At 63.9% G+C, this 55,279-nt stretch carries 55 protein-coding genes and 1 pseudogene; 24 read left to right on the top strand and 32 right to left on the bottom strand.

The features are described from left to right. Positions 1 to 2: 2 nt before the first annotated feature. Positions 3 to 308 carry a chaperone modulator CbpM gene (locus APH42_RS12650; protein ID WP_012274420.1) on the top strand — a complete coding sequence of 102 codons (306 nt, stop codon included), beginning with the start codon at positions 3 to 5 and terminating at the stop codon, positions 306 to 308. Positions 309 to 376: 68 nt separating this feature from the next. Here APH42_RS12650 and APH42_RS12645 read toward each other — a convergent pair whose 3' ends face one another. From APH42_RS12645 to APH42_RS12565, 17 genes are all read right to left on the bottom strand, one after another. Continuing rightward, the gene (locus APH42_RS12645; protein WP_060493418.1) at positions 377 to 892 is read right to left on the bottom strand and encodes a GNAT family N-acetyltransferase; all 516 of its coding nucleotides are present in this window, start codon (positions 890 to 892) and stop codon (positions 377 to 379) included. Positions 893 to 923: 31 nt separating this feature from the next. Continuing rightward, positions 924 to 1,622, bottom strand: coding sequence for an urea ABC transporter ATP-binding subunit UrtE (gene urtE / locus APH42_RS12640; RefSeq protein ID WP_060493417.1), 699 nt, complete (start codon positions 1,620 to 1,622; stop codon positions 924 to 926). Between the two features lie 17 nt (positions 1,623 to 1,639). Further along, positions 1,640 to 2,497, bottom strand: a complete 858-nt coding sequence (gene urtD, locus APH42_RS12635) for an urea ABC transporter ATP-binding protein UrtD (RefSeq protein ID WP_012274417.1) — start codon at positions 2,495 to 2,497, stop codon at positions 1,640 to 1,642. Next, a complete protein-coding gene (gene urtC, locus APH42_RS12630) occupies positions 2,494 to 3,573 on the bottom strand; it encodes an urea ABC transporter permease subunit UrtC (protein WP_012274416.1) in 1,080 nt (359 codons plus the stop codon). Before urtC ends, urtD begins: the two co-directional genes overlap by 4 nt. Continuing rightward, on the bottom strand, positions 3,573 to 5,093 hold the full coding sequence (gene urtB / locus APH42_RS12625; protein ID WP_374701055.1) for an urea ABC transporter permease subunit UrtB: 1,521 nt from the start codon (positions 5,091 to 5,093) through the stop codon (positions 3,573 to 3,575). The genes urtC and urtB overlap by 1 nt, the downstream gene beginning before the upstream one ends. A gap of 86 nt (positions 5,094 to 5,179) precedes the next feature. Next, on the bottom strand, positions 5,180 to 6,445 hold the full coding sequence (gene urtA / locus APH42_RS12620) for an urea ABC transporter substrate-binding protein (RefSeq protein WP_012274414.1): 1,266 nt from the start codon (positions 6,443 to 6,445) through the stop codon (positions 5,180 to 5,182). A 188-nt stretch (positions 6,446 to 6,633) separates the two neighbouring features. Further along, complete coding sequence (cycA, locus tag APH42_RS12615; protein WP_060493415.1) at positions 6,634 to 8,040, bottom strand: D-serine/D-alanine/glycine transporter; 1,407 nt, start codon at positions 8,038 to 8,040, stop codon at positions 6,634 to 6,636. A 222-nt stretch (positions 8,041 to 8,262) separates the two neighbouring features. Continuing rightward, complete coding sequence (locus APH42_RS12610) at positions 8,263 to 9,630, bottom strand: PepSY domain-containing protein (RefSeq protein WP_060493414.1); 1,368 nt, start codon at positions 9,628 to 9,630, stop codon at positions 8,263 to 8,265. Between the two features lie 58 nt (positions 9,631 to 9,688). Continuing rightward, the gene (locus APH42_RS12605; protein ID WP_060493413.1) at positions 9,689 to 11,755 is read right to left on the bottom strand and encodes a TonB-dependent copper receptor; all 2,067 of its coding nucleotides are present in this window, start codon (positions 11,753 to 11,755) and stop codon (positions 9,689 to 9,691) included. Positions 11,756 to 11,821: 66 nt separating this feature from the next. Beyond that, on the bottom strand, positions 11,822 to 12,253 hold the full coding sequence (locus tag APH42_RS12600) for a DUF2946 domain-containing protein (RefSeq protein ID WP_012274409.1): 432 nt from the start codon (positions 12,251 to 12,253) through the stop codon (positions 11,822 to 11,824). A 22-nt stretch (positions 12,254 to 12,275) separates the two neighbouring features. After that, positions 12,276 to 12,761: a copper chaperone PCu(A)C gene (locus APH42_RS12595; RefSeq protein ID WP_060493412.1), complete on the bottom strand. Its 486-nt coding sequence runs from the start codon at positions 12,759 to 12,761 to the stop codon at positions 12,276 to 12,278. Positions 12,762 to 12,808: 47 nt separating this feature from the next. Beyond that, positions 12,809 to 13,198, bottom strand: a complete 390-nt coding sequence (locus APH42_RS12590) for a DUF2946 domain-containing protein (RefSeq protein ID WP_060493411.1) — start codon at positions 13,196 to 13,198, stop codon at positions 12,809 to 12,811. A gap of 217 nt (positions 13,199 to 13,415) precedes the next feature. Then, entirely contained in the window at positions 13,416 to 14,270 is an 855-nt protein-coding gene (locus APH42_RS12585; RefSeq protein ID WP_012274406.1) for an SPFH domain-containing protein, read from the bottom strand. Positions 14,271 to 14,297: 27 nt separating this feature from the next. Further along, positions 14,298 to 14,735, bottom strand: a complete 438-nt coding sequence (locus APH42_RS12580) for an NfeD family protein (RefSeq protein WP_012274405.1) — start codon at positions 14,733 to 14,735, stop codon at positions 14,298 to 14,300. A 123-nt stretch (positions 14,736 to 14,858) separates the two neighbouring features. After that, a complete protein-coding gene (locus APH42_RS12575; protein WP_060493410.1) occupies positions 14,859 to 15,578 on the bottom strand; it encodes a cobalt-precorrin-6A reductase in 720 nt (239 codons plus the stop codon). Beyond that, positions 15,575 to 16,669 carry a cobalt-precorrin-5B (C(1))-methyltransferase gene (locus APH42_RS12570; protein ID WP_012274403.1) on the bottom strand — a complete coding sequence of 365 codons (1,095 nt, stop codon included), beginning with the start codon at positions 16,667 to 16,669 and terminating at the stop codon, positions 15,575 to 15,577. The genes APH42_RS12575 and APH42_RS12570 overlap by 4 nt, the downstream gene beginning before the upstream one ends. Continuing rightward, the gene (locus tag APH42_RS12565; RefSeq protein ID WP_060493409.1) at positions 16,662 to 17,873 is read right to left on the bottom strand and encodes a bifunctional cobalt-precorrin-7 (C(5))-methyltransferase/cobalt-precorrin-6B (C(15))-methyltransferase; all 1,212 of its coding nucleotides are present in this window, start codon (positions 17,871 to 17,873) and stop codon (positions 16,662 to 16,664) included. The genes APH42_RS12570 and APH42_RS12565 overlap by 8 nt, the downstream gene beginning before the upstream one ends. 145 nt (positions 17,874 to 18,018) lie before the next feature. On the opposite strand from APH42_RS12565, the gene cobG reads away from it, so the two are divergent. The 7 genes from cobG to APH42_RS12530 all read left to right on the top strand — a co-directional run bounded on the left by cobG (position 18,019) and on the right by APH42_RS12530 (position 24,527). Then, entirely contained in the window at positions 18,019 to 19,350 is a 1,332-nt protein-coding gene (cobG, locus tag APH42_RS12560) for a precorrin-3B synthase (protein WP_012274401.1), read from the top strand. Continuing rightward, positions 19,343 to 19,969, top strand: a complete 627-nt coding sequence (locus tag APH42_RS12555) for a precorrin-8X methylmutase (RefSeq protein ID WP_012274400.1) — start codon at positions 19,343 to 19,345, stop codon at positions 19,967 to 19,969. The genes cobG and APH42_RS12555 overlap by 8 nt, the downstream gene beginning before the upstream one ends. Next, positions 19,966 to 20,700: a precorrin-2 C(20)-methyltransferase gene (locus APH42_RS12550; protein WP_171577229.1), complete on the top strand. Its 735-nt coding sequence runs from the start codon at positions 19,966 to 19,968 to the stop codon at positions 20,698 to 20,700. The genes APH42_RS12555 and APH42_RS12550 overlap by 4 nt, the downstream gene beginning before the upstream one ends. Next, a complete protein-coding gene (cobJ, locus tag APH42_RS12545; protein WP_060493408.1) occupies positions 20,688 to 22,385 on the top strand; it encodes a precorrin-3B C(17)-methyltransferase in 1,698 nt (565 codons plus the stop codon). Before APH42_RS12550 ends, cobJ begins: the two co-directional genes overlap by 13 nt. Before the next feature lie 93 nt (positions 22,386 to 22,478). Further along, positions 22,479 to 23,159, top strand: coding sequence for a hypothetical protein (locus APH42_RS12540; protein ID WP_060493407.1), 681 nt, complete (start codon positions 22,479 to 22,481; stop codon positions 23,157 to 23,159). Positions 23,160 to 23,218: 59 nt separating this feature from the next. Next, on the top strand, positions 23,219 to 23,911 hold the full coding sequence (locus tag APH42_RS12535) for a hypothetical protein (RefSeq protein WP_082421391.1): 693 nt from the start codon (positions 23,219 to 23,221) through the stop codon (positions 23,909 to 23,911). Beyond that, positions 23,904 to 24,527, top strand: coding sequence for a hypothetical protein (locus APH42_RS12530; RefSeq protein ID WP_012274395.1), 624 nt, complete (start codon positions 23,904 to 23,906; stop codon positions 24,525 to 24,527). Before APH42_RS12535 ends, APH42_RS12530 begins: the two co-directional genes overlap by 8 nt. On the opposite strand, the gene APH42_RS12525 is transcribed toward APH42_RS12530, so the two are convergent. The 9 genes from APH42_RS12525 to APH42_RS12485 form a co-directional block, all read right to left on the bottom strand. Continuing rightward, positions 24,524 to 25,120: a MarC family protein gene (locus tag APH42_RS12525; RefSeq protein ID WP_012274394.1), complete on the bottom strand. Its 597-nt coding sequence runs from the start codon at positions 25,118 to 25,120 to the stop codon at positions 24,524 to 24,526. The two genes, APH42_RS12530 and APH42_RS12525, sit on opposite strands and share 4 nt — an antisense overlap. Positions 25,121 to 25,209: 89 nt before the next feature. Continuing rightward, positions 25,210 to 27,981 carry a hybrid sensor histidine kinase/response regulator gene (locus APH42_RS12520; RefSeq protein ID WP_060493406.1) on the bottom strand — a complete coding sequence of 924 codons (2,772 nt, stop codon included), beginning with the start codon at positions 27,979 to 27,981 and terminating at the stop codon, positions 25,210 to 25,212. 135 nt (positions 27,982 to 28,116) lie between these two features. Then, positions 28,117 to 29,412 (bottom strand): phosphoribosylamine--glycine ligase, encoded by a 1,296-nt coding sequence (gene purD, locus APH42_RS12515; protein WP_012274392.1) that lies wholly within the window; start codon positions 29,410 to 29,412, stop codon positions 28,117 to 28,119. Between the two features lie 169 nt (positions 29,413 to 29,581). Further along, positions 29,582 to 31,189, bottom strand: a complete 1,608-nt coding sequence (gene purH, locus APH42_RS12510; protein WP_060493405.1) for a bifunctional phosphoribosylaminoimidazolecarboxamide formyltransferase/IMP cyclohydrolase — start codon at positions 31,187 to 31,189, stop codon at positions 29,582 to 29,584. Positions 31,190 to 31,270: 81 nt separating this feature from the next. Further along, positions 31,271 to 31,591 carry a DNA-binding transcriptional regulator Fis gene (fis, locus tag APH42_RS12505; protein WP_012274390.1) on the bottom strand — a complete coding sequence of 107 codons (321 nt, stop codon included), beginning with the start codon at positions 31,589 to 31,591 and terminating at the stop codon, positions 31,271 to 31,273. Beyond that, the gene (gene dusB / locus APH42_RS12500) at positions 31,588 to 32,601 is read right to left on the bottom strand and encodes a tRNA dihydrouridine synthase DusB (RefSeq protein ID WP_012274389.1); all 1,014 of its coding nucleotides are present in this window, start codon (positions 32,599 to 32,601) and stop codon (positions 31,588 to 31,590) included. The genes fis and dusB overlap by 4 nt, the downstream gene beginning before the upstream one ends. A 175-nt stretch (positions 32,602 to 32,776) precedes the next feature. Continuing rightward, complete coding sequence (locus APH42_RS12495) at positions 32,777 to 34,144, bottom strand: DUF3426 domain-containing protein (protein ID WP_060493404.1); 1,368 nt, start codon at positions 34,142 to 34,144, stop codon at positions 32,777 to 32,779. Between the two features lie 42 nt (positions 34,145 to 34,186). Continuing rightward, on the bottom strand, positions 34,187 to 35,065 hold the full coding sequence (gene prmA, locus APH42_RS12490) for a 50S ribosomal protein L11 methyltransferase (protein WP_012274387.1): 879 nt from the start codon (positions 35,063 to 35,065) through the stop codon (positions 34,187 to 34,189). 201 nt (positions 35,066 to 35,266) lie between these two features. After that, a complete protein-coding gene (locus APH42_RS12485; RefSeq protein ID WP_012274386.1) occupies positions 35,267 to 35,722 on the bottom strand; it encodes a MaoC family dehydratase in 456 nt (151 codons plus the stop codon). Between the two features lie 143 nt (positions 35,723 to 35,865). On the opposite strand from APH42_RS12485, the gene APH42_RS12480 reads away from it, so the two are divergent. The 3 genes from APH42_RS12480 to APH42_RS12470 are packed head-to-tail and all read left to right on the top strand — an operon-like array spanning position 35,866 to position 37,541. After that, the gene (locus APH42_RS12480; protein WP_012274385.1) at positions 35,866 to 36,228 is read left to right on the top strand and encodes a CidA/LrgA family protein; all 363 of its coding nucleotides are present in this window, start codon (positions 35,866 to 35,868) and stop codon (positions 36,226 to 36,228) included. Further along, complete coding sequence (locus tag APH42_RS12475; RefSeq protein ID WP_012274384.1) at positions 36,225 to 36,941, top strand: LrgB family protein; 717 nt, start codon at positions 36,225 to 36,227, stop codon at positions 36,939 to 36,941. The genes APH42_RS12480 and APH42_RS12475 overlap by 4 nt, the downstream gene beginning before the upstream one ends. Before the next feature lie 9 nt (positions 36,942 to 36,950). Further along, the gene (locus APH42_RS12470) at positions 36,951 to 37,541 is read left to right on the top strand and encodes an LON peptidase substrate-binding domain-containing protein (protein ID WP_012274383.1); all 591 of its coding nucleotides are present in this window, start codon (positions 36,951 to 36,953) and stop codon (positions 37,539 to 37,541) included. A 65-nt stretch (positions 37,542 to 37,606) separates the two neighbouring features. Here APH42_RS12470 and APH42_RS12465 read toward each other — a convergent pair whose 3' ends face one another. Together APH42_RS12465 and APH42_RS12460 are read right to left on the bottom strand one after the other, a co-directional pair. Then, positions 37,607 to 38,923 (bottom strand): bifunctional DedA family/phosphatase PAP2 family protein, encoded by a 1,317-nt coding sequence (locus APH42_RS12465; RefSeq protein WP_060493403.1) that lies wholly within the window; start codon positions 38,921 to 38,923, stop codon positions 37,607 to 37,609. A 2-nt stretch (positions 38,924 to 38,925) separates the two neighbouring features. After that, positions 38,926 to 39,594, bottom strand: coding sequence for a DNA-3-methyladenine glycosylase (locus APH42_RS12460; RefSeq protein WP_012274381.1), 669 nt, complete (start codon positions 39,592 to 39,594; stop codon positions 38,926 to 38,928). Between the two features lie 294 nt (positions 39,595 to 39,888). Here APH42_RS12460 and APH42_RS12455 point away from each other — a divergent pair, with 294 nt between their 5' ends. From APH42_RS12455 to APH42_RS12395, 13 genes are all read left to right on the top strand, one after another. After that, complete coding sequence (locus tag APH42_RS12455; RefSeq protein WP_060493402.1) at positions 39,889 to 41,160, top strand: glutamate-5-semialdehyde dehydrogenase; 1,272 nt, start codon at positions 39,889 to 39,891, stop codon at positions 41,158 to 41,160. Position 41,161: 1 nt separating this feature from the next. After that, complete coding sequence (gene nadD, locus APH42_RS12450; RefSeq protein WP_012274379.1) at positions 41,162 to 41,821, top strand: nicotinate-nucleotide adenylyltransferase; 660 nt, start codon at positions 41,162 to 41,164, stop codon at positions 41,819 to 41,821. Positions 41,822 to 41,864: 43 nt separating this feature from the next. Next, positions 41,865 to 42,284, top strand: coding sequence for a ribosome silencing factor (rsfS, locus tag APH42_RS12445; RefSeq protein WP_009685825.1), 420 nt, complete (start codon positions 41,865 to 41,867; stop codon positions 42,282 to 42,284). A 10-nt stretch (positions 42,285 to 42,294) separates the two neighbouring features. Beyond that, a complete protein-coding gene (gene rlmH / locus APH42_RS12440; protein WP_012274378.1) occupies positions 42,295 to 42,762 on the top strand; it encodes a 23S rRNA (pseudouridine(1915)-N(3))-methyltransferase RlmH in 468 nt (155 codons plus the stop codon). Positions 42,763 to 42,778: 16 nt separating this feature from the next. After that, positions 42,779 to 44,668 carry a penicillin-binding protein 2 gene (gene mrdA, locus APH42_RS12435; protein WP_012274377.1) on the top strand — a complete coding sequence of 630 codons (1,890 nt, stop codon included), beginning with the start codon at positions 42,779 to 42,781 and terminating at the stop codon, positions 44,666 to 44,668. 38 nt (positions 44,669 to 44,706) lie between these two features. Further along, positions 44,707 to 45,810, top strand: a complete 1,104-nt coding sequence (gene rodA, locus APH42_RS12430; RefSeq protein WP_049773313.1) for a rod shape-determining protein RodA — start codon at positions 44,707 to 44,709, stop codon at positions 45,808 to 45,810. 17 nt (positions 45,811 to 45,827) lie between these two features. After that, complete coding sequence (gene mltB / locus APH42_RS12425; protein WP_012274375.1) at positions 45,828 to 46,838, top strand: lytic murein transglycosylase B; 1,011 nt, start codon at positions 45,828 to 45,830, stop codon at positions 46,836 to 46,838. Next, positions 46,838 to 47,839 carry a septal ring lytic transglycosylase RlpA family protein gene (locus APH42_RS12420; protein ID WP_060493401.1) on the top strand — a complete coding sequence of 334 codons (1,002 nt, stop codon included), beginning with the start codon at positions 46,838 to 46,840 and terminating at the stop codon, positions 47,837 to 47,839. Before mltB ends, APH42_RS12420 begins: the two co-directional genes overlap by 1 nt. A gap of 222 nt (positions 47,840 to 48,061) precedes the next feature. Further along, positions 48,062 to 49,222, top strand: a complete 1,161-nt coding sequence (locus APH42_RS12415) for a D-alanyl-D-alanine carboxypeptidase family protein (RefSeq protein ID WP_012274373.1) — start codon at positions 48,062 to 48,064, stop codon at positions 49,220 to 49,222. A gap of 73 nt (positions 49,223 to 49,295) precedes the next feature. Further along, positions 49,296 to 49,571: a DUF493 domain-containing protein gene (locus tag APH42_RS12410; RefSeq protein WP_003249736.1), complete on the top strand. Its 276-nt coding sequence runs from the start codon at positions 49,296 to 49,298 to the stop codon at positions 49,569 to 49,571. After that, positions 49,571 to 50,218, top strand: a complete 648-nt coding sequence (lipB, locus tag APH42_RS12405) for a lipoyl(octanoyl) transferase LipB (RefSeq protein ID WP_012274372.1) — start codon at positions 49,571 to 49,573, stop codon at positions 50,216 to 50,218. The genes APH42_RS12410 and lipB overlap by 1 nt, the downstream gene beginning before the upstream one ends. A gap of 2 nt (positions 50,219 to 50,220) precedes the next feature. Then, positions 50,221 to 51,237, top strand: coding sequence for a lipoyl synthase (gene lipA, locus APH42_RS12400; RefSeq protein ID WP_012274371.1), 1,017 nt, complete (start codon positions 50,221 to 50,223; stop codon positions 51,235 to 51,237). Between the two features lie 87 nt (positions 51,238 to 51,324). Then, positions 51,325 to 52,263 carry an LD-carboxypeptidase gene (locus APH42_RS12395; protein ID WP_012274370.1) on the top strand — a complete coding sequence of 313 codons (939 nt, stop codon included), beginning with the start codon at positions 51,325 to 51,327 and terminating at the stop codon, positions 52,261 to 52,263. Positions 52,264 to 52,353: 90 nt separating this feature from the next. Here the strand turns inward: APH42_RS12395 and APH42_RS12390 are convergent, their stop codons facing one another. The 4 genes and pseudogenes from APH42_RS12390 to APH42_RS12375 form a co-directional block, all read right to left on the bottom strand. Beyond that, complete coding sequence (locus tag APH42_RS12390) at positions 52,354 to 53,670, bottom strand: lytic murein transglycosylase (RefSeq protein WP_012274369.1); 1,317 nt, start codon at positions 53,668 to 53,670, stop codon at positions 52,354 to 52,356. Between the two features lie 60 nt (positions 53,671 to 53,730). Beyond that, complete coding sequence (gene arfA, locus APH42_RS12385; protein ID WP_012274368.1) at positions 53,731 to 53,895, bottom strand: alternative ribosome rescue factor ArfA; 165 nt, start codon at positions 53,893 to 53,895, stop codon at positions 53,731 to 53,733. Between the two features lie 109 nt (positions 53,896 to 54,004). Continuing rightward, positions 54,005 to 55,042: a DNA polymerase III subunit delta gene (gene holA, locus APH42_RS12380; protein WP_041166601.1), complete on the bottom strand. Its 1,038-nt coding sequence runs from the start codon at positions 55,040 to 55,042 to the stop codon at positions 54,005 to 54,007. A 39-nt stretch (positions 55,043 to 55,081) separates the two neighbouring features. Further along, positions 55,082 to 55,279, bottom strand: a pseudogene (locus tag APH42_RS12375) (hypothetical protein); the annotation flags it as partial.

The following is a 55,279-nucleotide window of genomic DNA, read 5'->3' as shown; positions in this document are numbered from 1 at the left end:
TCATGAGCAGCACCCTGATCGTTCAATTGGACATGCGTACCCTGTGTCAGGAAGCCGATGTCACGGCGGACTGCGTGATCGAAATCGTCGAGCACGGCATTGTCGAACCTTCCGGGCGAACGCCGGAGGACTGGTTGTTCGACGATCAGGCGCCGCTGCTGACCCGGCGTGCGGCCAAGCTGCACCAGGAGCTGGAACTGGAGTGGGAAGGGGTGGCGCTGGCGCTGGAGCTGTTGCAGGAAGTGCAGCAGTTGCGCAGCGAGAACAGCATGCTGCGCCAGCGGCTGGGCAGGTTTACCCAGATGTAGGCGATCATGCTGGCGCCTGTGGGAGCGGCCTTGCGTCGCGCAAGGCCGTTCCCACAATGGGCCGTATTTCAGGTTGGTTCGGCCCCTGGGTTCAACACCAGTTGCATGAAGGTCAAATCCAGCCAGCGGCCAAACTTCACCCCCACTTGCGGCATCTGCCCGGTCACCACGAAGCCCAGTCGCTCATGCAGGCGCACCGAGGCCGCATTGCCACTCTCGATGGCCGCCACCATCACATGTTTGCCGCAACCACGCGCACGCTCGACCAGCGCTGCCATCAACACCGGTCCCAGCCCTTTTCCGCGCTGGTCACCCCGGATATACACCGAGTGCTCCACGGTCAGGCGAAAGCCCTCGAACGGCCGCCAGTCGCCAAACGAGGCATAGCCCAGCACGCCTGTCTCATCTACCGCGACCAGGATCGGATAACCCTGCTGCGCCCGCGCTTCGAACCAGGCCTGGCGGTTGGCCAGGCCTACCGGCGTTTCGTTCCAGATCGCCGTGGTGTTGCGCACGGCGTCGTTGTAGATGTCGAGGATGCCGGGCACGTCGGTGGGCAGGGCATCGCGGATTTCGTAACTCATGACAGCGTCTCGCAGGGTCGTTGAATGCAGATTAAATGGTTACCAGCCCGCGCACACCTTCGGCTTGCATGTTTTCACCGCGGCCGCGCTGGACGATTTCGCCGCGGGACATGACCAGGTATTGGTCGGCCAGTTCTTCGGCAAAGTCGTAGAACTGCTCCACCAGCAGAATCGCCATGTCGCCGCGCTGCGCCAGGCGGCGGATTACGGCGCCGATTTCCTTGATCACCGAAGGTTGGATGCCTTCGGTGGGCTCGTCGAGAATCAGCAGACGCGGGCGGCTGGCCAGGGCGCGGCCGATGGCCAGCTGTTGCTGCTGGCCGCCAGACAAATCGCCGCCACGGCGTTGCTTCATCTGCTCCAGCACCGGGAACAGCTCGTAGATGAAGGCCGGCACTTCGCGGGCTTCACGGGCGGGGAAGCGCGACAGGCCCATCAGCAGGTTTTCCTCGACGGTAAGGCGCGGGAAAATCTCGCGGCCCTGGGGCACGTAGGCGATACCAGCGTGGACCCGTTGCTGGGGCTTGAGGCTGGTGATGGGCTTGCCTTCCCATTCGATACGCCCGTCACGGGCGGGTACCAGGCCCATCAGGCAGCGCAGCAGGGTGGTCTTGCCCACGCCGTTGCGGCCCAGCAGGCAGGTAACCTCGCCGACCTTGGCTTCGAAAGACAGGCCACGCAGGATGTGGCTGCCGCCGTAGTACTGGTGCAGGGTGTCGATTTTAAGCATGTCATGTCCTCGATTGATCATCGGCCCAGATACACCTCGACCACCCGCTCATCCGCCTGCACCTGCTCCAGCGACCCTTCTGCCAGCACACTGCCCTGGTGCAGCACCGTGACATGGTCGGCGATGCTGCCGACAAAGCCCATGTCATGCTCCACCACCATCAACGAATGCGTGCCAGCCAGGCCCTTGAACAACTCGGCGGTGAACTCGGTCTCGGCATCGGTCATGCCCGCCACCGGTTCATCCAGCAACAGCAACTTCGGCTCCTGCACCAGCAGCATGCCGATCTCCAGAAACTGCTTCTGCCCGTGCGACAGCAAGCCAGCCTGGCGCTGGGCCAGGGGCAGCAGGCGCAAGGTGCTCAGCACCTCTTCGATGCGCTGGCGTTGCTCGCCGCTCAGCCGCGCTGCCAGGCTGGCCCATACCGACTTGTCGGCCTTCAGCGCCAGCTCCAGGTTTTCGAACACTGTCAGCGCCTCGAATACCGTGGGCTTCTGGAACTTGCGGCCAATGCCGGCCTGGGCGATCTGGTATTCGCTCATGCGGGTCAGGTCGAGGGTGTCGCCAAAGAAAGCGCTGCCGGTGTCAGGGCGAGTCTTGCCGGTGATCACGTCCATCATCGTAGTCTTGCCGGCGCCGTTGGGACCGATGATGCAGCGCAGCTCGCCCACGCCGATGTACAGGTTCAGCGCGTTGAGCGCCTTGAAACCATCGAAGCTGACGCTGATGTCTTCAAGGCTCAGCACCGTGCCGTGGCGGGTGTCGAGGCCAGCCTTGCGGCTTTGGCCCAGGCCGATGGCGTCGCGACCGGCGCCGAGGTGGTCGAACACCGGCTCCAACATGAATTCCGGGTGAACCGGGGGCACGCCTCTCATGGCTGGCTCCTTTTCTTCAACAGGCCGACCACGCCCTTGGGCAGGTACAGGGTGACAAGAATGAACAGTGCGCCCAGGAAGAACAGCCAGAACTCCGGGAAGGCCACGGTGAACCAGCTTTTCATGCCATTGACCAGGCCGGCGCCGAGCAACGGGCCGATTAGCGTGCCGCGCCCGCCCAAGGCCACCCACACGGCGGCTTCGATGGAGTTGGTCGGCGACATTTCGCTGGGGTTGATGATGCCCACCTGTGGCACATACAACGCCCCGGCCAGGCCGCACAGCACGGCGCTCAGGACCCACACCAGCAGCTTGAAGCCGCGTGGGTCGTAGCCGCAGAACATCATGCGGTTTTCGGCATCGCGCACCGCCGTGAGCAGGCGGCCGAACTTGCTGCGGGTCAGGCGCCAGCACAGGTACAAGCTGGCCAGCAAAAGGCCGACCGTGAGCAGGAACAGCACCGCGCGAGTGCCTTGCGCGGTAATGTCGAAGCCGAGGATGGTGCGGAAGTTGGTGAACCCGTTGTTGCCGCCAAAGCCGGTTTCGTTGCGGAAGAACAGCAGCATGCCGGCGAAGGTCAGGGCTTGGGTCATGATCGAGAAGTACACGCCCTTGATCCGCGAGCGGAAGGCGAACCAGCCGAACACCAGCGCCAGCAGCCCCGGTGCCAGCACCACCAGGCACAGGGCCCAGGCAAAATGCTGGGTGCCGGCCCAGTACCACGGCAGCTCGGTCCACGACAGAAAGGTCATGAACCCCGGCAGGCCGTCGCCGGCCGCCTGGCGCATCAGGTACATGCCCATGGCATAGCCGCCCAGGGCGAAGAACAGGCCATGGCCCAGCGACAGCAGCCCGGCATAGCCCCAGACCAGGTCCAGGGCCAGGGCGACGATGGCGTAACAGAGGATCTTGCCGACCAGGGTCAGGGTGTAGGCCGACACCTGCAGGGCATGGTCCGCCGGCAGCAGCGAGAGCAGCGGCAGGGCGACGAGCAGCAGCACGACGACGGCGCCGATGGCCAGGGTCAGGCGTGGCCCGGCCTTTTGCGTAGCGGTGACAAGCAGTGGCTGGTTCATCAGTCGATTACCCGTCCCTTGAGAGCGAACAGGCCTTGCGGACGCTTCTGGATGAACAGAATGATCAACGCAAGGATGAGGATCTTGCCGAGCACGGCACCGATCTGCGGCTCCAGCAGCTTGTTGGCGATGCCAAGGCCGAAGGCGGCCCACAGGCTGCCGGCCAGTTGCCCCACGCCACCCAGCACCACCACCAGGAACGAGTCGATGATGTAGCTTTGGCCCAGATCGGGGCCGACGTTGCCGACCTGGCTCAGGGCTACGCCGCCGAGCCCGGCGATGCCAGAACCCAGGCCAAAGGCGAGCATGTCGACGCGCCCGGTGGACACCCCGCAGCAAGCCGCCATGTTGCGGTTCTGGGTGACTGCGCGCACGTTCAGGCCCAGCCGCGTGCGGTTGAGCAGCAGCCAGGTGAGCAGGACCACGGCCAGGGCGAAACCGATGATCACCAGGCGGTTGTACGGCAGCACCAGGTTGGGCAGCAGTTGAATACCGCCGGACAGCCAGGCCGGGTTGCTCACCTCGACGTTCTGCGCGCCGAACAGCAGGCGAATGGCCTGGATCAGGATCAGGCTGATGCCCCAGGTAGCCAGCAGGGTTTCCAGTGGGCGGCCGTACAGGTGGCGGATGACCGTGCGCTCCAGCGCCATGCCCACACCGGCACTGACCGCGAAGGCCACCGGCAGGGCGATCAGCGGGTAGAACTCAATGGCGCCTGGGGCGTAGCGCTGCAGCAGCACCTGGACCATGTAGGTGCTGTACGCGCCGAGCATCAGCATCTCGCCGTGGGCCATGTTGATCACCCCGAGCAGGCCAAAGGTGATCGCCAGGCCGAGCGCCGCCAGCAGCAGGATCGAACCCAGCGAAAGGCCACTGAACGCCTGGCCGAGCAGTTCGCCGACCAGCAGCTTGCGCTTGACCTGGGCCAGGCTGGTTTCGGCGGCGGTGCGTACGCCGGCATCGGCTTCCGCATCCGGTTGCAGCAGCGCTTCGAGGCGGGTGCGGGCCAGCGGGTCGCCGGTTTCCCCCAGCAGGCGCACGGCGGCCAGGCGAACGGCGGGTTCGCTGGCGCCCAGTTGCAGGTTGGCCAGGGCCAGGCCCAGGGCTGCGTGGACGGCGGCGTCCGGCTCGGCGGCGAAGCGCCGGTCGAGGAAGGCCATCTGCGCCGGTTGTGCGCTTTTTTGCAGGTGTTGGGCGGCGGCCAGGCGGGTGTCGCTGTTGTCGCTGAGCAACTGGTGGCTGGCCAGGGCGTTGTCGATCAGGCCGCGCAGGCGGTTGTTCAGGCGTAACTTGCGGGTGTCATCGGCGGCGATGCGGCCTTGGCGCAGTTCATTCAGCAGTGGCAGGCGCGCGGCATCGGGTTGCGCCGCCCAGCCTTCGAGCAGACGGGCTTGCTCGCCGGGCTTGGCGGTAAGGAAGAATTCGCCCTCGCTGGCCTGGGTTGCCAGCGGCAGTAGCAGGAGCAGGGTGAGCAGGAGTCTGAGCATGCGGGTAATCCTGGAGATCGGCGGTGGATACATCGCGAGCCAGCTCGCTCCTACAGGGGAAACACCTCATTTGTAGGAGCGAGCTGGCTCGCGATGGGGCCGCATGGCGGCCCCAGTGCTCAGTTACCTTTCACTGCATAGTCCGGGCGCTTGTCGTTGCCCGGAATGAACGGGCTCCAAGGCTGCGCCCGCAGCGGCTGCTCGGTTTCCCACACCACGCTGAACTGCCCGTCATCCTGGATCTCGCCGATCATCACCGGCTTGTGCAGGTGGTGGTTGGTCTTGTCCATGGTCAGGGTGAAGCCCGAGGGCGCCTTGAAGCTCTGCCCGGCCAGCGCCTCACGCACCTTGTCGACGTCGGTGGACTTGGCTTTTTCCACTGCTTGCGCCCACATGTGGATGCCCACATAGGTGGCTTCCATCGGGTCGTTGGTTACGGCCTTGTCGGCACCCGGCAGGCCCTTGGCTTTGGCATAGGCCTTCCAGTCGGCGACGAACTTCTGGTTCACCGGGTTATCCACCGATTCGAAGTAGTTCCACGCCGCCAGGTGGCCCACCAGTGGCTTGGTGTCGATGCCGCGCAGCTCCTCTTCGCCCACCGAGAAGGCCACCACTGGCACGTCGGTAGCCTTCAGGCCCTGGTTGGCCAGCTCCTTGTAGAACGGCACGTTGGAGTCGCCGTTGACCGTGGAAATGACCGCCGTCTTGCCACCGGCGGAGAACTTCTTGATGTTGGCGACGATGGTCTGGTAATCGGCGTGGCCGAACGGCGTGTACACCTCTTCGATATCCTTGTCGGCCACACCCTTGCTATGCAGGAAGGCGCGCAGAATCTTGTTGGTGGTGCGCGGGTAGACGTAGTCGGTGCCCAGCAGGAAGAAGCGTTTGGCGCTACCGCCGTCCTCGCTCATCAAATATTCCACGGCCGGAATCGCCTGCTGGTTGGGCGCGGCGCCGGTGTAGAACACGTTCGGCGACATCTCTTCACCTTCGTACTGCACCGGGTAGAACAGCAGGCCGTTGAGCTCTTCGAACACCGGCAGCACTGACTTGCGCGACACCGAGGTCCAGCAGCCGAACACCACGGCGACCTTGTCCTGGGTCAGCAACTGACGGCTCTTTTCAGCGAACAGCGGCCAGTTGGAGGCTGGGTCGACCACTACCGGCTCGAGCATCTTGCCGTTCACACCGCCCTTGGCGTTGATTTCGTCGATGGTCATCAGCGCCATGTCCTTGAGCGAGGTCTCGGAAATGGCCATGGTCCCGGAAAGCGAATGCAGGATGCCGACCTTGATGGTCTCGGCGGCCTGGATGCTCCAGCTCAGGCCCATCGCCGCAATCGATGCGCTGAGGGTAAAAGCCTTGATCAGACTGCGACGCTTCATGTGCTCTCTCCGCTGAGTTCTTTTAGGGTGTTGGGCAGCGGGGAGGGGCGTTGCAAGGGGTGTGCCTAGTGGCGAAACTGGCGTAATAGAAGGGTTGTGCGAGGTGATGGGGCGTTGGCGAGGTCCAGCTTGGTGCCTGGAATATTTGTGTGCACAGGATTGGGGCCGCATAGCGGCCCCCGAGGCCATCAGCCGTTACGCACAGCCGTGCGTGGATGGCGTCTGCTGCGCACGAACTGATACGTCACCGCCAGAATCATGAACCAGATCGGCGTCACTACCAGCGCCGAGCGGGTGTCGGCCTCCAGGCTCAGCAGCACCAGGATGCCGGCGAAGAACACCAGGCACACGTAGCACATGAAGCGCCCGCCGGGCATCTTGTACTTCGACGCCTGGTGCAGCGCTGCGCGGTTTTTGCGGTACTTCAGGTACGACAGCAGGATCAGCGTCCAGACGAACATGAACAGCACCGCCGACACCGTGGTCACCAGGGTGAACGCCTCGACCACGTCCGGTACCAGGTAGATCAGTACCGCGCCCAGCAACAGGCAGGTGCAGGAGAAGTACAGGCCGTTGGCCGGTACCGAGCGGCTCGACAGCTTCTCGAAGGCCTTGGGCGCATCACCCTCCTGGCTCAGGCCGTAGAGCATGCGGCTGGTGGAGAACACGCCGCTGTTGGCTGACGAGGCCGCCGAGGTCAGTACCACGAAGTTGATGATGCTCGCCGCTGCCGGCAGGCCCGCCAGCACGAACAGTTCGACGAACGGGCTCTTGCCTGGCACCACGTCGCGCCATGGGGTCACGGCCATGATCGCGATCAGCGCCAGCACATAGAACACGATGATGCGGATCGGGATCGAGTTGATCGCCCGCGGCAGGGTGCGCTCCGGGTTCTTCGCTTCGGCGGCGGTGGTACCCACCAGCTCGATGCCGACGAAGGCGAACACCGCGATCTGGAAACCGGCGAAGAAGCCCATCAGGCCATGGGGGAACATGCCGCTGTCATTCCACAGGTTGGCCAGCTGTGCGGTGCGCCCGCTGGGCGAGGTGAAGCCGGTGATCACCATGTACAGGCCAGTCGCGACCAGGCCAAGGATGGCGACGATCTTGACCAGGGCGAACCAGAATTCCAGCTCGCCGAACATTTTCACCGTCACTAGGTTCAGCGACAGCAGCAGCCCGACGCAGGTCAGCGCCGGTATCCACTGTGGCAAGTCGGGAAACCAGAACTGTGTGTAGGCGGCGATGGCGACCACGTCGGCGATGCCGGTGACCACCCAGCAGAACCAGTAGGTCCAGCCGGTGAAATAGCCGGCCCAGGGGCCGAGCAGGTCGGCGGAGAAGTCGATGAACGACTTGTAGTTCAGGTTCGACAGCAGCAGTTCGCCCATGGCGCGCATGACGAAGAACAGCATGAAGCCGATGATCATGTAGACGAAGATGATCGACGGCCCGGCCAGGCTGATGGTTTTGCCCGAGCCCATGAACAGGCCGGTACCGATCGCGCCGCCGATGGCGATCAGCTGGATGTGGCGGTTGGTCAGGTTGCGCTGCAGATGCTGTTCATCTGGCGTTGAGGGTGAGGTTTGCGTCATAGGCTGCATTCCCTTGTAAGGTCGGTCTTCTTGTCTGAGGTAGCCGGCTAGGCTAACACGCGCGTTCCAGTTCAGGGCGCGACAGATCGACTCTACTTTTGGGTGGCAGCTGTGGGCTGCTGTGCAGCCCTTTCGCGACACAAGGCCGCTCCTACAATGATCGCGCATTCCTGTAGGAGCGGCCTTGTGTCGCGAAAGGGGCGCAAAGCGCCCCCGGCAATCTCAAGCCTGAACCAGCATCCGACGGTGCCTTACCACCAGGCTATCGACAACCCACATCACCACCATCGATACCCCCACCAGCGGGAACATCACCCCCAGCACCAGCATTACCCCCACCGCCGTCTTCCAGCGCGGCAGGTCATGACGCAGCGGCGGCACGCCCAGCCCACCGGCTGGCCGGCGCTTCCACCACATCACCAGGCCGCTCACCGAGCCCAGCAGAATCATCAGGCACACCAGCAGTATGACGACCTGGTTGAACGCCCCGAACATCTTGCCTTCATGCAGCATCACGCCCATCTCGGTGGCGCGGGCGACCGGGCTGTAGTCCTGCCAGCGCACATCGGCCAGAACCTTGCCGGTGTATTGATCGACATGCAAGGTAGCATCGTTGCGCGGGTCGTCGGCGAACACGGCAATGGTGAACACCCCGTCGGCGGTGGTGGGCAGGGTGATGCTGTAGCCCGGCTCGACCTGGCGCGAAGTGGCGATATCCTCGACCTGCTGCACGCTCACCTGAGGCGCTGCGGGCATGTCTGACATCATGGAGTGGCCGGCGTGTTCGGCGTGTGCGCCAGACTGCGGCATTGGCGTGTTTTCCATCGCCCAGGGCACGGTTTGGCGGTGTGCGTTGTTCAGCTCACCCGCCTGTTGGTCCGACTTGGGCACGTCGTTCCACATGGCGGCCGGGAAGCGGTTCCACAAATCGGCATACTGCTTGCCCCACAGGCCGGTCCAGGTCATGCCGCTGACCAGCATCAGCAACAACAGGGCCGAACCCCAGAAGCCAGTTACCGCATGCAGGTCGCGCCAGAACAAGCGGCCGCGCGCACTGAACCGGGGCCACAGCACGCCAGCGCCATTGCGTCCGCGTGGCCACCACAGGTACAGGCCCGACACCACCAGCACGATGCCCCAGCCGGCGGCCAGTTCCACCAGGCGGTCGCCGAGCGTGCCGACCATCAGTTCACCATGCAGCGCACGGGCGATGGCCTGCAGGTTCTGCTTGCCGTCCTGCTCACCGAGGACCTTGCCGTTGTAGGGGTCGACGAAAACGTTCAGTTCGCGCCCGCCGTCATGCACCACGAACTGTGCACTGCGCTCGGCGCTCAGTGGCGGCAGGTACTGGCCGACATGGCCCTTGGGGTAAGCCTGGCGTACTTCGGCCAGCATCATGTCCGCGCCCTGCCGGTGGTGGCCGGCTTCGACCACCATCAAGTCGCGGTACAGCAGCGGGTCGAGCTGCGGCTTGAACAGGTAGATGATCCCGGTGATCGCCAACAGGATCATGAACGGGGCCACGAACAGCCCCGCATAGAAGTGCCAACGCCAGGCCAGGTTATAGAAATTGCTGCGTGTTCCTCTCATGGGAACCTCCTGTTTGACCAGCTGATGGGCGCAACCGAAGCTGCGCCCGTTGTTGTTGTCAGAAGCTGAAATCGACCTTGGTCCAGAAGGTCCTGCCTGGCTCGTTGACCGGCTGAGGATCGGTAGCCGGGTAGCCGAACCCGGCGTTCCCGGCCAGGTTCAAGTGCTCGGCGTAGGTTTTGTCGAACAGGTTGTCGACCCCTGCGCTGAGCTTGAGGTTGTTGTTCACCTTGTAGGCGCCGTTGAGCGAGAACACGCCGAAGCCGGCGCTCTTGTCGTAGTCCTTGCCGACCACGTTGCCTTGGTTCTCGGCAATGCGGTTTTGCGCCGCCACCAGCCGCCACAGTGCGCCGACGCTCCACACATCGCGGCTGTAGGTCAAGCCCAGACGGCTTTCCAGTGGTGGCATTTGGGGTAGCGCTTTGCCATCACTGCTGTTCTTGCCCCAAGCGTAGGCCAGCGTGGCGTCGGCCTTCCAGTTTTCGGTCAGCAGGTAGGCCGCGCCCAGTTCGCCGCCCATGATGCGGGCGTCGATGTTCTGTGCCCGGGAAGTGCTCATGCCCATCATGCCGGTGCGGTAGTCGAACAGGATGTAGTCGCGGATCTGCCCGACATAGCCCGACGCCCAGGCCTCCAGGCGTTCGGTGCGGTACTGGATGCCGAAGTCGAGTTGGGTGGTCTTCTCTGGCTTGATGCCGTCGAAGGCGTTGGCCGCCCCAGGCGGTGCCAGCTTGGGCGAGAACAGCTCCCAGTAGTCAGGGAAGCGCTGGGCATGGCCGAGGCCAATGTAAGTGGTGGCCGGGAGGGCTGCCAGGTCGTGCTCGTAGCGGATAAAACCGCTGGGCAGGGTGTCGGCGCGGGTATCGCCTTCGGTGGCGCTGCCTTTACGGAAGTCACGGGCTGAGGCGCGGTCCAGGCGGGCGCCGGTAATCAGCCGGTCTTCACCGCTGACATACCAGGTCAGTTCGCTGAAAGCGCCGTAGTTGTGGAAGTCGGCGTCCTTGGTCCAGGCCTGGCCCTTGTGTGCGTCCACACCCATGCCGCCACGCTGGCGATGTTCGTTGGTTTGCGCGTCGATGCCGCTGATCAGCTGCACATCGGCCCAGCGCCAGGTGGCTTTGATGCGTGCGCCCAGGGTGCGGCGGTCGACGTTGCTGACCATCGGCATGCCCATCATGCCGCTGCCCGACGGTGTGCGCAGGCTGTAGTTGTCCATCACATGGTCGGCGTAGTTGTAGTAGACCTGTGCCTCGACCTTGTCGAGCACCTCGCCGAGGTTGGACTTTTCAAAGCGCAGGCCCAGACTTTCGCGCTTGAACTGCGAGCCGTCCATGCCGCGCCCGGCGTAGCGGGCCTCGCCATCGCCCTTGCCGGCGGTCAGCTCCAGCAGGGTGTCCTGGTCTGGCGTCCAGCCGAGGGCGACATCGCCGTTCCACTTTTCCCAGCGCGATGGCACGGTGTCGTCGTTGCCGTCGTGGTAGTCATCCGAGCGTGACTGGTTGCCGACGAAGCGGGCGTAGGCCTGGCTGTTGCCGGCGGCGGCATCCAGCACTTTGTCGAAGCGGCCGTTGGAGCCGGCCAGCAGGCTGGCGTTCACGCGGCTGCCGAGGGCGCCGAACTTCTCGGGCTCGCGCTCGAAGAGGATGGTGCCTGCCGAACCACCGGGGCCCCAGATCACGCTTTGCGGGCCTTTGATCACAGTCAGGCGGTCGTAGGTTTCCGGCGAAATGTAAGAGGTGGGCGCGTCCATGCGGTTAGGGCAAGCGCCCAGCATCAGGCCGCCGTTGGTGAGGATGTTCAGGCGTGAGCCGAACATGCCCCGCAACACCGGGTCGCCGTTGGTGCCGCCGGCACGGATCGCCGAGAAGCCTGGGATGGTCTTCAGGTAGTCGGCGCCGTCGCTGGCCGGCACCGGTTGGCGCGGGTCTTTCGGGTTGGTGACCACGGTCAGTGGCGAACTGGGCGCCACGGCAGTGATGACCGTCGGGCTCAGCTCGGGTGCGTCGTGCGCATGGCCTTCATGGCCAGGGTCGGCGGCCAGGGCCACGGGCGCGAGCAGCGAGCCGCACACGGCGGCGAGAGTCCCACGCAGGGACAAGGCAAAAACAGGGGTGCAGCCGGACATAATGATTCCAGTCGATCAGTCATGAGTTAGCGCGAAGCCTCCTGGCTCCGTGCGCAAAATGTGGGTTCAGACGCTGATCGAGGAAGGCGGGGCGCGGCTGCGCGCACCGGGGAATACAGCCTGCCGGGCATGGCCCTGGTGCGTTGGCGCAAGCAGATGGCTGGTGGGGATTACGCTGCCGGCACTGAGCGGGCTGAGGGCCTGGGGCAGGGCCGGGCAATTGAACAACAGGCTGCAGTAACCGCACTTTTCCCACATCACGTGCAGTTGGCCATCGCCGCCATGGCCGTGATGGCTGTCGCCGCCATGCTGATGGGCAGCCGCCATCGGCATGTCCATTGGCATGCTCATGCCGGCGTGGTGGTCCATCGGCATCGACTGGGAAATCAGCGGGCCGATGAAGATCATCCACATGGCGAACAGGCTCAGCCATCCGCCACCGGCGCGCCTGCGGTCAGGGCGGGTGGTACGGCTGATGCTGTTGCGCGGCAGGCTCATGGCGAGTGCCTGTCAGCAGGTGTCAGTGCGCGTGTTCGTGGGCTTGCGGTTGATCCGCTGGCGCCTGCTTCTGCACAGCCACTTCGACGGTGATGTCGCCGGCCTTTTCGAAATGCAGGGTCAACGGGAAGCGTTTGCCATCCGTGAGCAGGCTGCGGTCCTTGGGCTGCATCAGCATCACATGGTAGGCGCTGGGGGCGAAGGTCAGGTCCTTGCCGGCAGGCACCACCACGCTGGGCACCTGTTGCATCTTCATGGCGCCGCTGGCGCTCATGGTATGTTCGTGCAGTTGCGCGTCATCGCTGATGGGGCTGTCGACACTGAGCAGGCGGTCGTCGGCCTGGCCATTGTTGTGCACCACGAAATACGCGGCGACGTTGGGCGCGTTGGGTGGCAGCTGCAGCGACCAGGGGTGGGCAATGTGCAGGTCACCCACGCTGTATTCGTGGGCATTGGCAAAGGCGCCAGGCAGCAGCAGGGCGGCCATGACGAGGGCGTGCTTGAGCATGGTGAATCTCCGTTTCTGTTCAGGTTCAGGCAGACAGCGTGATGAACTCAGGCCAGCGGAGAGGCACGGGGGTTTAGCGCAGGCCAGAGTTGGCGCGGCGTGGGTTGGTACTTGGCAGGCGGCGGCAACAGGCCGGCGAGCAGTGTCGGCGGGTTGTGCAACTGTGGCGGGTAGCCGGGCAGGGCCAGCAGCGGCGCGGCGCCAGAGCAGCACCAGCAATTCATCATGCTGGCGCTGTCGTCGCTTTGCGGGCTGAGGTCGATCTTGGCCAGGGCCTGGACATCGACGTTGGCCTTGTTGGCCATGCTGGAACAGAAAGCCCCCCACAGCAGCTGCTCGGCCGGGCCCTTGGGCGCAGCAGAGGACAGCGGCATGGCCAGCAGGTTGAACAGCACTGCAAGGCAGGCTATCCAGGCAATGTGCCGACGTGGGGGCATGGAGAGATCCGGTCAGGAATCGTGGTGGGTATTGTAAGGCGGAGTATAGGTAAAAATGACGGGGTGCGGTGAAGTGACGCAGGTGGTCGGGTAACGGGGCTGCTGCGCAGCCCATCGCGACACAAGGCCGCTCCCACAAGGACCGCGTACCGTTGGGCAGCGGTCCCTGTAGGAGCGGCCTTGTGTCGCGATGGGGCGCAAAGCGCCCCCGACAATCTCAAGCCTTGTTACGGCCCATCAACCCGCGCACGGTCTCTTGCAGGTCCGCCGGCAACACCACCACCTTGGCATTGTTGCTGCCCGCCAGGTTCTCCATGGCCCCGATATAGCGCTCGCCCAGCAGGTACATGGCCGGCACGGTCTCGTTGCCCACCGCTTCCTTGACCAGCGAAATCGCCCGCGCCGAGGCCTCGGCCAGGCTGATCTGCGCCTCGGCATCCAGCCTGGCTGCCTGCAGGCGTGCTTCGGCTTCAAGGATCGCTGCCTGCTTGGCACCTTCGGCGCGGGTTACATCGGCCTTGCGCTCACGCTCGGCGGCGGCCTGGCGTTCCATGGCCAGTTGCATGTTTTCCGAAGGCTTGATGTCCTGGATTTCCACCGAACGCACGGTAACGCCCCAGTCTTCGGTCTGCTCGGACATTGCCTCGCGCAGGCGGGCCTTGATCTGCTCGCGGCTGGACAACGCTTCGTCCAGGTCCATGGCGCCGACGATGGCGCGCAACGAGGTCATCGTCAGGCTGGTGACAGCGAACGAGAAATTCTGCACGCCATACGAGGCTTTCTGCGGGTCGACCACCTTGGCGAAGCACAGGGCGTTGGCGACGATTACGGCGTTGTCCCTGGTGATGATTTCTTGCTGTTGCACATCGAGGATGATGTCCTTGGTCGGCAGGCGGTAGGCGACCACGTCCATGTACGGGATGAGAATGTTCAGGCCCGGTTTGAGCGTGCTGTGATAGCGGCCCAGGCGCTCGACGATCCATTCCTCGCCTTGGGGCACGATGCGCACCCCTTTGAACACGGTGATCAGGACGAACAGGGCGATGGCGCCGACGACGATGAGGCTGGTCATGGTGCTTTAATTCCTTTTTGTGCGGATTCAGGCCCGGACGACGCGGGCGGTGTTCCCCTCGATGGCGGTCAGGCGCACCCGTTCGCCGGCCGGGATTTCGCTGTCAGCGATGCATGTCCATTCTTCGTTGCCGAGAATCGGCTTCTGGAAACGCACACGGCCTTTGTGGAACTCCGACACCCCAGCGGTCAGCAGGCCCACTTCGCCGATCACGCTGTCGGCGGTCCAGCGCACATCTGGCTGCTTGCGTCGGAACAGCTTGAACCAGAGCGCCGTGGTGACTGATGACAGCAGTACCCACAGCAGCACCTGCATGTCCAGTTGCAGGCTGGGAGCAGCGAGCGAGATCAGCGAGACCAACACGGCACCGATGCCGAACCAGAGGATGAAGAACGTCGGCAGGACCAGTTCGAGCAGGATCAGCGCGATGCCGAAGACCAGCCAGATCCACCATTGCATTTCCATATGGGTGAAACCTTGCGGGGGAGGGGTGTTGAGTTTAAGGGAGGACAGTGATGCAGCGCCATTTGACAAGTTGCCAGAAAGATCCGAAATGGTTGTAGGACCGCCGCCGTACGTAGTTTGAGATTACAGGTCGAGCGCTGCAGCCAGGTCTGAGGGTGATTCGAATGCTCGGTCCACATCCGGCAAAGCTGGCCGCTTCAGTACCAACACCGGTACGCCCAACTCCCGTGCTACCTCCAGCTTTGGCTCGGTCGCTACGCTGCCGCTGTTCTTGCTGATCAGCACATCGATGCTGCGACGCAGGAACAATGCCCGTTCATCCTCGATATGGAACGGCCCGCGTGCACCGATCACTTCGCAGCGCTCATTGCCTGGGCAGGCTTCCAGCGCCCGCAAAGTCCAGAACTGCTCCGGCGGAATCTCGCCCAGGTGTTGCAACGGCTCGCGGCCTAGCGTGAACAGAGGCCTGCGGAACGGCTTGAGTGCCTCGCTCAGCCCCGCCCAGTCCTCGACCTCACGCCAGTCGTCCCCCGCTTGCGCTTGCCAGGCCGGGCGGCGCAAGGCCCAGCACGTGACGCCGGCGCTACGCGCAGCGCTGGCAGCATTGCGGCTGATCTGTGCAGCGTAGGGGTGGGTGGCATCGACCAGTAGGGTGATACCCGCCTCGCGCAGGTAGTTGGCCAAGCCCTCGGCGCCGCCAAAGCCGCCGACCCGTACCTGGCATTGCAGGTCCTGCGGTACGCGGCCGATACCGGCCAGGCTGTAGACATGCTGCGGGCCGAGGCGACGAGCGATGGCCAGGGCTTCAGTGACACCGCCCAGCAGCAGGATGCGCGCGGTCATTGCACACCTGCCCGGCCAACGATACCGCCTTGGCGGTCGATGGCGAACACTTCCACTTGCACCTGCGCCGGCACCACGCTGCGGGCGAACGCCAGGGCGTGGGCGCATACCGCGTCCCCGAGGGCAATGCCGGCCGCATGCGCCAGCGCGAGCGCTTGCTGGCTAGTGTTGGCGCCGATGATGGCGGCCTGCAGCGCTGCGTCAGCACCAATGTCTGCAGCCCAGCCCGCCAGTTGCGGCAGATCGATGCTGGAATGGCGGCTGTGCAGGTCCATGTGCCCGGCGGCCAGTTTGCTGATCTTGCCAAAACCACCACACAGGGTCAGGCGCGGCACCGGCACTTTGCGCAGGTGCTTGAGCACCGCGCCGACAAAGTCGCCCATTTCGATCAGGGCGATTTCCGGCAGGCCGTAGACCCGGCGCATGGTGTCTTCGCTGGCGTTGCCAGTGCAGGCGGCGATATGCGTGTAGCCGTTGGTGTGGGCCACGTCGATACCTTGGTGGATCGAGGCGATATAGGCCGCACAGGAGAACGGCCGCACGATGCCGCTGGTGCCGAGGATCGACAGCCCGCCGAGGATGCCCAGGCGCGGGTTCATGGTCTTGAGTGCCAGCTGTTCGCCGCCCTGCACGTTGACCGTGACCTCGAAGCCGCCGAAGTAGCCGCATTCGTCGGCCAGGCGTTGCAGGTGCTCGCTGATCATGCGGCGCGGCACCGGGTTGATGGCCGGCTCACCCACCGCAAGCACCAGCCCCGGCCGGGTCACGGTGCCGACACCGCTGCCGGCGACAAAGCGGATGCTTGGCTCGTCCAGCAAGCGCACCTGGCTGTAGAGCAGGGCGCCGTGGGTCACGTCCGGGTCGTCGCCAGCGTCCTTGAGTGTGCCGGCTTCGGCGCTTTCGCCGGCTAATCGGCAGAACTCCAGGCGCATCTGCACCACCTTGCCCTTGGGCAAGGTAATGCTGACGGCATCGCTGGTTTCGCCGCTCAGCAGCAAGCGAGCGGCCGCCAGGCTGGTGGCGGTGGCGCAGCTGCCGGTGGTCAGGCCGCTGCGCAGGGGCGCGGGCTGTTCGCGGGTCTCTTCACGCATCGGCGGGCTTCACCACATCCAGCAGGGTGATCGGCAGCGCCTGGCGCCAGGTGTCGAACGCACCCAAGGGCTGGGCGTGGGCGACATGGATGCGGGTCAGCTCACCACCGTGCTGCTCGCGAAAAGACGCCAGGGCCAGTTCGCTTTGCAGGGTTACCGCGTTGGCTACCAGCCGTCCACCGGGGCGCAGGCTGGCCCAGCACAGGTCGAGCACACCCTCGCGGGTGACGCCGCCGCCGATGAAGATCGCATCCGGGCGTTCCAGGCCTTGCAGTGCCGCTGGGGCCTTGCCGCGCACCAGCTGCAGGCCGGGTACACCCAATGCATCGCGGTTATGTTCGATGAAGCCTTGGCGGCCTTCGTCGGCCTCGATGGCCAGCGCGCGGCAGGCCGGGTGGGCGCGCATCCATTCGATGCCGATCGAGCCGCAGCCCGCGCCCACGTCCCACAGCAGTTCACCGGGCTGCGGCGCCAGGCGCGCCAGGGTGATGGCGCGAACATCGCGTTTGGTCAGTTGGCCGTCATGCCGGAAGGCGCTGTCCGGCAGCCCGGCCAGCCGGTGCAGACGCGGCGCTTCGGGCGTGGCCAGGCATTCGATGGCCACCAGGTTGAGCGCTGCGATATCGGCGTGTGGCCAGTCTTGGGCGGTGCCGGCCAACACACGTTCGTGCGGGCCTCCCAGGTGTTCGAACACACGCAGGCGGCTTGGCCCGTAGCCACGCTCGCGCAGCAGCGTGGCAATGGCCGCCGGGCTGTCGCCGTCGTTGCTCAGCACCAGCAAACGTACGCCGCTGTGCAGGTGAGCATTGAGCGCCGCCAGGGGGCGGGCTACCAGAGACACCACCTGCACATCCTGCAGCGGCCAGCCCAGGCGGGCGGCGGCCAGTGCGCAAGAGGTGGGCATCGACAGTACGCGCATTTCATCGGCGGGTACCTGGCGTGCAAGGCTGGCACCGACGCCGTAGAACATCGGGTCGCCGCTGGCCAGTACGCACACGGGCTCGCCACGCAGGGCCAGCACCGGGGCCAGCGAAAACGGGCTTGGCCAGCCCAGCCGCTCGCCGGGCACGCAGCGCGGTAGCAGGGCCAGCTGGCGTGGGCTGCCGAAGATCCGCGCAGCGCCCAACAGCGCACGCCGGGCCTGTTTGCCCAGGCCACTGAAGCCGTCTTCGCCGATGCCTACTACTGTCAGCCAGGGTGCCATGTGTACCTCTTCAATATGTTGGAGCTGCATGGCAGCCCCAACATTTCAGCTAAAACTCGAACGGTGCTCGACCACCGGCTTTTCATGCCGCCGGACAAAGCAGGCATAATACCGCGCCTTCTACACTCAAGCGCATTTTCACAGATTGCCGGATACCCCTTTGACGCAGGCCCATGCCCCCAACGTTTCGTCTCGCCCCTCGGCCTGCCCGGGGTTGTGGCGCATCGTCAGTGCCCGTGATGGCGGCATCTGCCGCATCAAGCTGCCTGGCGGCCTGCTGCTGGCCGAGCAGGCCGAAGCGGTAGCGGCGGCAGCTGAGCGTTTTGCCGGTGGTGTGATCGAGGCCACCAACCGTGGCAACCTGCAGATCCGCGGCATTGGCAGCGAGCATCGTGCTTTGGTCGAGACCCTGCTCGCAGCCGGCCTGGGCCCGCGCGAGGCGGCCGGTGACGATGTGCGCAACCTGATGCTCAGCCCGCTGGCCGGGCATGACCCGGCCATGCTGCTGGACGCGCGGCCGCTGGCCGGGCAGATCCTCGACCTGCTGGAAGGCACCCCGCGCTTTCACCAGTTGTCGGCCAAGTTCGCCGTGCAACTGGATGCTGGCGAACGCCTGGCCATGCTTGAGCACCCCCATGACTTGTGGCTATCGCCCCTACGCCTGCTGCAGCAGACCTGGCTGGCGTTTGGTTTGGCGGGCTGCCCGGCGGACGGCAAAGTGCTCGGCGCGGTGCCGCTGGCGCAGGGCCTGGCGCTGGTGCGCGCAGTGCTGGAACGCTTCCTCGACCTGGCAACCCCGACGCAGTCGCGCATGCGCCAGTTGCTTGAAGTGCACTCGGCAACTGATTTCGTCGACGGGCTGGGCCTGGATATCCGCCGTGATGCCGCCGTGCTCGGATGGCGCCGTGAAGAGCACCGCGCCTCGTGGTTGGGCACGCTGCCCCAGACGCACGGTGTTGCCCTTGGCGTGGCCCCGCCGCAAGGCCGCCTGACCCCCGCCATGCTGCGTGGTGCCGCGCGCATTGCCCGCGAACTGGGCGATGGCAGCCTGCGTCTGAGCCCCTGGCAAAGCCTGGTGCTGACCAACCTGCAAGCACAACACATCGACCAAGCCCAAGCCGAACTGTCTGCGCTGGGTTTGCTGTGCCATGACCACGAACCCCTGGCGCGCATCAGCGCCTGCACCGGTGCCAGCGGCTGCGCCAAGGCCCTTGGCGAGACCAAGGCCGACGCCGTTGCCTTGGCCGCGCTGCTGGGCCCTGGCGTGCCCGCCAGCGTGCACCTGTCCGGTTGCCCTCGTTCCTGCGCCGTGGCCCATGTTGCCCCGGCCACGCTGCTGGCCCGTTCGCCGGGCCGTTACGACCTGTACCTGCGTGATGCGCGCCAGCCGGGCTTCGGTGCCCTGCGCGCCACCGACCTTACCTTGAATGAAGCAGGCGCCATGCTCGACCTGCCGACGGAGCACCTTGATGATTGACTACATCCGCGATGGTCAGGAGATCTATCGCAATTCCTTTCGGATCATCCGAGAGGAAGCCAAGCTTGAGCGGATCCCCGCCGACCTGGAAAAGCTCGCCGTGCGCGTGATCCACGCCTGCGGCATGGTCGACGCCATCGATGGCCTGCAGTTTTCCGAAGGTGCCGGACGGGCCGGGCGAGAGGCGCTGCTCAACGGCGCGCCGATCCTGTGCGATGCGCACATGGTGGCCGAAGGCATTACCCGGGCCCGGCTGCCAGCAGACAACAAAGTCATTTGCACCCTGCGCGACCCCAGCGTGCCGGGCTTGGCCAAAGACGCCGGCAACACCCGTTCCGCCGTGGCCCTGGAGCTGTGGCGGCCGTACCTGGAAGGCAGCGTGGTGGTGATCGGCAACGCCCCCACCGCCCTGTTCTACCTATTGGAAATGCTCGATGCTGGCGCACCCAAGCCTGCGCTGATCCTCGGCTTTCCGGTCGGTTTCGTCGGTGCTGCCGAGTCCAAGGCCATGCTCGCCGCTGACAGCCGCGGCGTGCCGTTCGTGATCATGCAAGGCCGCCTGGGCGGTAGCGCGATGGCTGCCGCCGCGGTCAACGCCCTGGCCACGGAGGTGGAATGATGCTGCCGCGTGGACGACTGCTGGGCCTGGGCGTGGGCCCTGGCGACCCGGAACTGATTACCCTCAAGGCCTTGCGCCTGCTGCGCGAGGCGCCGGTGGTCGGTTACTTCGTGGCCAAGGGCAAGCGTGGTAACGCTTTTGGGATCATCGAAGCACACCTGCAGCCCGAGCAGACCCTGCTGCCGCTGGTCTACCCGGTAACCACCGAAGCCCTGCCGGCGCCGCTGTCCTATGAGCAGGTGATCAGCGACTTCTACGACGAAGCCAGCGTGCAAGTGGCCGAGCACCTGGATGCCGGCCGCGACGTGGCGGTGATCTGCGAAGGTGACCCGTTCTTCTACGGCTCCTACATGTACCTGCATGACCGCCTGGCGCAGCGCTATGAGGCCGAAGTGATCCCCGGTGTCTGCTCGATGCTTGGTGGTGCTTCGGTACTGGGCGCGCCGCTGGTGTACCGCAACCAGAGCCTGTCGGTATTGTCTGGTGTGTTGCCCGCCGAAGAGCTCAAGCGCCGCCTGGCCGATGCCGATGCAGCGGTGATCATGAAGCTTGGGCGCAATTTCCCCAAGGTGCGCGAAGTGCTGGCCGAACTGGGCCTGGACGGGCGTGCGCTGTATGTGGAGCGGGCGACCATGGCCAACCAGAAGATCGTGCCGCTGGACCAGGTCGACCCGCAGTCGTCGCCGTACTTCTCGCTGATCATCGTGCCGGGGGAAAAATGGCAGGGTTGAACATGCACAAGGCACCGGCAATCGTCATCCTTGGCCCGGGTAGCCTGGCCACCGCGCAGCGAATCCAGCAGTGCTACCCACAGGCCACAATCCATGGCCTGCAGGGGCGTGTCGAGGGGGCAGACCAGTCGTACACCGCGTTCGGCGATACCCTGCGCGGGCTGTACCAGCAGGACATGCCGATCATTGCCCTGTGTGCTGCCGGTATCGTCATTCGCAGCCTGGCCAGCGTGCTTAGCGAGAAGGGCAGCGAGCCGCCGGTACTGGCCGTGGCCGAGGATGGCAGCGCGGTAGTGCCGTTGCTCGGTGGCCTCGGTGGGGTCAACCTGATGGCGCGCGAAATCGCAGAAGCGCTGGGCGTTGCCGCCGCCATTACCACCAGTGGTGAGCTGCGCTTCGGCACTTGCCTGTTGAACCCGCCGCAAGGTTACGCACTGGCGGACATCGAGCAAGGCAAGCGTTTCGTTTCCGATTTGCTGGCAGGTGAGTCGGTGCGCATCGAGGGTGACGCCCCGTGGTTGCAGCAGGTGCAGTTGCCCGCCAGCGAAGCGGCGCAGCGCACCATCCATGTGGGGCATCAGGTGCGCCCGGCCAACCGCGACGAACTGCTGATCCACCCGCGCTCGGTGGTCGTGGGGGTTGCCGGTGGCAACCTGCACAGCATGCGTGCGGCATTGCAGCAGGCCGGCATCGCCGAGCCATCGGTAGCCTGCGTGCTGGCGGACGAGCGCGCCATGGCCGACAGTGCCTTGCACGAGGCTGCGCAGACCTTGGGTGTCGCCTTGCGCTTTGCCAGCAACCCAGGCGACGTGGCCAGCATGGTTGCTGCGGCATTGCCCAATGCCGAGTTGATAACGCATGGGGATGTAGTCATCGCGGTGGCGCCTGCGCCGGTCGATGTAGCACAAATCGGCCGCCGTCGCGGTCGTCTGGCGGTTATCGGCCTTGGTCCAGGTGCGGCGCAATTGATGGTGCCGGTGGTCAAGGCCGAACTGGCACAGGCTGAGGATGTGCTCGGCTACGAAACCTACGTGCGCATGGCCGGGCCGTTCCGTGATGACCAGATCCTGCACTGCACCGACAACCGTGAAGAGATGCAGCGCGCCCGGCATGCCTTCGAGCTGGCGGCCCAGGGCCGTTCGGTGGTGGTGGTTTCGTCGGGTGACCCGGGCGTGTTCGCCATGGCCGCTGCGGTGCTTGAAGCGTTGCATGAGTCCAGCGACCCCGCCTGGCACCGCGTGGACCTTGAGATTCTGCCAGGGGTGTCGGCCTCGCTGGCAACCGCCGCCCAGGCGGGAGCACCGCTGGGGCATGACTTCTGCGTGATGTCGCTGTCGGACAACCTCAAGCCCTGGTCGATCATCGAAAAGCGCCTGGACCTGGCGGCTCAGGCCGACCTGGTGCTGGCGTTCTACAACCCGATCTCCAAAGCCAGGCCGCACCAGCTAGGGGTGGCGCTGGAGGTGGTGCGTCGGCACCGCGACGGGAGCACGCCTGTAGTCCTTGGTCGTGACATCGGTAGGCCGGGGCAGACGCTGAAGGTAGTCACCTTGGCCGAGCTGCAGCCAGAAATGGTCGATATGCGCACCATGGTGTTGGTCGGCTCCTCTACAACCTGCGTATTCCCTCGTCTGTCGGGCGGGGTATGGGCCTACACCCCGCGTTGGTACCCCACCACCAACTAGTTGCGTCGGAAACTCTTCAGCGCGCTGAATCGCCAGCGGGCTGGATAAGGTGATTGCCCCTGACTCAAGGGGCAACCATCAAGGAGTTTCTACATGTCCGATGAAACACAAGTCACCACCAACAACACCGCCATCCTGGTCGAAGGCAACCTGCTGGCCTGCGGCGCAGGTATGTCTGCGAAAAGCCGTCACGACGTCAAGAACGCCTTCCACTTCGCCACATTAGTGGCTGACAAAGCGTTCGATGCCGAAAAGCAGAGCCGGGAGTGGTACGACAAATTCATCGATGTGATGCGTGATCTTGGCTTTACCATCCCTCGACGCACCTTCGAGCTGGAAACGTCGGCGGAGCTGTCTGTCACCGTAGGCGCCGTTGCCGTCCGGGCGATCGGTGTTGCTGGCAACGCACTGCTGGGGGGCACCAAGCTGGGTGCTCTGGCCAAGATGGCCTTCGATAAAATGACCACCGTCGAAAACGACGTCAAGGTGCTCGACCACAAACGCAAGAACAAATCCAGGGGCATGGTTGGCCTGGCTGCCTGCATCGAAACAGAGAACAACGATGTGGTCATGGTCGTGAGCTGCATCCAGGCATCTGCCCCGACACTGGACGATGACGTGCTGGGCATCCAGTGGAAGCTGGACAAGACCCACTACTACGCCGGCACCGCGGTGCTCACGCTCAACAACTTCGTGTACAACAAAGTGCGCGAAACCGTGGAAAACAAACTCGGCGTGCGCAGCGTCGAGAACGTACTCCAATACGACATCTGATAGCGCGGCGGCGTTGCACCAACGCCGCCTTGTTCGCTTGTTTGCAATGAGACAAGACCATGAATAGTTCAGTTGAGCAGCTGATGTTGATTGGTGGAACGGCATTGCTGTATTCCACAGGCGCCACCGAGGAGCAACGCCAGGCCGCGTTCGACTCGATTCTTTACGCACAGTTGCTGGCCAACAAGAATGCCGGACCACGCTTTGATGACTACGAGCACTGGTACGCCGCCTACAGGGATGCGTACCGCCAACTTGGCTGGATCAAACTGGCCAGTACCCACGACTTCAAGCACTTGGGGCAACCCTTGCGCACCGCGCCGGTGCAGCCACTTGAGGCATGGCTGAGAATGCGCTCTATCCGTCACGAGGCCGTGCTGGCAGCGGTGAAAACGGGTTTGAGCCGATCACTGGAAGGTTTTGGCCACTTGCTGAAGTACAGCACGCAGGAGCAGACGCAGGGGGCGAAGCTTGTGATCGAGCTGGGCGTGCTCAAGGCAGGGCCGGTGCTGGATCTGTGCAGCATCTCGATGCAGGTCGGCAAGTCGATTTCGAATATCCCGCTGGGCACTTGGCTGAGTGAACAGGTGCTTCAAGGAGAGGCAGAGTTCAACGGCGTTTCCCTGGCATTGGATAACAGTCGGTTCCAACGCCAGCGCGATGAACTGCAGGCGTTGATGAAAACCAAGGATGCACAAGGCGCTTACCGGTTTGACCCTTATGCGCCGATAACGGGAGCACATCATGAGTGACGCCACGTCTGCCGTGATCGGCGCGGGCATCGTTTCGTTCTTGCCAGGTATTCCGGCCGCTTTGCAAAACAAGGTGAAACTGGCCCTGGCAATGGCCGAACGTGCTACCGAGACGGCGTTTCGAGAAGGGTTGATCGAGGACTGGTTTGCCTACTACCGCAACCAGCTCAAATATATGGGCTGGGATGCAGTGTCTGCCGAGCAGGTTCATTGGCCGGATGGACAGCGCGCCCGTCAGGCCGACCAGGTGCTGGAAACCATTGCGGCAACGGCTGGCGAGCACTTTGCCTCGGCGATCGGCATTTCCATGCGCAAGCTGTTGGCCAACCCGTCGGTGCTGCAGTCGCTTGAGCGGTGCGCCTACGAACGCCAGCATTTCCAGCTGCTGCCTTGCGCTCCGGCCGGTGCCAACCGGGTGGACATGGTGCTTTACCATGAAGCGGATGTGCGTTCGGCCTTCCGTGCAGGCTTCATCAGCCATAGGCGCAGCCATCGGAATGTGCGTGCGGAGTTGATACGTTTCAACATGCTGGCGTTCGAGCACAGCTTTTTGCCAAAAGTGCAGGAACGTGTCGTTCAGGTCTCTTTGCAACGCATTCTGGATTACGCCCTTTAGGGCACCAGGTAGCCCTTGATGCCGGTGAAGATGATTTGCGCAGCCAAGGCGCAGACGAACAACCCCATCAGCCGGCTGACGATCTGCAGCCCTTGGTCGCCAAGGATGCGTTCGATGCCGTGTGACAAGTACAGCACCAGGCCGACGGTAAAGCTGGCCAGCGCGATGCTGACGATGGCCAGCAATTTGTCATCCCAATGCGGCTGGCCCACGCCCATGACCAGCAGGGCGCCGATGGTGCCAGGGCCGACGGTCAGTGGAATGGTCAGCGGCACGATGGTCACATCCTGCTGCACGTTGTCGGCCTGCACCGCCGGCTTGCCCTGGGCCATACCCAAGGCAGAAATGAACAGCACGCTACCGGCCCCGATGCGGAAGGCGTCGGCGGTGATGCCGAAAATGCCGAAGATCACCCGCCCGAACAGGTACAGCAGCACGCTGGCGACCAAGGCTGCGAAGGCGACCTTCCAGGCCAGTTGCTTGCGCTCCTTGCTGGAGTGGCCGCGGGTCAGGCTGATGAAGCACGACAGCACGAAGAACGGGCTGTAGAGCACGAGCATTTTCAGGTAGACGCTGAACAACTCATGGAGCATGAGCACTATTCCTTGGGCAATCTGAAGCTTGCGCTCCCGCAGGGGCCGTATCGGGCTTTCGAATACTGTTCTCTGTGCGACAGCGTAGCCTAGGAAGTATGCGCCGGGTCTGCCTTGGCTTCGCGCTGGTTGGCCCAGTACTGGATCAGCTCGCGTAACTGCGACAATTCCACCGGTTTGGCCATGTGGCCGTCCATGCCCGCCAGCCGCGCGCGTTCCTTGTGCTCGGCAAGAATGTGCGCGGTCAGCGCCACCACCGGTGTGCGTTGGCGCTGGTTGGCCGTTTCCCAGGCCCGCAGCTGCTGGGTGGCCGAGAAGCCGTCCAGCACCGGCATTTCGCAGTCCATCAACACCAGGTCATAGTGCTGCGCTTTCATCGCCTGCAAGGCTTCTTCGCCATTGCAGGCAGTGTCGGGTTCAAGGTTGAGTTTGCCGAGCATACCGCGGATAACCTTGGTGGAAATGCTGTTGTCTTCGGCGACCAGCACGCGGAAGTCGCCAGGCAGGTCCAGCGCCTGCGGGATGCCAGGCAGGCTGGCAGGCACTGCCTGCTCGCGGCCGCGCTGGGCCAGTTCCTCGGCTAGGGTGGTCTTCAGCGTGTAGCCGGCCACTGGTTTGGCAAGGATCCGCTTGACCCCAGCGTTGCGCGCGATGACCTTGCTCGGCGCATTGCTGATGCCGGTGAGCATCACCACCAGGATGTCGTGGTTCAGGCTTGGGTCTTCCTTGATCTTGGCGGCCAGTTGCATGCCGGTCATGCCGGGCATGTTCTGGTCCAGCAGTACGGCGTCGAAGTAGTCGCGCAGGTGCGCCTTGGTGCGCAGCAGGGCCAGGGCTTCCTTGCCAGACGGCACCGCGCTGACGTTCATGCCCCAGGCGCTGCACTGCTGGACCAGTACCTTGCGGCAGGTGTCGTTGTCGTCCACCACCAGCACGCGGGCATCGCGCAGCGGGCTGTCGAGGTCGGCGGGCGGCTGTTCCAGGCGCGAAGGGTCCAGCGGCAAGGTCAGCCACAGGGTGTTGCCCATGCCAGTGCTGCTCTTGATGCCGAACTCGCCCTGCATCAGGCCGATCAGTTGCTTGGCGATGACCAGGCCCAGATGCCCGCCCAGCTTGTTGCTGGACAGGAAGTGGTGGCTGTGCAGTTCGGCTTGCAGCAAAGCGTCGCGGTCGGCGGCGGGCAGCGGCTCGCCGCTGTCCTGCACGGCAATGCGCAGGCGTGGCAGCTCGCCGCGTTGATCCAGTGCCACCACCAGCAGAATTTCACCCTGGTCGGTGTTTTTCAGGGCGTTTTCCAGCAGGCTCGACAAGGCCTGGCGCAGCCGCGTCGGGTCACCGCTGATGACCCGTGGTACTTGCGGCTGGGTGAAGCTGATCAGTTCGATGTTTTGTTGCTCGGCCTTGGCGCGGAAGATGTTCAGGCAATCCTCGATCAGCGCGTTGAGATCGAACTGCACGTCATCCAGCTCGATCTGCCGGGATTCCAGTTTGGAAATATCGAGAATTTCGTTGATCAGCGTGAGCAACTCGTTGCCGGCGCTGTGGATGGTCTGCACGTAGTCGCGCTGCTTGACCGACAGCGGTGTGCCCAGCAACAGCTCGGTCATGCCCAGCACACCGTTCATGGGGGTGCGGATTTCGTGGCTGATCTTGGCCAGGAACTCGGCCTTGGCATTGATTTCGGCGTCGCTGGCGGCCAGCGCGCGGCTGGCGCTGAAACGCTCCTCGCTCATGCGCCGCAGGCGTTCACTGACGGCCAGGTTGAGCAGCAGGCCGCTGACCACGGTCAGGCCCAGCAGGATACACAACAGCCAGGGCGTCGAGGTGCGGGTCAGGCCCAGCAGGGCTGGCAGCAGCACCAGGCCACCGAGGTTGAACACCACCATGGCCAGGCTGAACAGGCGACCGGGTGCATAGCCTTTGTACCAGTGATAGCTGCTGACCAGCAGCATGCTCACACTGCCCAGCGCCATCAGGGCGTAGGTCATCAGGTTGAGGGGCAGCGTATCGACGAACAGCAACACCAGGCCGCTGACCCCGACAATCAACATTTCACCCTGCAGCAAGCGGTTAAGCCGTGGCGAGTTGCATGGCGAGAAGAAATGCTGGGTGAAATACAGCCCGGACAGGCCAGCCAGGACCAGCGTCAGGTAGGCAGCAGGCGTTTGTGCACTGTGCCACACATGCCACCAGGGGCCGCTGAGGTTCAGCAGGATCAGGCCGCTGAGCAGCATAAGGCCGTGGTACAGCGCCAGGATCAGGGTGGTGCTGGAGCGGCTGTAAAGGAAGCGGATCAGGTTGTGCATGATCAGCATCACCAGGCCGCCGAACAGCATGCCGAACAGCAGCGGCTGGCGTTGGTCCGACGCGGCCTCGGCCGCCGGCTCCAGGCTGATGGCCGGGCGCAGCTGGTGCTCGGAAACCAGGCGCAGGTAGATGTCCAGCGGCTGCTTGCTGTTGGGCAGGGGCAGTACATGGTCGCTGCCGCGCAGGGTAGGGCTGGCATTGCCTGCCTGCCGCCCGTGGTGCAGCTGACGCAGAAGTTGGTCGCCTTCCAGGGCGTAGAGGTCCAGGCCAGACAGGTCTGGGGCGAATACCCGCAGCAGTTGTTCCTGGTCGCCTGGTTGCAGGCGATAGTGCAGCCACAGGGCCTGTTCTGCTGGGGCAGCATCCAGCTCGGCGAGGACCAGGGGGCTGAACTGGTTGCGGTAGCGCTCGGAGCGCACATCGCTCAGTTGCAGGTTGGCCTGTTCGTCAAGCAGTACGGTCCAGCCTCCGTCATGTTCGGCCGCAGCCGGAAGCATGAAGAGCAGGGTCAGCAAGCTGACGATCAGAGCTGAGGCAATCCGAAGCCGACGCACTACGAAATCCCTTCTTAGCCGATGTGCCGGGTACTAACTATGCGCGGCGCGCCAAGTCGAAGGCAAGGCCCATGCCGGGCCCTGTCGACGAGCCGGATGCCACAGCCTGAAAGTGCTGCGGCATTCCGGTGTTTCTTACTGCTGGTGCTCACCGCGCTCGCGGGCGATGGCCCGATAGCCGATGTCGGTACGGTAGAAACTGCCGTTCCAGCTGACTTCCTTGGCCAGGCGATAAGCCTGCTGCTGCGCGTCGGCGACAGTACTGCCCATGGCGGTGGCACACAGCACGCGCCCACCGTTGGTGGTCACCTGGCCATCCTTGAGCGCGGTACCGGCATGGAACACCTTGCCTTCGATCTTCGCGGCAGCGTCCAGACCGTTGATCACGTCGCCCTTGGCATAGTCACCTGGGTAACCGCCGGCGGCCAGGACCACGCCCAGGCTCGGGCGCGGGTCCCACTGTGCTTCGACCTTGTCCAGCGCTTTGGCGAAGGCAGCTTCGATCAACAACACCAGGCTCGACTCCAGGCGCAGCATGACTGGCTGGGTCTCTGGGTCGCCGAAGCGGCAGTTGAACTCGATGACCTTGGGGTTGCCCGCTTTGTCGATCATCAGGCCGGCATAGAGGAAGCCAGTGTAGACGTTGCCTTCCTCGGCCATGCCGCGCACGGTTGGCCAGATCACCTGGTCCATCACGCGCTGGTGCACGTCGGCAGTAACCACCGGGGCAGGGGAGTAGGCACCCATGCCGCCGGTGTTCGGGCCGGTGTCCTGGTCGCCGACGCGCTTGTGGTCCTGGCTGGTGGCCATGGGCAGCACGTTGTGGCCGTCGACCATGACGATGAAGCTGGCTTCCTCGCCGTCGAGGAACTCTTCGATCACCACACGCGAACCGGCTTCACCGAAGGCGTTGCCAGCCAGCATGTCACGCACGGCGGCTTCGGCTTCGTCCAGGGTCATGGCGACGATCACGCCCTTGCCCGCGGCCAGGCCGTCGGCCTTGATCACGATCGGCGCGCCTTTTTCCTGCAGGTAGGCCAGGGCCGGTTCGATTTCGGTGAAGTTCTGGTAGTCGGCGGTCGGGATCTTGTGACGCGCCAGGAAGTCCTTGGTAAAGGCCTTGGAACCTTCCAGCTGGGCCGCGCCCTTGGTTGGGCCGAAGCAGTCCAGGCCACGGCTGCGGAACAGGTCGACCACACCGATGACCAGTGGTGCTTCCGGGCCGACGATGGTCAGGTCGACGTTTTTCTCGGCGAAGTCGGCCAGTTGCTCCAGGGCGCAGACGTCGATGGCGACGTTCTCGCACTTGGCTTCAATGGCGGTGCCGGCGTTGCCAGGGGCAACGAAGACTTTTTCGACGCGTGGGTCCTGGGCGACTTTCCAAGCCAGGGCGTGCTCACGGCCGCCGCTACCGATGATCAAAACTTTCATGTCAAAACCTCGAATTCTGTTTGGCGCCGATCCCGCTTTCTGTAGGAGCGGCCTTGTGTCGCGAAAGGGGCGCGTAGCGGCCCCTGGGTTTCAGCTTCGCAGCAGAACTTGCTGGGGCCGCTCTGCGGCCCTATCGCGACACAAGGGTCGGGATTGGCCCGACAACTATTTAGTGGCGGAAGTGGCGCATACCGGTGAACACCATGGCGATGCCGGCTTCGTCGGCAGCGGCAATGACTTCAGCATCACGCATCGAGCCACCCGGCTGGATCACGGCGCTGATACCCACTTTAGCCGCATTGTCGATGCCATCACGGAACGGGAAGAACGCATCCGATGCCATGACCGCGCCCTGCACCTGCAGGCCAGCATGCTCGGCCTTGATTGCAGCGATGCGAGCGGAGTTGACGCGGCTCATCTGGCCAGCGCCGACGCCGATGGTCTGGCGCTGCTTGGCGTAGACGATGGCGTTGGACTTGACGAACTTGGCCACTTTCCAGGCGAATACCAGGTCGTGGATTTCTTGCTCGGTCGGGGCACGCTTGGTGACGATCTTCAGGTCATCGGCGGTGATCATGCCGATATCGCGGCTTTGCACCAGCAGGCCACCGTTGACGCGCTTGAAGTCCCAGCCGGCAGCGCGCTCGGCTGGCCACTCGCCGCACTCCAGCAGGCGTACGTTCTGCTTGGCCGCTACCACGTCGCGGGCAGCCTGAGAAATTTTCGGGGCGATGATCACTTCGACGAACTGGCGGTCGACGATGGCCTTGGCGGTTTCGCCGTCCAGTTCGCGGTTGAAGGCAATGATGCCGCCGAATGCCGACTCGGTGTCGGTGGCGTAGGCCAGGTCGTAGGCCTTACGGATGCCGCCTTCCTCTTCAGGCACAACGGCCACGCCGCATGGGTTGGCGTGCTTGACGATGACACAGGCTGGCTTGACGAAGCTCTTCACGCACTCCAGCGCGGCGTCGGTGTCGGCCACGTTGTTGAACGACAGTTCCTTGCCTTGCAGCTGGATGGCGGTGGAAATGCTGGCTTCGCCTTTTTTGGCTTCGACGTAGAACGCCGCGCTCTGGTGCGGGTTTTCGCCGTAGCGCATTTCCTGGGCTTTGACGAACTGGCTGTTGAAGGTGCGCGGGAATTCGCTGCGATCGGCAGTCGAAAGGGTGTCCTTGGCCTGGTCGATGGTGCCCATGTAGTTGGCGATCATGCCGTCGTAGGCGGCGGTGTGTTCGAACGCCTTGAGCATCAGGTCGAAGCGCTGGGCGTAGGTCAGGCCGCCGGCCTTGAGGCCTTCGACGATGCCGGCGTAGTCGCTGGCGTTGACCACGATGGCGACGTCTTTGTGGTTCTTGGCTGCCGAGCGGACCATGGTCGGGCCGCCGATGTCGATGTTCTCGATGGCGGTCGGCAGGTCACAGCCAGGCTTGGAAATGGTGGCTTCGAACGGGTACAGGTTGACCGCAACCAGGTCGATCGGCTTGATGCCGTGCTCGTTCATGATGGCGTCGTCGGTACCGCGACGGCCGAGGATGCCGCCGTGGATTTTCGGGTGCAGGGTCTTGACCCGGCCATCCATCATTTCGGCGAAGCCGGTGTAGTCGGCCACTTCCACCGCGTTCACGCCGTTGTCCTTGAGCAGCTTGTAGGTGCCGCCGGTGGACAGGATCTCGACACCGAGCTGCTGCAGCTCACGGGCGAATTCGAGGATACCGGTCTTGTCGGAGACGCTGATCAGGGCGCGGCGGACTGGCAGGCGGGTAGTCTGGTCGGTCATTTCGGGTTCCAATAACGCGGTGGAGTCAGCAAAAAAGGCGCCTCTGTTCAGGGAGCCGCCTTTTCTGGATGGGATTCTGGCTTACAACAAGTCGTACTGCTTGAGCTTCTTGCGCAGGGTGCCTCGGTTCAGCCCGAGCATCTCGCTGGCCTTGGTCTGGTTGCCCTTCACGTAGTTCATCACGCTTTCGAGCAGGGGCGCCTCGACTTCGGAGAGCACCAGGTTGTACACGTCCGTCACGGTCGCGCCTTCCAGGTGGGCGAAGTAGTTGTGCAGCGCCTTCTCGACGCTGTCGCGAAGGGTCTGGCCCTCTTCGCTCGGCGTGTTGAGGTGCTGTTTCAGGTTGGCGTTGTCGCTCACGGGCGTTGTTCCACTCACAAATGTCTCGGTCATCATCGTCATGCGGCCACCCCTTGTCCGTCCTCTGTCTCAAGGCTCTGTCGACGTTCGCTGAAAAACGCGCGAACGTTGGCGCACTGCGCTTGTGTGTCTTCCAAAGCGTTGAACCGGGAGCGAAACTCCTTGCCGCCGGGTCGTGTTGCCAGGTACCAGCCAACGTGCTTGCGGGCGATACGAACGCCCATCACATCGCCATAGAAGGCATGCAGCGCGGCCAGGTGCTCCAGCAGGATGCGTTCCACTTCGTCCAGCTGCGGCGCTGGCAAATGTTCGCCAGTGCGCAGGTAATGCTCGATCTCGCGAAAGATCCATGGCCGCCCCTGGGCAGCCCGGCCAATCAGCAGGCCATCGACCCCGGTGGCGTCCAGCACCGCTCGGGCCTTTTCTGGCGAAGTGATATCGCCGTTGGCAAAAACCGGGATTGACACCGCCTGCTTGATGGCAGCGATGGTGTCGTATTCGGCATCGCCGGTGTACAGGTCGGCGCGTGTGCGGCCATGCACCGCCAGCGCCTGGATGCCGGCCTGTTCAGCGATCTTCGCCACGTTCAGGCCGTTCTTGTTCGCCCGGTCCCAGCCGGTGCGGATCTTCAGGGTCACCGGAACGTCCACAGCGCCGACCACGGCATGGAGGATCTCACTGACCAAGGCTTCATCTCTCAATAAAGCAGAGCCTGCAGCTTTGTTGCAGACTTTTTTTGCCGGGCAGCCCATGTTGATATCGATGATCTGGGCACCCGCTTCGACGTTGGCCTTCGCCGCCGCCGCCATCATCTGCGCATCACCGCCGGCGATCTGCACCGAGCGTGGCTCGGGATCGCCTTCATGGATGCGGCGCAGGCTCGACTTGCGGCTGTTCCACAGGCTCATGTCGCTGCTGACCATTTCCGACACCACCATGCCGGCGCCCAGGCGCTGGCAAAGTGTACGGAAAGGCTGGTCCGTGACCCCGGCCATGGGCGCGAGGATCAGGTTGTTACGTAGTGTGTATTGGCCGATGCGTACCGCCGACATAGGTGATCCCTGTTGTGGGGCCGAATCTTGGAGTTCGAAAAAGGGTTGGCATGATACCCGCTCTCGGTGACCGGATAAAGATGGATTTGGATAAAATCTGAACAGTTGTCGGCTTATGACATTTGGTAAGCGCGGGGGCTTGTTACTGTGTTGCAGCCCCCGGCAAGCCGGCCCTTCATTCCGGCGAACGGAAGCTCAGGCTGTAATTCACGGCCTTCGGCCCCGGGTCGAGGATGTCCAGGGCGATGTGGATTGGCGTCTGGCTGGGCATTTCGCCACGCCCTGCCAGTTCGCCGGACAGGTACTCGCTGGGCTTGAAGCGACGGCTGGCGATCAGCTGGCCATTGAGGTCGGCGAAGCGCAGCTCCAGCAGCGGGAACGGCTGGGCGAAGGGTGCGCGGTTGTAGATGATCGCGTCGACGATCAATGCGCCCTTGAAGTCCGGGTGGCTACGCACCACCAGGTTGCTGCTCTTGATACGGGCAATGTCGACGCGGGTGGGTACCTGGCAGCCGACCATCGGGCAGATTTGCTGGAAGATCGGCCGATACTGGTCCTGGCGGGCCATTTCGTCGAAGTGGAACCACACGTACTGAAACGCCAGCAGGCCGGCGGCCAGCAGGGTCAGAAAACCCCACAGCAGGCGCTTGCCCCAGTTAGGCGCGGGCTTTTCCCAGCCCAGTTGCAGCGGATCGTCGACCACGTCGACCAGTGGCTCCTTGCGCGAGGGGCGTTCGGCTTTGCCGGTAAGGCCCGGTTCCAGGCGCTCCCCGGGCAGTACCTCGACGGGTTCGTCGTCGCGCGCCGACAGGTGCAGCGCCAGCGGCTCATCGTCGCGGGCACTCAGGCCTCTTTCCGGGGTTTCGTCATCGCTGGCGCGCAGCGGTTCGCCGAATGCGGGCTGTTCATCGGTTTCGGCCGCGCGGTGCGCGGGCGGCTCGTCTTCGATGTCCAGGTCAAGGTTGCTGCCCAGGGTCGGCTCGGTGCGCTCGCCGGGTGCAGGGCCCAGGTCCAGCTCAAGGGGTTCCGGCTGCAGCAATACTGGGGCGGGCTCTGCCGGGTGCTGCTGCTCGAAGGGCTCATCGGTGGCCGTGCCGAACAGGTCGTCTGCGTGCTCGTCCAGGTGCAGTTCGTCGCGCCGTGCCTGCAGCCCGTCATCCTGGCTGGCCGGGCGTGTCGGGGCGGTTTGGCCGCGACGCTCCAGGCGTTCCAGTTCCTTGTCGAGGTCAAGCTCGTCCAGCGCCTGGGCGGTAAGCGCCCAGTCCTGGTCAAGGGTACTGCTGCGTACTTCGACGGCAGGCTCAGGGGTACTGGCAGGCTCGATCAGCGGCTCGGTAGGCGCGGCAGGTGCCGGCGCAGGTGCCGCAGCCGCGGCCGCGCTGGCGGTACCGGCACGGTTCTGCTCCAGCAACTGCTTGGCGGCGTTGAACACCTGCAGGCAGTGACCGCAGCGCACCACGCCACGGGCCACGCTCAGCTGGTGGTGGGTGACGCGAAAGCTGGTCTGGCAATGCGGGCACTGGGTGACGAAACTGTCGGTCATGCGGCAATCCGGGAGCTGTGCAGAAAAGTATTCTAGGCCCGCTTAGCGGCGCCGACCACTGATGCGCACCCAGCCGTCGCGCACGACGATAGGGTCCAGATCAAAGTCGGCGGCGTAGGCGGCGGCTACTTCCTCGCCCTGCTCGGCAAGGATACCCGACAGCGCCAGCAGGCCACCTGGGCGAACCAGGCCGGACAACTGCGGTGCCAGCGACACCAGTGGGCCGGCGAGGATGTTGGCGACCAGTACGTCGGCCTGCATCGCTGGCATGTGCTCGGGCAGGTACAGTGCCAGCTTCTCATCGGCAACGCCGTTGCGCTGGGCATTGTCGCGCGAAGCCTCGATGGCCTGCACGTCGATGTCGGTGCCTACCGCTTCACGGGCGCCCAGCAGCAGTGCGGCGATGGCGAGGATGCCCGAGCCGCAGCCAAAGTCCAGCACCTGGGTGCCGTCGAGTTGCTGGCCGTCGAGCCATTCCAGGCACAGAGCCGTGGTGGGGTGGGTGCCGGTACCGAAGGCCAGGCCTGGGTCGAGCAACAGGTTGACGGCATCTTTTTCCGGGGCTTCGTGCCAGCTAGGCACGATCCACAGACGGCGGCCGAAGCGCATCGGCTGGAAGTTGTCCATCCAGCTGCGTTCCCAGTCCTGGTCCTCGATCACCTCGGCTTGGTGTTCGGGCAGCTCGGCGCCAGTCAGCAAGCGCAGGTGGGCGAACACCTGCTCTGGGTCGGCATCGGCCTCGAACAGGGCCAGCAGGTGGGTGTGCGACCACAGCGGTGTGGTGTTGAGGTCGGGTTCGAAGATCGGTTGATCTTCGGCATCCATGAACGTGACCGAGACGGCGCCTACTTCAAGCAGGGCGTCTTCGTAGGTTTCGGCTTGTTCCGGGCTGATGGCCAGGCGTACTTGCAGCCAGGGCATGGCGGGCACCTTTGGTAAATCGACAGGGGCAGCCCTTGGCTGCGCGAAGGCTGGCAGTTTACGCGAGTGCGCAGGGTTTGTAGAGGAGGCCGGGCGCACACCCTGTGGGAGCGACTTTAGCCGCGAACACCGGCAACGCCGGTGCCATGCCACGCAGCGGATGCTTCGCGGGTGAGCCCGCCCCCACAAGTACCGTGCGGCCTAGACGAAGCAGAGCGAGAGCGACTCCGCTATATAAGCAGGCTTTTCTTCGCCGTCGATCTCCAGCGTGGCAATCGCCTTGAGCAGCCACTGCCCCGGCTTCTTCTCCACCACCTCGGCCAGGTCCACCTTCAGCCGAACCTGGCTGTCTACCTTGACCGGCTGGATGAAGCGCACGCTGTCCAGCCCGTAGTTCACCACCATCTTCAGCCCTTGTGGCAGGACCAGGATGTCCTCGATCAGTTTGGGAATCAGTGACAAGGTCAGGAACCCGTGGGCGATCGTGCCGCCAAACGGGGTTTTTGCCGCTTTTTCAGGGTCGACATGGATGAACTGGAAGTCGCCAGTCGCCTCGGCGAACAGGTTGATGCGCTGCTGGTCGATCTTCAGCCAGGCAGAGCGGCCCAGTTCCTTACCAACGTACTGCGAAAGCTCTGTAACCGGTACATAGGGCATCGCGGACTCTCCGGGTTGTCAGTTGGTACGAAAGTGCAAGATCAGCACGGCGAACCGTTTCAGTCAAGTTGCCTGCTTTTCGGCGAATATCGGTCTATAGCCGCGCGTGCTTATAATGGCGGCCATGCCCGAGGGAGATGCTTATGCTGTTGCGTGGTTTGACCTGGCTGGTGCTGTTCCAGCTTTTGGGGACGGCGATCAATCACCTGTTTGTGCCGTTCTTGCCTGGGCCGATCATCGGCCTGTTGTTGCTGCTGTTCTTCCTCATGGCTCGCGGCGAGGTGGGCAAGCCGCTGAACGAGGCCGCCAGTAGCCTGTTGCGCTACTTGCCGCTGTTGCTGGTGCCGCCGGCAGTGGGGGTGATGGTGTATGCCAAGGACATTGCCGCCGACTTCTGGGCGATTGCCGGGGCCTTGCTGATTTCTTGTCTGATGACCCTGGTGTTCGTCGGTGTGCTGATGCAAAAGCTCATCCATCGCCAGGGCAAGCGTGAGGAGCAGCCATGATGCTCGACTGGCAAGGTGCACTCGATGCGGTCGTGCATCACCCGTTGTTCGGCATCGGCATCACCCTTGGGGCCTACCAGGTGGTGCTGGCAGCCTACGAGAAAACCCGCTGGATCTTCCTGCAACCTGTACTGGTATCGATGTTGCTGGTGATCGGTGTGCTGCTGTTGTGTGGCATCGATTACAGGGAATACCGCAAGAGCACCGAAATCATGAACATCCTGCTGGGGCCCGCCACCGTGGCCTTGGCTGTACCGCTCTATCTCAACCTACGGCGTATCCGCCAGCTGTTCTGGCCGACATTTACTACGCTGGTAGTCGGAGGCCTGTTCGCCACGCTCTGTTGCCTGGTGCTGGGCTGGTGGTTCGGTGCCGAGCACATGATCCTGATGACCATGGCGCCAAAGTCGGTCACCTCGCCGATCGCCATGCTGGTCGCCGAGCAAATTGGCGGTGTGGCGGCCCTGGCAGCGGTGTTCGTGCTGATTACCGGGGTAATCGGGGCCATCTTCGGCCCGGCCCTGCTAAGCCGCTTTGGCGTGCACAGCCCCGAGGCGCGCGGCATGTCGCTGGGGGTGACTGCACACGCGGTGGGCACTTCGGTGGCCCTGCAGGAAAGTGACGAATGCGGCGCCTTTGCCGCGCTGGCGATGAGCCTGATGGGCGTGGCCACGGCGGTGTTCCTGCCGCTGGCAGTCAGCCTGGTGGCTTGAGGAGTTGTGATGACGCTACCGCTGTTTCCGCTCAATACCGTGTTGTTTCCCGGCTGCTTTCTCGATTTGCAGATTTTCGAGGCGCGCTACCTGGACATGATCGGGCGCTGCATGAAGCAGGGCGAAGGTTTTGGTGTGGTGTGCATCCTTGAAGGGGAGCAGGTCGGCAAGGCTCCGCCAGTGGTGGCCTCGATCGGCTGCGAGGCCGTCATTCGCGACTTCGTGCAGCAGGACAACGGCTTGCTGGGTATCCGTGTCGAGGGCGTGCGACGCTTCAATCTGGGAAGCACCGAAGTGCAGAAGGACCAGTTGCTGGTGGGGCAGGTGCAATGGCTGCCGGAGCAAGTGGACAGCCCGTTGCTCGAGGCCGATGACGACCTGATGGCGCTGTTGGTGGCGTTGGGCGAGCACCCCATGGTCGAGGCGCTGGACATGCCGCGCCCGGTGGATGGGCGCCAGGCGTTGGCCAATCAGCTGGCGTACCTGCTGCCGTTCATGGAAGAGGACAAGCTGGATCTGCTGGCAATCGATTCGCCGCAGCTACGGTTGGGGGAGATCCAAAAGCTGCTGGAGCGGATTCAGGGTGAGCTATTCGCCTGATGGTTCTGTTTTGCTTGTGCCTGCCCCTTCGCGGGTACTCCCCGAAGGGGCAGGCACTGGCGACCTCAATATTGGTACCTGAGCAAAGCCTGTGGCAGTGCATGCATGGCAAAGAACGCCAGCAAGGCCAGGCACGCCGGCAACACCAGCCACCACACCCGCAGCGGCAGGGCCGGTAGTGTCTGCTGGCGCTGTACCAGGGTCAGGCTAAGCGCGCACACGCAACATGCCAGCAAGGCCCCAGCCAGGATGTCGGTCGGCCAGTGCGCCCCCAGGTAAACCCGTGACAGGGCAATCGCCAGCGCCGGAATACAACCCAGCATCACCCAGGTCAGGCGCATCCGTGGCGGCTGTCCGCGCCCGGCCAGCACTGCCATCACCAGAAAGAACGCGAACGACGCCGAACTGTGCCCGCTGGGCATGCTGTAGCTGGTCAGCGGGTCGGTCAACACTTCCGGCCGGGCCCGGGCAAACAGCCATTTCAGGGTGCCGTTGGCGATCGCCGTGCCCATCAGTGCGCCGGCGGCGAAAAACGCATGCCGCCACTGACGGGCAAGCAGCAGCAGGCCGGTCAGCAGGCCGCCGAGGAACAGTTGGGTGCGGAAGTCGCCCAGCCGCGTCACCAGGACCACAATGCCGTCGATGGCCTGGCTGCGATGTTCCTGCACCAGTGTCATCACCCCTTGGTCGAACTCATGCAGGTAGGGCCAGCCGAGGAACACGCCGACCAGGGCGATGAAACTGAGGGCGGCCACCAGCCGAGTACCGTGGCGCTGGTCACGCAGGCTACTGTTCAGGCTCAGGCCAATCAGCACCGCCAGGGTACCGGCGATGATCCCGGCATCCAGCCAGAAGCCTTCTGGCAGAGGCAGGCGCATGGCAGCACCGGTGGCCCAGCCGGGCAGTAAATACGCGACCGACCAGCCGGCGCCCGCCACCAGGCTGACGGCGATGAAGCGCGGCAGTGGCATGTCGAACATGCCGGCGACCATGGGCAGCATGGGCCGCAGCGGACCGATGAAGCGGCCTACCAGCAGGCTGGCAATGCCGTAGCGCTGGAAGTAGCTTTCGGCGCTGCCGATCCATTCCGGGTGGTGACGCAGCAGGGGCAGGCGGCGGATGTTCTGGTGGAAGTACTTGCCCACCGTGAATGACAAGGCGTCGCCCAGCAGGCCACCTAGAAAGCCCAGCAGCAAGGTTTCGCCCAGGGTGAATGCGCCGCTGCCGGCCAGTACTGCGACGGCGAACAGCAGCACGGTGCCTGGCACGATGATGCCGGCGATGGCCAGGCATTCAATGCAGGCGATCAGGAAAATCGCCAGGCCAAGCCACTGGGGGTTGGCGCTTAGCCAGCCGGTCAGGCTGTCGAGCCATTGGCCCATGTTCAGCTTCCTTGTTCGAGAATGAAGAAGTCACGGCCTTCGACTTGGCCGCGACGTAACGGGTTCCGCGTGCAGAAACGCGCGTACTCGGCGTCGACGAAGCGGTACGGGAGGTGCTCGTCGCGCCCGTGTGGGATGCCCAGGCGGGCGGCCTGGATCACCCGGGGCACGGCGTTGCCACAATCCTCGACGTACAGGCGTTCGGCGTCGAAACGCTGGGCGTCCCAGTGCGGTACTTTCAGGCCCAGGGCCCGGCACAGCAGGGTCTGGCCGGCGCACAGGCGCTCATCCGGGCGCAGCTTGCCGCTGGCGTCGGGGTTGTTCAGCTGCATCTGCGCCAGGCTGTTGGGCCCCGAGAGGGCGTCCTGCCAAGGATAGGCAGACTTGATCAGCACCGCGTTACCCGGCCCGTGAGCGCTGAAGTTCAGCGAGTCGCCGCCGCGGGCGTAGTACATGTAGATATGCCCGCCATCAAGGAACAGCGCCTTGCGCTTTTCGGTGTAGCCGAGCGAGGCGTGGCTGCCTTTGTCGGTGAGGTAGTAGGCCTCGGTCTCGATGATGCGCGCAGCCAGCCACAGGTCGCCGTGGCGATGGCGGATAACCTTGCCGAGCAGGCCCTTGGCCACGGTTTGGGCATCACGGTCGAAAAAGCTGTCGGGCAGGGCTGGCATGCGGGCGGTTCGTGGCTGGGGAGGCGGGATGATAGCAATGAATGGCTTAATCGAGGCTGAATCGATCGTGATGTTGGCAGTGTCGTTGTAAGGGGGCAGGCCTTATGAAAGCCCTGTGGGCGTGGGCGTGCCCGCGAAAAGGCCACAACGGGTGGTGAATTTTTCGATAACCCTGGTTACATCTTTCCCGTCCATTGCCCCAGCCATTTTCTACCATCCGCCACCCGCCGCTGGGCGTACACCTGCGCGGCAGTTATAATCAGCCGATTTCCCCTTCGCCAAGACACCGAACCCATGACTGAGTCCGTTCTTGACTATATGACCCGCCTGGGTCGCGCTGCCCGTGAGGCTTCCCGGGTGATCGGCCGTGCCAGCACCGCGCAGAAGAACCGCGCCCTGCAAGCCGCCGCCGACGCGCTGGACGCCGCCCGTGCCGAGCTCACTGCTGCCAATGAGCTGGACCTGGCCGCTGGCCGCGCCAATGGCCTGGAGCCAGCGCTGCTCGACCGCCTGGCGCTGACCCCGGCACGCATCGACGGCATGATCACCGGCCTGCGCCAGGTGGCCAGCCTGCCGGACCCGGTCGGTGCCATCCGCGACATGAGCTACCGCCCATCGGGTATTCAGGTCGGCAAAATGCGCACGCCGCTGGGGGTGATCGGGATCATCTACGAGTCGCGCCCGAACGTGACCATCGATGCCGCCAGCCTGTGCCTGAAGTCGGGTAACGCGACCATCCTGCGTGGCGGCTCCGAAGCCATCCATTCCAACCGCGCCATTGCCACCTGCATCCAGCGTGGCCTGGCCGAAGCCGGCTTGCCGGCAGCCGTGGTGCAGGTGGTCGAGACCACTGACCGCGAAGCCGTGGGCGCGCTGATCAGCATGCCGCAATTCGTCGATGTCATCGTGCCGCGCGGCGGCCGTGGCCTGATCGAACGCATCAGCCGCGATGCCCGCGTACCGGTGATCAAGCACCTGGACGGCATCTGCCACGTTTATGTCAGCCAGCATGCCGACCTGGACAAGGCCTGGAATGTGGCCTTCAACGCCAAGACCTACCGCTACGGCATTTGCGGGGCCATGGAAACCCTGCTGGTCGACCAGCGGGTGGCGGAGCGCTTCCTGCCGGAAATGGCCCGCCGCTTCCAGGAGAAGGGCGTGGAGCTGCGTGGCTGCGAGCGTACTCGCGCGCTGGTCGAGGCCAAACCGGCCACTGAAGACGACTGGCACACCGAGTACCTGGACGCGATCCTGTCGATCCGCGTCGTCGATGGCCTGGACCAGGCCATCGAGCACATCAACCACTATGGCTCGCACCACACCGACTCGATCATCAGCGAACACCAGGGTGAAGCCCGCCAGTTCATGGCTGAAGTCGATTCGGCGTCGGTCATGCTCAACACTCCGACCTGCTTTGCCGACGGCTTCGAGTACGGCCTGGGCGCGGAAATCGGTATTTCCACCGACAAGCTGCATGCCCGTGGCCCGGTCGGCCTGGAAGGCCTGACCTGCGAGAAGTACGTGGTAATCGGTGACGGCCAGCTGCGCGGCCAGGGGACCTGCTGAGTTGAGCAAGGCCCAGGCAGTCCGGCGCATCGGCATTCTAGGCGGCACCTTCGACCCCGTGCATATCGGCCACCTGCGCAGCGCGCTGGAAGTGGCCGAGCTCATGGGGCTGGACGAGTTGCGCCTGTTGCCCAATGCCCGGCCGCCACACCGCGACACGCCACAGGTGGCCGCGCAGGATCGCCTGGCCATGGTGCGTGAAGCGGTGCAGGGCGTCGCTTGCCTGAGCGTCGACGCCCGCGAGCTGGAGCGCGACAAGCCGTCGTACACCATCGATACGCTGGAATCGATCCGCGCCGAACTGGCCGGCAACGACCAGCTGTTCCTGGTGCTGGGCTGGGATGCCTTTTGTGGCCTGCCTGCCTGGCACCGCTGGGAAGAGTTGCTGCAACACTGTCACATCCTGGTGCTGCAACGCCCGGATGCCGACGTAGAACCCCCTGACGAGCTGCGCAACCTGCTGGCTGCGCGCTCGGAGAGCGATCCCACCGCCATGTCCGGCCCGGCGGGAAATATTTCGTTCGTCTGGCAGACGCCGCTTGCGGTGTCGGCTACACAGATCCGACAGCTGCTGGCCAGCGGCAAATCGGTGAGGTTCCTGGTGCCGGACGCCGTACTGGCCTATATCGAGGCGCACGAACTGTATCGTGCGCCCAACTGACGGTGCCTCTGGCGCCTCATCCAACGAGTTGAACGAGTTTTTTATGACCAAGCAAAAAATTTACGGCGAAGAACTGGTCGCAGTGACCAAGGCAGCGCTGGAAGACGTCAAGGCCCAGGACATCCAGGTCATCGACGTGCGCGAAAAGCACAGCCTGACCGACTACATGATCATTGCCACCGGTACCTCCAACCGCCAGATCAACGCGATGGCCGAAAAGGTCCGTGAAGCGGTCAAGGCCAAGGGCGCCCAGCCACTGGGTGAAGAAGGCAAAGGCGACAGCGACTGGGTGCTGCTGGACCTGAACGACGTCATCGTGCACATGATGACCGCCGCTGCCCGCCAGTTCTACGACCTGGAGCGTCTGTGGCAGGGTGCCGAGCAAAGCCGTGCCGCCGATGGCAAGCACCACAGCCCGGACCATGCTCACGAGTACTCCGACAAGCTCAAAGACCGCGAATAAGGAAAGCGCTGTGCGTCTGCGCCTGATTGCGGTCGGCTCGCGCATGCCCAAGTGGGTCGAGGAAGGCTGGCATGAATATGCCAAGCGCCTGCCCACCGAGCTGTCGCTGGAGCTGGTGGAAATCCCGCTGAATACCCGTGGCAAGAATGCCGACGTCGCCCGTCTGATCCGTCAGGAGGGCGAAGCCATGCTGAGCAAGGTGCAGCCTGGGGAACGCATTGTCACCCTCGAGGTCCATGGCAAGCCCTGGAGTACCGAGCAGCTGGCCACCGAGCTGGACCGCTGGCGCCTGGATGCGCGCACGGTGAATTTGATGGTGGGTGGCCCGGAAGGCCTGGCGCCCGAGGTTTGCGCGCGCGCCGAGCAACGTTGGTCGCTGTCGCCGCTGACTTTGCCGCACCCGTTGGTAAGGATACTCATCGGCGAGCAGATCTACCGCGCCTGGACCGTGCTGTCCGGGCACCCTTACCACAAATGAGCCTGTAAGCAGTCCGATGTCGCAGCCGATCCGTCTCAAGGACCACGAGAAAGACGCCCGCCTGGTGCGCAACCGCGTCGTGGTCGGCGCGGTGGCGATCATGCTGCTTATTTGCGTGCTGATTGCGCGGCTGTACTACCTGCAGATCATCCAGTACGACTACCACTCCACGCTGTCGGAAAACAATCGGGTGCACGTGCAGCCGATCCCGCCGACCCGCGGGCTGATCTTCGACCGCAATGGGGTGATCGTCGCCGATAACCGGCCCAGCTTCAGCCTGTCGATGACCCGCGAACGCGCGGGTAACTGGCAGGAAGTGCTGGATACCATCGTTGAAGTGCTGGAGCTGACCGACGACGACCGCGCCCTGTTCGAGAAGCGCATGCGCCAGGGCCGCCGGCCGTTCGAGCCGGTGCCGATCCTGTTCGAGCTCAACGAAGAGCAGATCGCCCGGGTGGCGGTAAACCAGTTCCGCCTGCCGGGCGTGGAAGTGGTGGCCCAGTTGGTGCGGCATTACCCGCAGGGCGCGCATTTCGCCCATTCGGTGGGGTATGTAGGGCGGATTAACGAGAAAGAGCTGAAAACGCTCGACCCGGTGAACTACAGCGGCACCCACCATATCGGCAAGACGGGCATCGAGCGCTTCTACGAAGATGCCCTGCACGGCCAGGTGGGTTACGAGGAAGTCGAGACCAACGCCCGTGGCCGTGTGCTGCGGGTGCTCAAGCGTACCGACCCTAAACCGGGCAAGGACATTGTGCTGAGCCTGGACATCAAGCTGCAGGAGGCTGCCGAGGCTGCCCTGGGTGGCCGACGCGGCGCGGTGGTGGCGCTCGACCCTCGGACCGGCGAGGTGCTGGCGATGGTCAGCCAGCCAAGCTTCGACCCCAACCTGTTCGTTACCGGCATCAGCTTCAAGGCCTATGCCGAACTGCGCGACTCGATAGACCGGCCGCTGTTCAACCGCGTGCTGCGCGGCCTGTACCCACCGGGTTCGACCATCAAGCCGGCGGTGGCCATTGCTGGCCTGGACAGTGGTGTGGTCAATGCGGGCAGCCGGGTGTTCGACCCGGGCTACTACCAGTTGCCCAACTACGATCACAAATACCGTAACTGGAACCGTTCCGGTGATGGCTGGGTCGACCTGGACACCGCCATCATGCGGTCCAACGACACCTACTTCTACGACCTTGCGCACAAGATGGGCATCGATCGGCTGTCCAGCTACATGAACAAGTTCGGCATCGGCCAGCGGGTTTCCCTCGACATGTTCGAGGAGTCCGCCGGGTTGATGCCTTCGCGCGAATGGAAGCGTGCTACCCGTCGCCAGGCCTGGTTCCCCGGCGAAACCCTGATTCTCGGCATCGGCCAGGGCTACATGCAGGCCACGCCGCTGCAACTGGCCCAGGCCACTGCATTGATCGCCAACAAAGGCGTGTGGAACCGCCCGCACCTGGCCAAGACCATCGAAGGCCAGGCACCGGTGGACGACAACCCGATGGAAGACATCGTGCTGCGTGACAAGTCCGACTGGGCCAAGGTCACCCATGGCATGGAGCAGGTGATGCACAACGCCCGTGGTACCGCGCGCAAGGCCGCCGCCGGTGCTCAGTACCGCATTGCCGGCAAGAGCGGTACCGCCCAGGTGGTGGCGATCAAGCAGGGCGAAAAGTACGACCGCAACAAGCTCCAGGAGCGCCACCGCGACCACGCGCTGTTCGTCGCTTTTGCCCCGGCCGAGGCCCCGAAAATAGTGGTGTCGGTGATGGTCGAGAACGGTGAGTCCGGCTCTGGCGTCGCCGCGCCGGTGGTACGCCAGATCATGGACGCCTGGCTGCTCGACGAAAATGGCCGGCTCAAGCCCGAGTTCGCGCCTGCCACCGTTACCCAGGAATCGCCTCTGTGATGAACAATTTCGATCGCATGCTCTCCAGCGAGGATGTGATGCGTCGGCGCGCCAGCTTTCTGCAGCGCATCCATGTCGACGGCCCCCTGCTGATCATTCTGCTGACCCTTGCGGCTGGCAGCCTGTTCGTCCTTTACTCGGCCAGTGGCAAGAACTGGGACCTGCTGCTCAAGCAGGCCACCTCGTTCGGCATCGGCCTGGTGTCGATGTTCGTCATCGCCCAGCTGGAGCCGCGCTTCATGGCCCGCTGGGTGCCGCTGGCCTACCTGGCCGGGGTGCTGTTGCTGGTAGTGGTGGACGTGATGGGCCACAACGCCATGGGCGCCACGCGCTGGATCAACATCCCCGGGGTGATTCGCTTCCAGCCCTCGGAGTTCATGAAGATCATCATGCCGGCGACCATCGCCTGGTACCTGTCCAAACGCACCTTGCCGCCGCATTTGAAGCACGTGGCAATCAGCCTGGTGCTGATTGGCGTGCCGTTCATCCTGATCGTGCGTCAGCCCGACCTGGGCACAGCCTTGCTGATTCTCGCCTCCGGCGCCTTCGTGCTGTTCATGGGTGGCCTGCGCTGGCGCTGGATCCTCAGCGTGCTGGCCGCGACGGTGCCGGTGGCGGTGGCGATGTGGTTCTTCGTCATGCACGACTACCAGAAGCAGCGGGTGCTGACCTTCCTCGACCCGGAAAGCGACCCGTTGGGCACCGGTTGGAACATCATCCAGTCCAAGGCGGCGATCGGCTCGGGCGGCGTGTTCGGCAAGGGCTGGCTGCTCGGCACTCAGTCGCACCTGGACTTCCTGCCGGAAAGCCACACCGACTTCATCATCGCCGTGCTTGGTGAGGAATTCGGCCTGGTCGGTATCTGCCTGCTGTTGATCGTCTACCTGCTGCTGATCGGCCGTGGCCTGATGATCACCGCCCAGGCACAGACCCTGTTTGGCAAGCTGCTTGCGGGCAGCCTGACCATGACCTTTTTTGTATACGTGTTCGTCAATATCGGAATGGTCAGCGGCCTTCTGCCCGTGGTGGGCGTGCCGCTGCCTTTCATCAGTTATGGCGGAACATCGTTGGTGACGCTGCTTTCAGCGTTTGGCGTTCTGATGTCGATCCATACGCACCGCAAATGGATCGCGCAGGTTTGAATAAGGTGAACAATTTCATGCAAGCAGTGCGTAACTGGGCTGCCCGTTGTGCGCCGTGGATCGGTGCGGTGGGCCTGTTCGGCGCTGTACAGCTGGCCCATGCCGGTGATTACGAGGGCTCGCCGCAGGTAACCGAGTTCGTTGGCGAAATGAGCCGCGACTATGGTTTTGCCCCTGAGCAACTGATGGGCGTGTTCCGTGAGGTACAGCGCAAGCAGTCGATCCTCGACGCCATTTCGCGCCCGGCCGAACGGGTAAAACCGTGGAAGGACTACCGGCCGATGTTCCTCACCGATGCGCGCATTGCCCGCGGTGTGGACTTCTGGCGCCAGCACGAAGCGGTATTGGCGCGTGCCGAGCAGGAATACGGCGTACCGGCGCAGTACATTGTCGCGATCATCGGCGTGGAAACCTTCTTCGGCCGCAATACCGGCAACTACCGCGTGATCGACGCCCTGTCGACCTTGGGCTTCGACTACCCGCCACGGGCCGAATTCTTCCGCAAGGAGCTGCGCGAGTTCCTGCTGCTGGCGCGTGAGGAACAGCTCGACCCCTTGACGCTCAAGGGCTCGTACGCCGGCGCCATGGGCTTGCCGCAGTTCATGCCAAGCAGTTTTCGCAACTACGCGGTGGACTTCGACGGCGACGGTCATATCAATATCTGGAACAACCCGGACGATGCCATCGGCAGCGTGGCCAGCTACTTCAAGCGCCACGGCTGGGTGGCTGGTGAGGGTGTGGTCAGCCGTGCCTGGATCGAAGGTGAGCGCGCAGACGAAGGCCTGACTACCGGCATCGAACCGGTGAAAACGGTAGGGGAGTTGCGCGGGCTTGGCTGGTCGGTTCATGATTCGCTGCGCGATGATCTGCCGGTTACCGCCTTCCGTCTCGAGGGCGACAACGGCCCCGAGTACTGGATGGGCCTGAAGAACTTCTATGCGATCACTCGCTACAACCGCAGCGTGATGTATGCCATGGCGGTGCATCAGCTCGCGGAACAGCTGGTTCAAGTACGGGGCGTCAAGTAATGCGTGCAATCATTTCTGGCAACGCTTTCAAGCTGTTCACCTGCCTCGCCGTCGGCGTGGCGCTGGCCAGTTGCTCTTCCAGCCGCCCGGCCCAGCAAAGCAGTGGCAATGTCGTGCGCAGCCAGCCGGGCCTGGACATCAACCGGGCGCACAAGGACGGCGCACCGTGGTGGGACGTGGATGTGAACAAGATCCCCGATGCCACGCCGACCGTGCATACCGGCAACTACAAGGCCAACCCGTACACGGTGCTGGGCAAGACGTACTACCCGATGCAGGACTCGCGCAACTACCGCGCCGAGGGCACGGCGTCGTGGTATGGCACCAAGTTCCACGGGCAAAACACCGCTAACGGCGAGCTGTACGACCTGTATGGCATGAGCGCGGCGCACAAGACCCTGCCGCTGCCGGCCTATGTGCGGGTGACCAACCTGGCCAACGGCCGTAGCGTGATCCTGCGGGTGAACGACCGTGGCCCGTTCTATTCCGACCGCATCATCGACCTGTCCTATGCCGCGGCGAAAAAGCTCGGCTATGCGGAGATCGGCACCGCGCACGTGCGCGTCGAGGGTATCGACCCGCAGCAGTGGTGGGCCCAGCGTGGCCAGACGCCGCCGATGGTGCTGAAAGAGCCACAAGTGGCGCAGACCCAAGCGATCCCGGCCAGCACCGGGCGCGTCGAGCAATGGACCCCGCCGCCACAGCAGCATGCGGCGCCGGTGGTGCCGGTTCAGGTAGGTGGCAACAATGTACCCGGCGGCAACGGCGGCAGCTTCCTGCAGGTAGGCGCTTTCGCCAACCCGGACGCTGCCGAGTTGCTGCGCTCCAAGCTCAGCACCATGGTCAGCGCGCCGGTGTTCATCAGCTCGATCGTGCGAAACCAGCAGACCCTGCACCGCGTGCGCCTGGGGCCGATTGGCAGCCAAGGTGAGATCCAGCAAGCACAAGACAGCATCCGCCTGGCGAACTTGGGGCAGGCCAAGCTGGTCACAGCTGACTGACTGTGGAAGCGGGCTTGCCCGGTCCTGCAGGGCAACTCCAAACTGTCGGTTTTGTCATGAATTGCCGGGCGCGCCCATGTACAATGACGGCTTTTGCCCGCAGCGACATAAAGCCGCACGTTCGCGGGCCAGGCCACCGGCCATAAAACTAGACTGACTGGCGCTGGGCACATGATCTTGCCCAGGGAACATCTCAGACCATTAGCGATTTTCGAGAGACGGATGAACATCACCAACCTTGCCAAACGACTTTGCCTGCCTGTACTGCTGATGATCACGCCTGCCGCCTTCGCGGCAGAGCAGATGACGCCGGCGCCACCGCAACTGGCAGCCAAGTCCTACGTACTCATGGACGCGTCCAGCGGCAACGTGCTGGTCGAGAACAACGGTGACGAGCGCCTGCCGCCAGCCAGCCTGACCAAGCTGATGACCGCCTACATCGCCACCCTGGACATCCGCCGTGGCCAAATCGGTGAGAACGACCCGGTTACCGTCAGCGAAAACGCCTGGCGTACCGGCGGTTCGCGCATGTTCATCAAGGTTGGCAGCCAGGTGACTGTCAGCGACCTGCTGCACGGCATCATCATTCAGTCCGGTAACGACGCCTCGGTCGCCTTGTCCGAGCACATCGCCGGCAGCGAAGATGCGTTTGCCGACATGATGAACAAGACGGCTGCCGACCTGGGCATGACCAACAGCCACTTCATGAACCCGACTGGCCTGCCGAACCCGGAGCACTACTCGTCGGCGCACGACATGGCGACCCTGGCCCGCGCGATCATCACCGTCGACCCGGCTCACTACGCGATCTACTCGCAGAAAGAGTTCTTCTGGAACAACATCAAGCAGCCCAACCGCAACCTGCTGCTGTGGCGTGACAAGACCGTCGATGGCCTGAAAACCGGCCACACCGACGAAGCCGGCTACTGCATGGTGGCTTCGGCCGTTCGTGACGGCCAGCGCCTGATCGCCGTGGTGTTCGGCACCAACAGCGAGCAGTCGCGTGCTGCCGAGACCCAAAAGCTGCTGACCTATGGCTTCCGCTTCTTCGAAACCCAGACCTTCTACCAGAAGGGCACCGAGCTGACCCAGGCTCCGGTCTGGAAGGGCGCCACCGGCCAGATCAAGGCTGGCCTGGCTGACGACCTCACCATGACTATGCCTAAAGGCCAATTGAAGCGCCTGCAGGCTTCGATGACCATGAACCCGCAGCTCACCGCACCGATCGCCAAAGGTGACGTGATCGGCAAAGTGGAAGTCAAACTGGACGAGAAAGTGGTTCACAGCGCCGACCTGATCGCCCTCGATGGCGTCGAGGAAGGTGGTTTCTTCCGCCGTATGTGGGATAGCATCCGTCTATTCTTCTACGGGTTGTTCAACTGATACGTGACCTGCATGCCCCCGCGTATCTCGCGGGGGCGTTGTTGTTGCCACGGCTTACGAGGCCGTTTCCGCCATGAGCGAACCAGACGTCAAGTCGCATAAGATCGAATTCCCTTGCGACGATTACCCGATCAAGGTAATCGGCGATACCGTTGTCGGTTTCAAGGACACGGTCATCGAGATTCTCAGCAAGCACGCCAAAGTCGACCTTTCCACCCTGGCCGAACGCCAGAGCAAGGAAGGCAAGTACACCACCGTGCAATTGCACATCGTTGCCGAAAGCGAGAACCAGCTGCACGATATCAACAGCGCCCTGCGCGCTACCGGCATCGTGAAAATGGTGCTCTGATGTCCGCTTGCCTCGGTTTTCGCGAGCTTGGCCTGCAGCCCTATGAACCGGTGCTGGAGGCCATGCGCCGTTTTACCGAGCAGCGCAGCCCGGACAGCCAGGATGAAATCTGGCTGGTCGAGCACCCCGCGGTCTTCACCCAGGGCCAGGCTGGCAAGGCCGAGCACCTGCTGGTGCCGGGCGACATCCCGGTGGTGCAGACTGACCGCGGTGGCCAGGTGACCTATCATGGCCCCGGTCAGCAGGTGGCCTACCTGCTGCTGGACGTGCGCCGGCTGGGCTTTGGCGTGCGTGAGCTGGTCAGCCGTATCGAACAGGCCTTGATCGGCCTGCTCGCCAGTTACGACGTGCAGGCATCGGCCAAGCCCGATGCTCCGGGCGTCTATGTCGATGGAGCGAAAATCGCCTCCCTCGGCCTGCGAATCCGCAACGGCCGTTCGTTCCACGGCCTTGCCCTGAACGTGGACATGGACCTTGCGCCATTCCGCCGAATCAACCCCTGCGGCTATGCGGGGCTGGCCATGACCCAGCTGCGCGATCTGGCAGGCCCGATCGAACTCGACGAGGTCAGGACAAGGCTGCGCGGACAGCTGGTCAAGCACCTCGACTACGCTGAGCAGACGACCCTCACGGGCGGAATCGACTGAATATGACAACTGTGCAAGAAGCCGTGCCGAACCTGATACCTACCCAGGATGCCACCCCGCGCCCAGCGCCAAAGAAGGTGGAAGCTGGGGTCAAGCTGCGTGGCGCCGACAAGGTGGCGCGCATCCCGGTAAAAATCATCCCTACCGACGAGTTGCCGAAGAAGCCTGACTGGATCCGCGTGCGGATCCCGGTGTCGCCCGAGGTAGACCGCATCAAGCAACTGCTGCGCAAGCACAAGCTGCACAGCGTGTGCGAAGAGGCCTCCTGCCCGAACCTAGGCGAGTGCTTCTCCGGTGGTACCGCTACCTTCATGATCATGGGTGACATCTGCACCCGTCGTTGCCCGTTCTGCGACGTTGGCCACGGCCGGCCGAAACCGCTGGACCTGGACGAGCCGAAAAACCTGGCTGTCGCGATTGCCGACCTGCGCCTGAAGTATGTGGTGATCACCTCGGTGGACCGCGACGACCTGCGTGACGGCGGTGCCCAGCACTTTGCCGACTGCATCCGCGAAATCCGCGCATTGTCGCCGGGTGTGCAACTGGAAACCCTGGTGCCGGACTACCGTGGCCGCATGGACGTTGCGTTGGAGATCACCGCGCAAGAGCCGCCAGATGTGTTCAACCACAACCTCGAAACCGTACCGCGCCTGTACAAGGCCGCACGCCCAGGCTCGGACTACGACTGGTCGCTGGACCTGCTGCAGAAGTTCAAGCAGATGGTGCCGCACGTACCGACCAAGTCGGGCTTGATGCTCGGCCTGGGCGAGACCGACGAAGAAGTGATCGAGGTGATGCACCGCATGCGTGAGCATGAAATCGACATGCTCACCCTCGGCCAGTACCTGCAGCCATCGCGCAGCCACCTGCCGGTACAACGTTTCGTGCACCCGGACACCTTCGCCTGGTTCGCCGAAGAAGGTTACAAGATGGGCTTCAAGAACGTTGCCTCCGGCCCGCTGGTGCGCTCTTCGTACCACGCCGACCAACAGGCTCACGAAGCCAAGATCAAGCTCTGAGCCTAGCGCAGAGCGACCTATGCCGATGCACGCCGTAAGGCGGCATCGGCATTTTTGTTTGTGCCACACGCGCTGCAAGGAGCCGCGATGAATTGCGCCGAAACCTTTCAACCCAGCCTGCCAGCCGCACTGCCGGCCAACGCCTGCTTTGCCATTGTCGCCCCGGCGGGTGCGGCGCGTCTGGATACGCACAAGGTCAGCCAGTGGTTCGCTGACCGTGGCTACCGTTGTCGTATCTACCCGGGGGCCCTGCAAGCCCAGGGTTACCTGGCCGGGCCGGACCAACAGCGCCTGCAGGACCTGCACGATGCCTTTGCCGACCCGTCCATCGACGCCATCCTGTGCATGCGTGGGGGCTACGGCAGCATGCGCTTGCTCGACCAGCTCGACTTCGAGCTGGTTCGGCGCAACCCTAAGCCGTTGATCGGTTACAGCGACATCACTGCGTTGCACACGGCGATCTACCGGCATGCCGGGCTGGTTACCTTCCATGGGGGGATGCTCAATGCCGACCTGTTGGGGGCGAAGTTGCCACCGACCGAGTCGTCGTTGCTGGCGCAATTGGGCGGGCATGTGCGGGCAGGCGAGCAGATCGCGCACCCGGCGGACTATGCCTTGAGCAGTGTGTTGCCGGGAGCGGCCAGCGGGCCGCTGCTGGGCGGCAACCTGTCTATGTTGGGTGCGACCATGGGGACCCTTGCCGAACTGGATACCCAGGGGTGCATCCTGTTCATCGAGGACGTCAACGAGCCGTTGTACCGGGTGGACCGGTTGCTGACCCAGTTGCGTCTGGCAGGCAAGCTGGAAGGGGTGAAAGGTGTGCTGGTGGGGGACTTTGCCGGGATTACCACGGCGGCGTTGGCGCCGTTGCTGGAGGACACTTTCGCGCCGCTGGGTGTGCCGGTGCTGGCGGGGTGGCGCAGTGGGCATTGCGACCCGAATGTATGTTTGCCGCTGGGGGCTCGGGTCAGGCTGGACAGTGATCGGCAGAGCTTGGTGCTGGAGCAGGACTTGTACAAGGCTTGAGATTGCCGGGGCTGCGTTGCAGCCCATCGCGACACAAGGTCGCTCCCACCAGAGCGATGCGATCCTCCTGTGGGAGCGGCCCGGGCAATCTCACTGCTGGCGCAAGCTCTCGAGCAGCTTGTGGGTCGGGTATCCATCCGCCGGCCACCCCAGCCCCTGCTGGGCATTACGGATTGCCTTGCGGGTGTTGGCGCCGATAATGCCATCGGCATTGCCCGCATCATGCCCACGGCTGTTCAGCAGGTTCTGCAACTCCATGCGCTCGCTGCGGCTGAGCGGCAAGTCTTCCTTCGGCCAAGCGCCGGCAATGAAGCCCCAGCCGCTAAAGCGGTCACCCAACAGGCTCACTGCCAGCGCGTAGGACGACGAGTTGTTGTACTTGAGAATGGCGCGGAAGTTGTCCAGTACCAGGAACGCCGGCCCGCGCGCGCCAGCCGGCAGCAGCAGGGCGGCAGACAGCTGGTTGCTACCGGCCGGCAGCTGGGTGCCTGCTGGCAGTTTCACGCCCATCGCCAGCCATTCGCTCACCGGTTTGCGCAGCGCGCCATCGGCCTGCCAGAAGTCGAAACCAGCCGGCACCTGTACCTCGAAGCCCCACGGCTGACCACGCTTCCAGCCCGAGCTTTGCAGGTAATGCGCGGTCGAGGCCAGGGCGTCCGGTGTGCTGTTCCAGATGTCGCGGCGGCCATCACCGTCGAAGTCCACGGCATGGGTGTTGTAGGTGGTCGGGATGAACTGGGTCTGGCCCATGGCGCCGGCCCACGAACCGCGCATGGCCTCGGGCTGGATGTCGCCATGCTGAATGATCTGTAGCGCGGCGATGAGCTGGTCCTGGGCGAACTGCGGGCGGCGGCCCTCATAGGCCAGGGTGGCCAGCGAGCGGATCACCGACTTGTTGCCCTGGAACTGGCCAAAGTTGCTTTCCATGCCCCACACCGCGACCAGCACCTGGCGGTCGACGCCATAGCGTTGTTCGAGGCGGGTCAGCAGTTCGGCGTTCTGCTCCAGCAGCTTCTTGCCGTTGCGCACGCGCAGGGGCGACAGGGCGCCTTCGAGGTATTCCCATACCGGGCGGGTGAACTCCGGCTGGCTGCGGTCGGCCTTGATCACGTCCATATCGGGGGTGACGCCGAGGAAGGCTCGGTCGAAGGTGCTCGGCGAGATGCCGGCTTGCAGGGCTTGCTGGCGGAAGCCTGCCTGCCACTGGGCGAAGGTTTGCAGAGGCTGGATTTCAGTGCTGACGTCAGGCGTTGTGCCGGGCACAGTCACCACTGGAGCGGGTTGGGCAGGGGCCAGCGGCAGTGCGTCGGCGGCGGTGGGTTTTTCCGCGCAGGCCACAAGCAGGATGAAGCTGGAGGCCGCGATCAGCTGGCGGGTTTCCCAGCGGGGGAGAAGACGGAAGAGCATGCACAGATCCAGAATTGCAGGTCAGGTGACGACCATACCATGCCTGCGCTTGCGATGCTTTCATGCCGCCAAAAAGTAGGAAGCCTCCCAATCTCTCGATTGGAAGGCTTCGCGGCGGTAGCTGCCTTTGCCCTTGTCGGGTTGTTCCTGGCGACAGCGGAACAGGGGCTGGGCGATGATCGACTTGGCCTTGTTGGGGCCGTGTTTTTTCGGCTTTTTGCTCATGGCGGGGTTCCCCGGTTGGGTGGGTTTCGGGGCGCACTGTAGGGCGTGGTGCGGGGTGGGGCCAATTGATTGTGTTTATGGCCGCGAAAGGGCTGCAAAGCAGCCCCCATTACTCAGGGGGGAGGGTCAGGCGCTGCCCAGCCATCAACAGTGATAGCCGCGCCAGGCCCGTCCAGGGCGATCCCTCCGCCTGGCCCTTGATTTGCGCATCGATGCGCTGGGCGTCCTGCAGCAACTGCGCCCAGCGCTGCGCCGAGAGGCGCTGCAGGGCCTTGCTGACCAGCGGCCTGCGTTTGTCCCAGACAGGCGGGCGGGCCTGGCTGAAGGCTTTGTCCAGCGGCACGCCCTGGCTGAACTGTTGGGCCAACCCAGCCAGCTGACGCAGCTCGCGGGCCAGGGCCCAGAGGATGACTGGCGGCTCCACACCCTCACCGCGCAAGCCTTCGAGCATGCGCAGCGCATGTGCAGCTTCGCCGTTGAGAATGGCATCGACCAGGCCGAAGACATCGAAGCGGGCACTGTCGGCCACGGCGGCCTGCACGGTTTCCACGGTGATTTGGCTGCCTTCGGCCAGCAATTTGAGCTTTTCGATTTCCTGCGCGGCTGCCAGCAGGTTGCCTTCCACACGGGCGGCAATCAGGTCGACGGCGTCACGCTGTGCTGATAAACCGGCCTGTTGCAGGCGCTGGTTGATCCACTGCGGCAACTGGTGCACATCCACCGGCCAGATCTGGATGAACTGGCAGTGGGCGCCTTCGATCAATGCCTTGCCCCACTTGGTCTTCTGCGCACTGCCGTCGAGCTTGGGCAGGCTGATCAGCAGCAGGGTGTCTTCGGCAGGGTTGGCGCAGTACTCCATCAGCGCGGCGGCGCCCTTGTCACCGGGCTTGCCCGAGGGCAGGCGCAGTTCCAGCAGGCGGCGTTGGGCGAACAGCGAGAGGCTGGCGCCAGCCTGGAGCAGCGTGCCCCAGTCGAAGTTGGCGTCGGCACTGAATACCTGGCGTTCGTCGAAACCTTGCTGCCGCGCGGCATTGCGGATGGCGTCGGCGGCTTCCTGGCACAGCAGCGGGTCGTCGCCGCTGACCACGTAGACCGGTGCCAGGGCGCCTTGCAGGTGCTTGTTGAGTTGGGCGGGGGCGAGCTTCATGGGGAACAGGCGGGGCACCCGAGGGCGCCCCGCACGGGCTTAGTTGCCCGGTACTTCCAGTGGCGATTGCTGAGGTGTTTCGGCTTGCTGGCGGCGGGCAGCCTCCAACGCGGCAGCTTCGGCTTTGGCGCGCTCGTCGGCTTTACGCTGCAGCTCGTCCAGCTGGGACGGGGTCAGCATTTGCAAACGCACGACCATGCCGTTGACCAGGTCGCGGCGCATTTCTTCACGGGCGCG

The sequence above is a fragment of the Pseudomonas sp. NBRC 111140 genome, assembly GCF_001320885.1.
GTDB lineage: Bacteria > Pseudomonadota > Gammaproteobacteria > Pseudomonadales > Pseudomonadaceae > Aquipseudomonas > Aquipseudomonas putida_P.
Note: the sequence above shows the minus strand (reverse complement) of the source record. Positions and strands in the feature narration are given on the sequence as shown.

What these genes read in the sequence shown, in the direction of transcription:
- APH42_RS12650 (WP_012274420.1), top strand. Translation starts at nt 3, where the DNA reads ATGAGCAGCACCCTGATCGTTCAATTGGACATGCGTACCCTGTGTCAG.
- APH42_RS12645 (WP_060493418.1), bottom strand. Translation starts at nt 892, where the DNA reads ATGAGTTACGAAATCCGCGATGCCCTGCCCACCGACGTGCCCGGCATC.
- urtE (WP_060493417.1), bottom strand. Translation starts at nt 1,622, where the DNA reads ATGCTTAAAATCGACACCCTGCACCAGTACTACGGCGGCAGCCACATC.
- urtD (WP_012274417.1), bottom strand. Translation starts at nt 2,497, where the DNA reads ATGAGAGGCGTGCCCCCGGTTCACCCGGAATTCATGTTGGAGCCGGTG.
- urtC (WP_012274416.1), bottom strand. Translation starts at nt 3,573, where the DNA reads ATGAACCAGCCACTGCTTGTCACCGCTACGCAAAAGGCCGGGCCACGC.
- urtB (WP_374701055.1), bottom strand. Translation starts at nt 5,093, where the DNA reads ATGTATCCACCGCCGATCTCCAGGATTACCCGCATGCTCAGACTCCTG.
- urtA (WP_012274414.1), bottom strand. Translation starts at nt 6,445, where the DNA reads ATGAAGCGTCGCAGTCTGATCAAGGCTTTTACCCTCAGCGCATCGATT.
- cycA (WP_060493415.1), bottom strand. Translation starts at nt 8,040, where the DNA reads ATGACGCAAACCTCACCCTCAACGCCAGATGAACAGCATCTGCAGCGC.
- APH42_RS12610 (WP_060493414.1), bottom strand. Translation starts at nt 9,630, where the DNA reads ATGAGAGGAACACGCAGCAATTTCTATAACCTGGCCTGGCGTTGGCAC.
- APH42_RS12605 (WP_060493413.1), bottom strand. Translation starts at nt 11,755, where the DNA reads ATGTCCGGCTGCACCCCTGTTTTTGCCTTGTCCCTGCGTGGGACTCTC.
- APH42_RS12600 (WP_012274409.1), bottom strand. Translation starts at nt 12,253, where the DNA reads ATGAGCCTGCCGCGCAACAGCATCAGCCGTACCACCCGCCCTGACCGC.
- APH42_RS12595 (WP_060493412.1), bottom strand. Translation starts at nt 12,761, where the DNA reads ATGCTCAAGCACGCCCTCGTCATGGCCGCCCTGCTGCTGCCTGGCGCC.
- APH42_RS12590 (WP_060493411.1), bottom strand. Translation starts at nt 13,198, where the DNA reads ATGCCCCCACGTCGGCACATTGCCTGGATAGCCTGCCTTGCAGTGCTG.
- APH42_RS12585 (WP_012274406.1), bottom strand. Translation starts at nt 14,270, where the DNA reads ATGACCAGCCTCATCGTCGTCGGCGCCATCGCCCTGTTCGTCCTGATC.
- APH42_RS12580 (WP_012274405.1), bottom strand. Translation starts at nt 14,735, where the DNA reads ATGGAAATGCAATGGTGGATCTGGCTGGTCTTCGGCATCGCGCTGATC.
- APH42_RS12575 (WP_060493410.1), bottom strand. Translation starts at nt 15,578, where the DNA reads ATGACCGCGCGCATCCTGCTGCTGGGCGGTGTCACTGAAGCCCTGGCC.
- APH42_RS12570 (WP_012274403.1), bottom strand. Translation starts at nt 16,669, where the DNA reads ATGCGTGAAGAGACCCGCGAACAGCCCGCGCCCCTGCGCAGCGGCCTG.
- APH42_RS12565 (WP_060493409.1), bottom strand. Translation starts at nt 17,873, where the DNA reads ATGGCACCCTGGCTGACAGTAGTAGGCATCGGCGAAGACGGCTTCAGT.
- APH42_RS12555 (WP_012274400.1), top strand. Translation starts at nt 19,343, where the DNA reads ATGATTGACTACATCCGCGATGGTCAGGAGATCTATCGCAATTCCTTT.
- APH42_RS12550 (WP_171577229.1), top strand. Translation starts at nt 19,966, where the DNA reads ATGATGCTGCCGCGTGGACGACTGCTGGGCCTGGGCGTGGGCCCTGGC.
- cobJ (WP_060493408.1), top strand. Translation starts at nt 20,688, where the DNA reads ATGGCAGGGTTGAACATGCACAAGGCACCGGCAATCGTCATCCTTGGC.
- APH42_RS12540 (WP_060493407.1), top strand. Translation starts at nt 22,479, where the DNA reads ATGTCCGATGAAACACAAGTCACCACCAACAACACCGCCATCCTGGTC.
- APH42_RS12535 (WP_082421391.1), top strand. Translation starts at nt 23,219, where the DNA reads ATGAATAGTTCAGTTGAGCAGCTGATGTTGATTGGTGGAACGGCATTG.
- APH42_RS12530 (WP_012274395.1), top strand. Translation starts at nt 23,904, where the DNA reads ATGAGTGACGCCACGTCTGCCGTGATCGGCGCGGGCATCGTTTCGTTC.
- APH42_RS12525 (WP_012274394.1), bottom strand. Translation starts at nt 25,120, where the DNA reads ATGCTCCATGAGTTGTTCAGCGTCTACCTGAAAATGCTCGTGCTCTAC.
- purD (WP_012274392.1), bottom strand. Translation starts at nt 29,412, where the DNA reads ATGAAAGTTTTGATCATCGGTAGCGGCGGCCGTGAGCACGCCCTGGCT.
- purH (WP_060493405.1), bottom strand. Translation starts at nt 31,189, where the DNA reads ATGACCGACCAGACTACCCGCCTGCCAGTCCGCCGCGCCCTGATCAGC.
- fis (WP_012274390.1), bottom strand. Translation starts at nt 31,591, where the DNA reads ATGACGATGATGACCGAGACATTTGTGAGTGGAACAACGCCCGTGAGC.
- dusB (WP_012274389.1), bottom strand. Translation starts at nt 32,601, where the DNA reads ATGTCGGCGGTACGCATCGGCCAATACACACTACGTAACAACCTGATC.
- APH42_RS12495 (WP_060493404.1), bottom strand. Translation starts at nt 34,144, where the DNA reads ATGACCGACAGTTTCGTCACCCAGTGCCCGCATTGCCAGACCAGCTTT.
- prmA (WP_012274387.1), bottom strand. Translation starts at nt 35,065, where the DNA reads ATGCCCTGGCTGCAAGTACGCCTGGCCATCAGCCCGGAACAAGCCGAA.
- APH42_RS12485 (WP_012274386.1), bottom strand. Translation starts at nt 35,722, where the DNA reads ATGCCCTATGTACCGGTTACAGAGCTTTCGCAGTACGTTGGTAAGGAA.
- APH42_RS12480 (WP_012274385.1), top strand. Translation starts at nt 35,866, where the DNA reads ATGCTGTTGCGTGGTTTGACCTGGCTGGTGCTGTTCCAGCTTTTGGGG.
- APH42_RS12475 (WP_012274384.1), top strand. Translation starts at nt 36,225, where the DNA reads ATGATGCTCGACTGGCAAGGTGCACTCGATGCGGTCGTGCATCACCCG.
- APH42_RS12470 (WP_012274383.1), top strand. Translation starts at nt 36,951, where the DNA reads ATGACGCTACCGCTGTTTCCGCTCAATACCGTGTTGTTTCCCGGCTGC.
- APH42_RS12465 (WP_060493403.1), bottom strand. Translation starts at nt 38,923, where the DNA reads ATGGGCCAATGGCTCGACAGCCTGACCGGCTGGCTAAGCGCCAACCCC.
- APH42_RS12460 (WP_012274381.1), bottom strand. Translation starts at nt 39,594, where the DNA reads ATGCCAGCCCTGCCCGACAGCTTTTTCGACCGTGATGCCCAAACCGTG.
- APH42_RS12455 (WP_060493402.1), top strand. Translation starts at nt 39,889, where the DNA reads ATGACTGAGTCCGTTCTTGACTATATGACCCGCCTGGGTCGCGCTGCC.
- rsfS (WP_009685825.1), top strand. Translation starts at nt 41,865, where the DNA reads ATGACCAAGCAAAAAATTTACGGCGAAGAACTGGTCGCAGTGACCAAG.
- mrdA (WP_012274377.1), top strand. Translation starts at nt 42,779, where the DNA reads ATGTCGCAGCCGATCCGTCTCAAGGACCACGAGAAAGACGCCCGCCTG.
- rodA (WP_049773313.1), top strand. Translation starts at nt 44,707, where the DNA reads ATGCGTCGGCGCGCCAGCTTTCTGCAGCGCATCCATGTCGACGGCCCC.
- mltB (WP_012274375.1), top strand. Translation starts at nt 45,828, where the DNA reads ATGCAAGCAGTGCGTAACTGGGCTGCCCGTTGTGCGCCGTGGATCGGT.
- APH42_RS12420 (WP_060493401.1), top strand. Translation starts at nt 46,838, where the DNA reads ATGCGTGCAATCATTTCTGGCAACGCTTTCAAGCTGTTCACCTGCCTC.
- APH42_RS12415 (WP_012274373.1), top strand. Translation starts at nt 48,062, where the DNA reads ATGAACATCACCAACCTTGCCAAACGACTTTGCCTGCCTGTACTGCTG.
- APH42_RS12410 (WP_003249736.1), top strand. Translation starts at nt 49,296, where the DNA reads ATGAGCGAACCAGACGTCAAGTCGCATAAGATCGAATTCCCTTGCGAC.
- lipB (WP_012274372.1), top strand. Translation starts at nt 49,571, where the DNA reads ATGTCCGCTTGCCTCGGTTTTCGCGAGCTTGGCCTGCAGCCCTATGAA.
- lipA (WP_012274371.1), top strand. Translation starts at nt 50,221, where the DNA reads ATGACAACTGTGCAAGAAGCCGTGCCGAACCTGATACCTACCCAGGAT.
- APH42_RS12395 (WP_012274370.1), top strand. Translation starts at nt 51,325, where the DNA reads ATGAATTGCGCCGAAACCTTTCAACCCAGCCTGCCAGCCGCACTGCCG.
- APH42_RS12390 (WP_012274369.1), bottom strand. Translation starts at nt 53,670, where the DNA reads ATGCTCTTCCGTCTTCTCCCCCGCTGGGAAACCCGCCAGCTGATCGCG.
- arfA (WP_012274368.1), bottom strand. Translation starts at nt 53,895, where the DNA reads ATGAGCAAAAAGCCGAAAAAACACGGCCCCAACAAGGCCAAGTCGATC.
- holA (WP_041166601.1), bottom strand. Translation starts at nt 55,042, where the DNA reads ATGAAGCTCGCCCCCGCCCAACTCAACAAGCACCTGCAAGGCGCCCTG.